At 69.6% G+C, this 55,517-nt stretch carries 51 protein-coding genes and 1 pseudogene (2 of these 52 only partly in view); 26 read left to right on the top strand and 26 right to left on the bottom strand.

Features of this window, described 5'->3' with window-relative positions; genetic code table 11:
• The 5 genes from JGR64_RS05385 to JGR64_RS05365 all read right to left on the bottom strand — a co-directional run.
• On the bottom strand, positions 1-2,208 hold the 5' portion of the coding sequence (locus JGR64_RS05385) for a thiamine pyrophosphate-dependent enzyme (RefSeq protein ID WP_199375600.1). It extends 75 nt beyond the left edge of the window; 2,208 of the gene's 2,283 nt are visible here — the first part of the coding sequence; its start codon is at positions 2,206-2,208; its stop codon lies off the left edge, out of view.
• A 19-nt stretch (positions 2,209-2,227) separates the two neighbouring features.
• On the bottom strand, positions 2,228-2,899 hold the full coding sequence (locus tag JGR64_RS05380; protein ID WP_199375598.1) for a glutathione S-transferase family protein: 672 nt from the start codon (positions 2,897-2,899) through the stop codon (positions 2,228-2,230).
• On the bottom strand, positions 2,866-3,420 hold the full coding sequence (locus JGR64_RS05375) for a GNAT family N-acetyltransferase (RefSeq protein ID WP_199375596.1): 555 nt from the start codon (positions 3,418-3,420) through the stop codon (positions 2,866-2,868). The genes JGR64_RS05380 and JGR64_RS05375 overlap by 34 nt, the downstream gene beginning before the upstream one ends.
• 60 nt (positions 3,421-3,480) lie before the next feature.
• A complete protein-coding gene (locus JGR64_RS05370; RefSeq protein ID WP_199375594.1) occupies positions 3,481-4,650 on the bottom strand; it encodes an acyl-CoA dehydrogenase family protein in 1,170 nt (389 codons plus the stop codon).
• A gap of 155 nt (positions 4,651-4,805) precedes the next feature.
• A complete protein-coding gene (locus tag JGR64_RS05365; protein WP_199375592.1) occupies positions 4,806-5,624 on the bottom strand; it encodes a glycine zipper 2TM domain-containing protein in 819 nt (272 codons plus the stop codon).
• A 181-nt stretch (positions 5,625-5,805) separates the two neighbouring features.
• Here JGR64_RS05365 and JGR64_RS05360 point away from each other — a divergent pair, with 181 nt between their 5' ends.
• Positions 5,806-6,036: a DUF6116 family protein gene (locus JGR64_RS05360; protein WP_199375591.1), complete on the top strand. Its 231-nt coding sequence runs from the start codon at positions 5,806-5,808 to the stop codon at positions 6,034-6,036.
• A gap of 3 nt (positions 6,037-6,039) precedes the next feature.
• Positions 6,040-6,801: a TatD family hydrolase gene (locus JGR64_RS05355; RefSeq protein WP_199375588.1), complete on the top strand. Its 762-nt coding sequence runs from the start codon at positions 6,040-6,042 to the stop codon at positions 6,799-6,801.
• Here the strand turns inward: JGR64_RS05355 and JGR64_RS05350 are convergent.
• Positions 6,798-7,601, bottom strand: a complete 804-nt coding sequence (locus tag JGR64_RS05350; protein WP_199375586.1) for a tRNA threonylcarbamoyladenosine dehydratase — start codon at positions 7,599-7,601, stop codon at positions 6,798-6,800. The two genes, JGR64_RS05355 and JGR64_RS05350, sit on opposite strands and share 4 nt — an antisense overlap.
• A gap of 65 nt (positions 7,602-7,666) precedes the next feature.
• On the opposite strand from JGR64_RS05350, the gene JGR64_RS05345 reads away from it, so the two are divergent.
• The 5 genes from JGR64_RS05345 (at position 7,667) to cls (ending at position 11,813) form a co-directional block, all read left to right on the top strand.
• Positions 7,667-8,149 (top strand): hypothetical protein, encoded by a 483-nt coding sequence (locus JGR64_RS05345; protein ID WP_199375585.1) that lies wholly within the window; start codon positions 7,667-7,669, stop codon positions 8,147-8,149.
• An 82-nt stretch (positions 8,150-8,231) separates the two neighbouring features.
• Complete coding sequence (locus tag JGR64_RS05340) at positions 8,232-8,708, top strand: glycine zipper 2TM domain-containing protein (RefSeq protein WP_199375583.1); 477 nt, start codon at positions 8,232-8,234, stop codon at positions 8,706-8,708.
• 72 nt (positions 8,709-8,780) lie between these two features.
• Positions 8,781-9,266, top strand: a complete 486-nt coding sequence (locus JGR64_RS05335; RefSeq protein WP_199375581.1) for a DUF456 domain-containing protein — start codon at positions 8,781-8,783, stop codon at positions 9,264-9,266.
• A 44-nt stretch (positions 9,267-9,310) separates the two neighbouring features.
• Positions 9,311-10,438 (top strand): phospholipase A, encoded by a 1,128-nt coding sequence (locus JGR64_RS05330; RefSeq protein ID WP_199375579.1) that lies wholly within the window; start codon positions 9,311-9,313, stop codon positions 10,436-10,438.
• Positions 10,439-10,547: 109 nt separating this feature from the next.
• Complete coding sequence (cls, locus tag JGR64_RS05325) at positions 10,548-11,813, top strand: cardiolipin synthase (RefSeq protein WP_199375751.1); 1,266 nt, start codon at positions 10,548-10,550, stop codon at positions 11,811-11,813.
• A 27-nt stretch (positions 11,814-11,840) separates the two neighbouring features.
• On the opposite strand, the gene JGR64_RS05320 is transcribed toward cls, so the two are convergent.
• On the bottom strand, positions 11,841-13,370 hold the full coding sequence (locus JGR64_RS05320; RefSeq protein ID WP_199375577.1) for a fumarate hydratase: 1,530 nt from the start codon (positions 13,368-13,370) through the stop codon (positions 11,841-11,843).
• A gap of 109 nt (positions 13,371-13,479) precedes the next feature.
• Here JGR64_RS05320 and JGR64_RS05315 point away from each other — a divergent pair, with 109 nt between their 5' ends.
• From JGR64_RS05315 to JGR64_RS05290, 6 genes are all read left to right on the top strand, one after another.
• On the top strand, positions 13,480-14,055 hold the full coding sequence (locus JGR64_RS05315) for a sigma-70 family RNA polymerase sigma factor (protein WP_233348391.1): 576 nt from the start codon (positions 13,480-13,482) through the stop codon (positions 14,053-14,055).
• Entirely contained in the window at positions 14,052-14,678 is a 627-nt protein-coding gene (locus JGR64_RS05310) for a hypothetical protein (protein WP_199375573.1), read from the top strand. The genes JGR64_RS05315 and JGR64_RS05310 overlap by 4 nt, the downstream gene beginning before the upstream one ends.
• 49 nt (positions 14,679-14,727) lie before the next feature.
• The gene (locus JGR64_RS05305) at positions 14,728-15,612 is read left to right on the top strand and encodes a DUF4097 family beta strand repeat-containing protein (protein WP_199375571.1); all 885 of its coding nucleotides are present in this window, start codon (positions 14,728-14,730) and stop codon (positions 15,610-15,612) included.
• A gap of 75 nt (positions 15,613-15,687) precedes the next feature.
• Positions 15,688-17,571: an ABC transporter ATP-binding protein gene (locus JGR64_RS05300; RefSeq protein WP_199375569.1), complete on the top strand. Its 1,884-nt coding sequence runs from the start codon at positions 15,688-15,690 to the stop codon at positions 17,569-17,571.
• Between the two features lie 47 nt (positions 17,572-17,618).
• Positions 17,619-18,428, top strand: a complete 810-nt coding sequence (locus tag JGR64_RS05295) for a ferredoxin--NADP reductase (RefSeq protein ID WP_199375567.1) — start codon at positions 17,619-17,621, stop codon at positions 18,426-18,428.
• Between the two features lie 71 nt (positions 18,429-18,499).
• Positions 18,500-18,922, top strand: coding sequence for a universal stress protein (locus JGR64_RS05290; protein WP_199375565.1), 423 nt, complete (start codon positions 18,500-18,502; stop codon positions 18,920-18,922).
• Between the two features lie 33 nt (positions 18,923-18,955).
• Here JGR64_RS05290 and JGR64_RS05285 read toward each other — a convergent pair whose 3' ends face one another.
• Positions 18,956-19,453 (bottom strand): glutathione peroxidase, encoded by a 498-nt coding sequence (locus JGR64_RS05285; protein WP_199375563.1) that lies wholly within the window; start codon positions 19,451-19,453, stop codon positions 18,956-18,958.
• A gap of 73 nt (positions 19,454-19,526) precedes the next feature.
• Between JGR64_RS05285 and JGR64_RS05280 the strand changes: the two genes are divergently transcribed.
• On the top strand, positions 19,527-21,749 hold the full coding sequence (locus tag JGR64_RS05280; protein WP_199375561.1) for a M3 family metallopeptidase: 2,223 nt from the start codon (positions 19,527-19,529) through the stop codon (positions 21,747-21,749).
• A 47-nt stretch (positions 21,750-21,796) separates the two neighbouring features.
• Here JGR64_RS05280 and cfa read toward each other — a convergent pair whose 3' ends face one another.
• The 6 genes from cfa to JGR64_RS05250 form a co-directional block, all read right to left on the bottom strand.
• Positions 21,797-22,927: a cyclopropane fatty acyl phospholipid synthase gene (gene cfa, locus JGR64_RS05275; RefSeq protein WP_199375554.1), complete on the bottom strand. Its 1,131-nt coding sequence runs from the start codon at positions 22,925-22,927 to the stop codon at positions 21,797-21,799.
• A gap of 87 nt (positions 22,928-23,014) precedes the next feature.
• On the bottom strand, positions 23,015-23,836 hold the full coding sequence (locus JGR64_RS05270) for a DUF3298 and DUF4163 domain-containing protein (protein ID WP_199375552.1): 822 nt from the start codon (positions 23,834-23,836) through the stop codon (positions 23,015-23,017).
• A gap of 174 nt (positions 23,837-24,010) precedes the next feature.
• Positions 24,011-24,220 carry a cold-shock protein gene (locus JGR64_RS05265; RefSeq protein WP_096297887.1) on the bottom strand — a complete coding sequence of 70 codons (210 nt, stop codon included), beginning with the start codon at positions 24,218-24,220 and terminating at the stop codon, positions 24,011-24,013.
• A gap of 254 nt (positions 24,221-24,474) precedes the next feature.
• A complete protein-coding gene (locus JGR64_RS05260) occupies positions 24,475-25,188 on the bottom strand; it encodes a pseudouridine synthase (RefSeq protein WP_199375549.1) in 714 nt (237 codons plus the stop codon).
• 162 nt (positions 25,189-25,350) lie between these two features.
• The gene (locus tag JGR64_RS05255; RefSeq protein WP_199375547.1) at positions 25,351-25,629 is read right to left on the bottom strand and encodes a GNAT family N-acetyltransferase; all 279 of its coding nucleotides are present in this window, start codon (positions 25,627-25,629) and stop codon (positions 25,351-25,353) included.
• A gap of 11 nt (positions 25,630-25,640) precedes the next feature.
• Positions 25,641-26,531 (bottom strand): hypothetical protein, encoded by an 891-nt coding sequence (locus tag JGR64_RS05250; RefSeq protein WP_199375545.1) that lies wholly within the window; start codon positions 26,529-26,531, stop codon positions 25,641-25,643.
• A gap of 198 nt (positions 26,532-26,729) precedes the next feature.
• On the opposite strand from JGR64_RS05250, the gene JGR64_RS05245 reads away from it, so the two are divergent.
• Positions 26,730-26,909 carry a hypothetical protein gene (locus JGR64_RS05245; RefSeq protein WP_199375543.1) on the top strand — a complete coding sequence of 60 codons (180 nt, stop codon included), beginning with the start codon at positions 26,730-26,732 and terminating at the stop codon, positions 26,907-26,909.
• A gap of 15 nt (positions 26,910-26,924) precedes the next feature.
• On the opposite strand, the gene JGR64_RS05240 is transcribed toward JGR64_RS05245, so the two are convergent.
• The gene (locus tag JGR64_RS05240) at positions 26,925-27,536 is read right to left on the bottom strand and encodes a rhomboid family intramembrane serine protease (RefSeq protein WP_199375541.1); all 612 of its coding nucleotides are present in this window, start codon (positions 27,534-27,536) and stop codon (positions 26,925-26,927) included.
• An 8-nt stretch (positions 27,537-27,544) separates the two neighbouring features.
• Positions 27,545-29,104 (bottom strand): oligopeptide:H+ symporter, encoded by a 1,560-nt coding sequence (locus JGR64_RS05235; RefSeq protein WP_199375539.1) that lies wholly within the window; start codon positions 29,102-29,104, stop codon positions 27,545-27,547.
• A gap of 120 nt (positions 29,105-29,224) precedes the next feature.
• Between JGR64_RS05235 and JGR64_RS05230 the strand changes: the two genes are divergently transcribed.
• Complete coding sequence (locus JGR64_RS05230; RefSeq protein ID WP_199375537.1) at positions 29,225-31,033, top strand: M14 family metallopeptidase; 1,809 nt, start codon at positions 29,225-29,227, stop codon at positions 31,031-31,033.
• Between the two features lie 50 nt (positions 31,034-31,083).
• Here the strand turns inward: JGR64_RS05230 and JGR64_RS05225 are convergent, their stop codons facing one another.
• Positions 31,084-32,130, bottom strand: a complete 1,047-nt coding sequence (locus tag JGR64_RS05225) for a diguanylate cyclase AdrA (RefSeq protein WP_199375536.1) — start codon at positions 32,128-32,130, stop codon at positions 31,084-31,086.
• Between the two features lie 97 nt (positions 32,131-32,227).
• On the opposite strand from JGR64_RS05225, the pseudogene JGR64_RS14000 reads away from it, so the two are divergent.
• Positions 32,228-33,511: pseudogene (locus JGR64_RS14000) on the top strand (tail fiber protein); the annotation flags it as partial.
• 121 nt (positions 33,512-33,632) lie between these two features.
• On the opposite strand, the gene JGR64_RS05215 reads toward JGR64_RS14000, so the two are convergent.
• From JGR64_RS05215 to JGR64_RS05205, 3 genes are read right to left on the bottom strand one after another with little or no spacing between them, the layout of a single operon-like run.
• Positions 33,633-35,543: an ATP-binding cassette domain-containing protein gene (locus JGR64_RS05215; protein WP_199375532.1), complete on the bottom strand. Its 1,911-nt coding sequence runs from the start codon at positions 35,541-35,543 to the stop codon at positions 33,633-33,635.
• 40 nt (positions 35,544-35,583) lie between these two features.
• Positions 35,584-37,185, bottom strand: a complete 1,602-nt coding sequence (locus JGR64_RS05210) for a YdiU family protein (protein ID WP_199375523.1) — start codon at positions 37,183-37,185, stop codon at positions 35,584-35,586.
• Between the two features lie 36 nt (positions 37,186-37,221).
• On the bottom strand, positions 37,222-38,772 hold the full coding sequence (locus JGR64_RS05205; RefSeq protein WP_199375520.1) for a transglycosylase SLT domain-containing protein: 1,551 nt from the start codon (positions 38,770-38,772) through the stop codon (positions 37,222-37,224).
• 129 nt (positions 38,773-38,901) lie between these two features.
• On the opposite strand from JGR64_RS05205, the gene JGR64_RS05200 reads away from it, so the two are divergent.
• The 3 genes from JGR64_RS05200 (at position 38,902) to greB (ending at position 41,528) form a co-directional block, all read left to right on the top strand.
• The gene (locus JGR64_RS05200; protein ID WP_199375514.1) at positions 38,902-40,425 is read left to right on the top strand and encodes a helicase HerA-like domain-containing protein; all 1,524 of its coding nucleotides are present in this window, start codon (positions 38,902-38,904) and stop codon (positions 40,423-40,425) included.
• 77 nt (positions 40,426-40,502) lie between these two features.
• Entirely contained in the window at positions 40,503-41,018 is a 516-nt protein-coding gene (locus tag JGR64_RS05195) for a hypothetical protein (protein WP_199375512.1), read from the top strand.
• A gap of 6 nt (positions 41,019-41,024) precedes the next feature.
• A complete protein-coding gene (gene greB, locus JGR64_RS05190; RefSeq protein ID WP_199375505.1) occupies positions 41,025-41,528 on the top strand; it encodes a transcription elongation factor GreB in 504 nt (167 codons plus the stop codon).
• Here greB and rimO read toward each other — a convergent pair.
• On the bottom strand, positions 41,516-42,922 hold the full coding sequence (gene rimO, locus JGR64_RS05185; protein ID WP_199375503.1) for a 30S ribosomal protein S12 methylthiotransferase RimO: 1,407 nt from the start codon (positions 42,920-42,922) through the stop codon (positions 41,516-41,518). The two genes, greB and rimO, sit on opposite strands and share 13 nt — an antisense overlap.
• Before the next feature lie 130 nt (positions 42,923-43,052).
• Between rimO and JGR64_RS05180 the strand changes: the two genes are divergently transcribed.
• Together JGR64_RS05180 and JGR64_RS05175 are read left to right on the top strand one after the other, a co-directional pair.
• Entirely contained in the window at positions 43,053-43,772 is a 720-nt protein-coding gene (locus tag JGR64_RS05180; protein ID WP_199375501.1) for a dienelactone hydrolase family protein, read from the top strand.
• 16 nt (positions 43,773-43,788) lie between these two features.
• A complete protein-coding gene (locus tag JGR64_RS05175) occupies positions 43,789-44,223 on the top strand; it encodes an HIT family protein (RefSeq protein WP_199375499.1) in 435 nt (144 codons plus the stop codon).
• Between the two features lie 6 nt (positions 44,224-44,229).
• Here JGR64_RS05175 and dcd read toward each other — a convergent pair whose 3' ends face one another.
• Together dcd and apbC are read right to left on the bottom strand one after the other, a co-directional pair.
• Positions 44,230-44,808, bottom strand: a complete 579-nt coding sequence (gene dcd, locus JGR64_RS05170) for a dCTP deaminase (RefSeq protein WP_199375497.1) — start codon at positions 44,806-44,808, stop codon at positions 44,230-44,232.
• Between the two features lie 110 nt (positions 44,809-44,918).
• On the bottom strand, positions 44,919-45,797 hold the full coding sequence (gene apbC / locus JGR64_RS05165) for an iron-sulfur cluster carrier protein ApbC (RefSeq protein ID WP_199375749.1): 879 nt from the start codon (positions 45,795-45,797) through the stop codon (positions 44,919-44,921).
• Positions 45,798-46,015: 218 nt separating this feature from the next.
• Between apbC and JGR64_RS05160 the strand changes: the two genes are divergently transcribed.
• The 4 genes from JGR64_RS05160 (at position 46,016) to rnfB (ending at position 52,446) form a co-directional block, all read left to right on the top strand.
• A complete protein-coding gene (locus JGR64_RS05160) occupies positions 46,016-46,441 on the top strand; it encodes a DUF2147 domain-containing protein (RefSeq protein ID WP_199375495.1) in 426 nt (141 codons plus the stop codon).
• Between the two features lie 280 nt (positions 46,442-46,721).
• Positions 46,722-49,748 (top strand): TonB-dependent receptor, encoded by a 3,027-nt coding sequence (locus tag JGR64_RS05155; RefSeq protein WP_199375493.1) that lies wholly within the window; start codon positions 46,722-46,724, stop codon positions 49,746-49,748.
• A gap of 162 nt (positions 49,749-49,910) precedes the next feature.
• A complete protein-coding gene (metG, locus tag JGR64_RS05150; protein ID WP_199375491.1) occupies positions 49,911-52,001 on the top strand; it encodes a methionine--tRNA ligase in 2,091 nt (696 codons plus the stop codon).
• A 13-nt stretch (positions 52,002-52,014) separates the two neighbouring features.
• On the top strand, positions 52,015-52,446 hold the full coding sequence (gene rnfB, locus JGR64_RS05145) for an Rnf electron transport complex subunit RnfB (RefSeq protein WP_199375484.1): 432 nt from the start codon (positions 52,015-52,017) through the stop codon (positions 52,444-52,446).
• Here rnfB and JGR64_RS05140 read toward each other — a convergent pair.
• The 3 genes in view from JGR64_RS05140 to mutL are tightly spaced (at most 22 nt apart) and all read right to left on the bottom strand, a layout consistent with a single transcriptional unit that may run on beyond the window.
• Positions 52,437-53,417 (bottom strand): TraB/GumN family protein, encoded by a 981-nt coding sequence (locus JGR64_RS05140; protein ID WP_199375482.1) that lies wholly within the window; start codon positions 53,415-53,417, stop codon positions 52,437-52,439. The genes rnfB and JGR64_RS05140 overlap by 10 nt on opposite strands.
• 22 nt (positions 53,418-53,439) lie before the next feature.
• Positions 53,440-54,393: a DUF1684 domain-containing protein gene (locus JGR64_RS05135; protein WP_233348390.1), complete on the bottom strand. Its 954-nt coding sequence runs from the start codon at positions 54,391-54,393 to the stop codon at positions 53,440-53,442.
• On the bottom strand, positions 54,393-55,517 hold the 3' portion of the coding sequence (gene mutL / locus JGR64_RS05130) for a DNA mismatch repair endonuclease MutL (RefSeq protein WP_199375480.1). The gene runs 741 nt beyond the window's last position; 1,125 of the gene's 1,866 nt are visible here — the last part of the coding sequence; its start codon lies off the right edge, out of view; the stop codon is at positions 54,393-54,395. The genes JGR64_RS05135 and mutL overlap by 1 nt, the downstream gene beginning before the upstream one ends.

Genomic DNA, 55,517 nt, shown 5'->3' with positions numbered 1-55,517 from the left:
ACCGGCGAGCGGCGTGAATGTGTCGGCACCGACCACGCGCTGCAGCGGCCGCGCGCCGAATCCGCCCTCGACCACGGCGGTGATGATGCCCTCGCCCACGCCGGCGCTGCGCCGGCCTTCGTCGACCACGAGGATGCGCTTCGCGCTTGCGGCCTGCTCGCGGATGAAGCCGTCGTTGAGCGGTACCAGCCAGCGCAGGTCGACCACGCGCACCTTCCAGCCGTGCGTTTCCTCGATCGTGCGCGCGGCGCGCAGGCTCATCGGCACGCCGTTGCCGAAGGTGAAGATCACCAGGTCATCGTGGCCTTCGCCGTACACCCGGCCTTCGCCGAGCGTCATCGCCTCGCCGGGTGGCGGGTAGCTGGTCAGCCAGCCGCCGTCGCCGGGCGCGTGCAGGTCCTTGGCCATGTACAGCGCGATCGGCTCGAGCAGCGCACACACGCGGCCGTCGACCTTGGCCAGCGCGGCCAGTGTGCGCAGCATGGTCGCGGCATCGTCGCCGCGGCTCGGGCAGCCGACCACCAGGCCGGGGATGTCGCGCAGCGCGGTGATCGAGTTGTCGTTGTGGAAGTGCCCGCCGAAGCCGCGCTGGTAGCCCAGCGATGCGATGCGCACCACCATCGGGTTGCGGTACTGGCCGTTGGAGAAGAACTGCAGGCTGGCCGCCTCGCCGCGGATCTGGTCGCAGGCGTTGTGGAAATACGCCAGGTACTGGATCTCGGGCAGCGGCAACAGCCCCATGTTGGCGTAGCCCTGCGCCAGGCCGAGGATCACCGTCTCGTCGAGCAGGGTGTTGAACACGCGTCGCGCGCCGAACGCCTTCTGCAGGCCCTTGGTGACGGTGTACACGCCGCCCTTCTGCGCCACGTCCTCGCCGAACAGCAGCGTCTCGGGATACTTGCAGAACAGGTCGTGCAGCGCCTGGTTGATCTGGATGGCGAGGTGCTTCGGCGGCTGGTTTTCCGGCAGCTTGGCCTCGCCGCCGAACACCTCCAGCCGGCGCGCGTCGAAGTCGGCGCGCGTGGCTTCGGCCTGCACCGCCGCCGGCGTGTACGGCGCGAGCGGCGCCATCACGTCTTCGAGCGAGTCGAGGCGCGGGCGACGGTCGGCATCCTCTGCGGCGGCGAAGCACCTGGCGCGCGTGGCCTCGTACAGCGCCAGCACCTCGTCCTTCGACATCAGCCCCGACTCGAGCGCGATCGCCGCAGAACGCAGCAGCGGATCGCTCGCTTCCACCGCGCACAGCTCCTCCAGCGGCCGCCATTCGATCTCGAAGTCGGTGCCGGCGTGGCCCATGATCCGGGTGGTGCGCAGGTGCAGGAAGGTCGGGCGGCGCGTGCGCCGGCAGTGTTCGACCGCGCGCTGCACGTCGCCATAGCCGGCGGCCAGGTCAAGGCCGTCGGCGGCGAAGTAATCCAGGTCCGGGCGCTGCGCGAAGTTGCGCGCCACCCAGCCGTCCGGCGTCTTCACCGAAATGCCGATGCCGTTGTCCTCGCACACGAACAGCACCGGCGCGGGCAGCTTCTGGTAGGCCGTCCACGCCGCGGCGTTGAACGCGGTCTGCGCGGTGGCGTGGTTGCTGGACGCATCGCCGAACGAGCAGATGGCGATGCTGTCGTCCGGGATCGGCAGCGCATGGCCGATGCGCCGGCCCTGCTCGATCGCGACCGCGGTGCCGAACGCCTTGGGCAGGTGCGAAGCAATCGTGGACGTCTGCGGCAGCACCCAGAGCGCCTTGCTGCCCCAGACCTTGTGCCGGCCGCCGCTCGCCGGGTCGTCCTTGCTGGCGGCGAACGACAGCGCCGAGTCCATCACCGGGTCCATGCCCGGCAGCTTGCGGAAGCGCTCGGCCATGAAGCCGCCGGAGCGGTAGTGCAGGAACGCGGGATCGGTGTGCCGCGTCAGCCGCGCGACCATCGCATTGCCCTCGTGGCCGCTGGAACCGATCGTGTAGAAGACCTTGTCTTGCACGCGCAGCACGCGCGCCATGAGATCCAGGTGGCGGCTGATCAGCTGCGACTCGAACAGCTCGCGGAAGCCGCGCGCATCCAGCGCGCTGCCGTCGAGGATCGCCTCGTCGGCGGCCGGGCGCGCGTCGACGTGGCCGTTCCAGCCGCGCACGAACTCGCTGAAGTTGACGTCGCAGATCTCGGCACGGTTGAGGCCGCGCATGCGCGCGGGGATGGGCTGGGGAACGACCTGCGACATGGCGTGGCGATTTCCGTGGTCAGTGCGTCGCCAGCAGGGCGGCGACGTCGGGCGTGGGAGGCGGGATCGGAAGGAAGCCCGGCGTTGCGCGCACGCGCGCCAGCCAGCCGCCGATCGCCGGATAGGGCGTCAGGTCGAAGCCGCCGTCGCCGGCAACGTCGGTGTAGGCGAAGAGCGCGATGTCGGCGATACCGTAGCCGTCACCGCTGAACCAGGGATGCGCGGCCAGGTGCTGCTCCATCACCGCCAGCGCCTGGTGGCCGCGCTCGAGGCAGCGCGGCAGTTCCGCGGCGCGGCGTGGGGAATCGGTCGGGGTCCAGCCGCGGATGAAGCGCGCGACGGCGATGTAGGGCTCATGGCTGTACTGCTCGAAGAACATCCATGACAGCGCCTGGGCGCGCTGCCAGGCATCGCCGGCGAAGTACGGCGTGCCTTCGGCCAGCCAGCACAGGATCGCATTCGACTCCGCCATGCGGCGGCCGTCGTCGAGCTCGATCACCGGCACCCGGCCGTTGGGGTTGATCGCGAGGAATCCCGGCGTGCGTGTCTCGCCGCGGCTGCTGTCGGTTTCGACCCAGCGATAGGGGCGACCGAGCTGCTCCAGCAGCAGCTTCACCTTGTGGCAATTGCCCGAGGGCGAAAAGCCGTGGACGGTGATCACGGCGCGCCGCCCGCGCCACGCGCGCGCCATTGCGCGCGGGTCTGCCCCCAGATGTCGACGGCTGCATCTTCGTAAGGCGCCGGCAATCGTCCCGGCCCGCGGAGCGTGGAACCCAGGCGCTTCGCGAGCTGTTGCGAAGCGACGTTCTCGGGCGCGATGCAGTGGATGAATTCGTCCCAGCCGAGATTCGCCAGCGCCCAGTCGATCGTGGCGATCGCTGCTTCAGTCGCATAGCCCCTGCCCCACGCATCGGGGTGGAACGAGTAGCCGATCTCGTTGCCCGGCCAGCCCTCGGGCTTCCACGGGCCGACCTGGCCAAGCCAGCTGCCGCTGGCCTTCTCGACGACTGAAAACATGCCGAAGCCCTGCACGGCCCAGGCACCGGGCATCTGCAGGAACTTGCGCCACGCCGGCGCACGCGGCTGGTGACCGCCGATGTGGCGCGCGGCCTGCTCGTCGCCAAGCAGTTCGGCATAGCGCTCGAAATCGCCCAGCTGCGGCGGGCGCAGGACCAGGCGTTCGGTTTCAAGGCGGAGCTCGGGCAAGGCCATGGTGGACGCACCTCTATCGCGTGGACCGGTGGGCGCCGCGGCGCGGCGCCCGGACAGGGCTCAGCCGGCGAAGGCGTTGATGCCGGTCAGTTCGCGGCCCACCACCAGCTGGTGCACGGTCTCGGTGCCCTCGTAGGTGATCACCGATTCCAGGTTCAGCGCGTGGCGGATCGGGCAGTGCTCGGTGGTGATGCCGGCGCCGCCGAGCAGGTCACGCGCTTCGCGCGCGATGTCGATGGCCATGCGGCAGTTGTTCCACTTCGCCACGCTCACCTGGGTGGGCTGCATCTTGCCGGCATCCTTCAGGCGACCGAGCTGCAGGCTCAGCAGCTGCGCGCCGGTGATGCGCCGCGACCAGTCGGCCATCTTCAGCTGCGCGCTCTGCGTGGCCGCGAGCGGGCGGTTGAACAGGATGCGCTCCTTGCTGTAGTTCAAGGCCTCGTCCAGGCAGGCGATCGCCGCGCCGATCGGACCCCAGGTGATGCCGTAGCGCGCCTGGGTCAGGCAGCCCAGCGGCCCCTTCAGGCCCTTCACGTTCGGCAGGCGGTTGGCCTCCGGCACGCGGACGTTGTCGAAGAACAGGCCGCTGGTCACCGACGCGCGCAGGCTCATCTTGTGCTTGATCTCCTGCGCACTGAAGCCGGCGAAATCCTTCTCGACGATGAAGCCCTGGATGCCGTCTTCGGTCTGCGCCCAGACGATCGCGATGTCGGCCATGTTGCCGTTCGTGATCCACATCTTGGCGCCGTTGATGATCCAGTCGCCGCCGTCCTTCTTGGCATGCGTCTTCATGTTGGCCGGGTCGGAGCCGCCGTGCGCCTCGGTCAGGCCGAAGCAGCCGATCACCTTGCCGGCGGCCATGTCGGGCAGCCAGCGCTTCTTCTGCTCCTCGGTGCCATACGCGAAGATCGGATGCATGCACAGCGACGACTGCACGCTGGCGAAGCTGCGGATGCCGCTGTCGCCGCGCTCCAGCTCCTGGCAGATCAGCCCGTAGCTGACGTAGTTGAGCTCCGAGCCGCCGTATTCGGCGGGCAGCGTCGCGCCCAGCAGGCCGAGCCCGGCGATCTCCGGGATGAGCTCCTTCGGAAAGCGGCCCTGGTCGAAGCACTCGCCGATGATCGGCAGCACGCGTTCGTCGGTGAACCGCGCCACCGTGTCCTGCACGGCGCGCTCCTCATCGCTGAGCAGGGAGCGGACGTCGTAGAGGTCGTAGGGATTCAGGGCCATGGAAGCGCAACCGGTCGGCGGAAACCCGGCATTGTAGCGATGGCCGGCGGCGCCGGGCAGGCCATGGCGCGGGGCGTTACCGGCCGGCAGTTCCCGGAAACGACGCGGGCCCGGAAATCCGGGCCCGCGTCAGCGTTCACCTGGCGGCGCTGCGATCAGCCGCGCTCGGTGTCGCCGTCGACGCTGGCGACCTGGGTGACCACCTGGCCGTCGATCACCGGCAGGCGGTCACCGGGGCGCTCGTCCATGCGGATGCTGCGCTCGTCACCGTCGTAGCGGTAGGTGACGTCGTAGCCGACGGTCACGTCCTGGTTGCCCAGCGGGATGCGGTTGCCGGGCTTGCTGTCGGTGCGCATGGTGCCGGTGGTGCCATCCGGGTTGCGGTAGGTCACGTTGTAGGCGACCACGCGCGACGACTGCGCGCTGTCCTGCACGGTGCGGCACTGGCGGTCGACGCGCTCGACGACCTGGCCACCGACGTGGCGACGGTCCACAGCGCGGCCGGCATAGCCGCCGCCGACGGCACCGGCCACGGTGGCCAGCTTGCGGCCGTTGCCGCTGCCGACCTGGTTGCCCACCAGGCCACCGATGACCGCACCTGCGACAGTGCCGCCGATGTTGCCGTCGCGCTCGGGGAGGCGCTCCTGCACGACCACGTCTTCGCAGACCTGGCGCGGGCTGGAACTCGTGGTGGTTTCGCGGATCGCCTCGGAGCCGATCACGGTCGCATACAGCGCCTCGCGCTCGGTGATCGGCTTGACGGCGACGACGTCGGCATATTCAAGGCGGCCCGCGCTCGGGATCGCGCCATCGTCGAGGCGTCCTTCCGATGCGTCGGCGGCGACGTCCAGCGAGGTGCCGGCGGCGGCGATGTCGGCGCGCGGCTGGTCGGTGCGACCACCCTGGAAGGCGGCGACGGCAACGCCACCGACAAGCAGCGAAGCGAGGGCAATGGCTAGCGTGTTGTTCTTCATGGAGCGCCTCCTCGTGGGCGGTACCGGTGGACCGTGCGGCGGTGCCGCGGATAACGGGATTCGAACACTTCACGCCTGAACGGGTGCCGGCCACCCGGCCTGCAAACTGACGGATCCGTGAACCAGGCCACACCCTGCCGCGTGCTAGCGTGCCTGCATCGCACGCCCGTGGAGTGTCGCCATGCCCAATCCCCTGCTGATCCCGCTGATGCGATGGCTGGGCCGCCTGAGCTTTCCGAAGCTGTTCATGGCCGCGGCGGGCCTGTTCCTGGTCACCCTCGTGGTCCCGGATCCGCTGCCGTTCGTCGACGAGATCCTGTTCGGCCTCGGTGCCCTGCTGCTCGCGCGCCGCAAGCGGCCCGCAGGCGGGACAGCGAAGGACACCATCGACGGTGAAGCCCGGCGCGGTTGAACCATGCTGGTCGACAGCCATTGCCATCTCGACGCAATCGAGTTCGACGCCGATCGTGCAGCAGTAATTGCCCGGGCGCGTGCGGCGGGTGTGCGCATGCAGGTCCTGCCCGCGACGCACGCTGGCGCCTGGCCGGGTCTCCGCGAAGCGGCCGCTCTCGACGATGGCCTGTACCCGGCCTACGGCCTGCATCCAACCTTCCTCGCCCACCACCGCCCGGGACACCTCGAGCAGCTGCGCACCTGGCTGGCGCGCGAGCGCCCGGTGGCGGTCGGCGAATGCGGGCTCGATTACTTCGTGGAAGGCCTGGACCCGGCGCAACAGGCGCACTGGTTCGACGGCCAGCTGCAACTTGCGCGCGAGTTCGACTTGCCGGTGATCGTGCACGCGCGGCGCGCGGTGGACGCGGTGATCGCCGCCATCCGCCGCATTGGCGGCCTGCGCGGCGTGGTGCACAGTTTTTCCGGCAGCCGCCAGCAGGCGGAAGTGCTGTGGCGCGAGGGCTTCCTGCTCGGCCTCGGTGGTCCGGTCACCTACGAACGCGCGCAGCGGCTACGCCGGCTGGCCGCCGACATGCCGATAGAACACCTGCTGCTGGAAACCGACGCGCCCGACCAGCCGGATGCCGGCCTCCGCGGCCAACGCAACGAACCGGCGCGCCTTGCCGTGGTGTGCGCGACGATCGCCGCGCTGCGCGGCGTGGATGACCATGTGGTGGCCGAAGCCACCAGCGCCAACGCGCGGCGGCTGTTCGCGCTGGACTAGGCGTCGCGCGCCTGGCCGCGTGCAAGCAGCATCTCCAGCGCCTTGCCCGCCGCGGCGAACGCGAATGCGCCGGTGATATGCGTGGCCGCGCCGAGGCCGCCACCGCAGTCGAGGTTGAGCGCGTCGGCACCGCCGACCTGCGGGCGCAGGCCGCAGACGCTGCCATCGGGCTGCGGGTAACGCACGTTTTCCAGCGAGTACACCGCAGGCACGCTGAAATAGCGCCGCGGCCCCTTGGGGAAATTGAACTCGCCGCGGAGCTTGCGCCGCACCAGCGCCAGCATCGCGTCGTGCTCGGTCTTGGACAGGTCGCGCACGCGCACCAGGGTCGGGTCCACGCGCCCGCCCGCCGAGCCCACGGTGATCAGCGGCAGCTTGCGGCGCCGGCACCATGCGATCGCCTCGACCTTGCTGCGGAAGCTGTCGCAGGCATCGATGACCAGGTCATAGCCGCGATCGAGCAGCTCGTCGAGGTTGGCCGGCGTGAGGAAACTCGGCAAGGCGTCGACCGTCATCGCCGGGTTGATCGCACGGCAACGTTCCGCCATGGCCTCGACCTTGGCGCGCCCGTAGTGGCCTTCGAGCGCCGGAAGCTGGCGGTTGGTGTTGGACACGCACAGGTCATCGGCATCGATCAGCGTCAGCCGACCGACGGCGCTGCGCGCGAGCGCCTCGGCCACCCACGAGCCCACGCCACCCAGGCCCACCACCGCGACATGGCAGTCGGCAAAACGCGCCACCGCGCCACGCCCGTAAAGGCGGTCGATACCCGCGAACCTGTCCTGCCAGTGCTTGTCCATGCGCGCATTTTAGCGGGTGCGCCGCATACAATCGCCGCTGTCCAACCGCCAGCCGGAGTGCACGCATGTCGACGCCGCCCGATACCACGCCCCACGCAGGTCCCGCGAGCCACGCGGGCAAGCCGCACTCGGCTGCGGTCCGCTACCTGTTCGTCTTCGTCCTGGGCCTGGTGCTTGGCGTGGTGGCGGTGGTGATGCTGTTGCGCGCGCTGGAGGCCCGCAAGACCTGGCAGGACCACTACCCCAAGGCCACCATGCACCTGCTGTCCGCGCACAGCGCACAGCTGCGCGACGCGCTGCAGGCCAACCGTTGCGCGGCGACGGACGTGCTGCCGCACCTGCAGGCGCTGCGCGTGCTGGGCAACGATCTCGAGCCCGCATTCGCCGACCTGCGCGATGACACCCGCTTTGCCACCCACGCCGGCAAGTTCCGCGGCGCCATCGACAGCGCCCTGGCATCGCCGCCGCTGAACTGCGCGGGACTCAAGACCACCACCGAGGCCATCGGCGCGGACTGCAAGGCCTGCCACCGCGACTTCCGCGGTTGATCGGCTGTTCACGACCCTGCTCCTAAGGTCGCGGGGTGGAAGGTCCACCTTCCCATCCCCCCGCGATCTCAGGAGCAACGCAATGAAGATCCGCCTGATCGGTGCCACCGCCGCGCTTGCCGCGCTCACCATGGTCGGCTGTGCGAGCACATCGCCCGGCTATTCCAGCGGCAGCGGCTACGGCAATACCGGTTCGTCCGCCTACGCCTGCCAGGACTGCGGCGTGGTCACCCGCATCGACCATCGCGCGCGCGGTGGCAATACGCCCAATGCCACCGGTGCCGTGCTGGGTGGCGTAGTGGGCGCCGTGGCTGCGCGTGAAATTGCCGGCCGCAACACGGACAGCGAGGGCCGCCGCAACACCGCGACGGTCGCCGGCGCGGTCGGCGGCGCGGTGGCGGGCAACGCCATCCAGAACCGCGTCCAGGGGGACTCGGTCTACGACGTCCACGTGCGCCTCGACAACGGCCGCATGACCGTGGTCACCCAGACTGACCTGGGCGGGATCCGCGAAGGCTCATATGTGCGCGTTGCGGGTGGCCGCGCCTCGCTGCGCTGATCCATCCTCCTCGTTTCGTGTTCTCCTGACGGCCCGCCATGCGGGCCGTCATTACATGGGCAGGCTGCCAAGATGGATGCACAGGTTCTCTATTACGTCCTCGCCGCGATCCTGGTGGTCGCCGGCGTCATCGGCACGATCCTCCCCGCGCTTCCGGGCCTGCCGCTGGTGTTCGCCGGCATGCTGCTGGCGGCATGGGCCGGCGGATTCGAGCAGATCGGCGTGGTCACGCTCGCGGTACTGGGGGTGCTGACCCTGCTGTCGCTCCTGATCGACTTCTGGGCCACCGCGCTCGGCGCGAAACGCGTGGGTGCGAGCGGCAAGGCGATCGTTGGCGCGATCATCGGCACCTTCGTCGGTGTGTTCTTCGGCCCGGTGGGGCTGTTCGCCGGTCCCTTCCTGGGCGCGCTGGCGGGTGAGCTGCTGCACGGACGCGACGTCGGGCAAGCGGCGCGGGTCGGCTTCGGCACCTGGCTGGGCATCGTGTTCGCGATCGTGCTGAAGCTGGCGCTGGCTTTCGCGATGCTGGGCCTGTTCGCGTTCGCATGGTTCCTGTGACACCACGCTAGACTCGCGCCTCGCCTCGCCAACACAGCCATCCCATGCCACCACGCCTGTCGGCCATCCTGTCCCTGTTGTGCGCCTTGCCGTTCACCGCAGCCGCCCAGTCGCCACCGGCCGGCAGCCCGACCGCCTGTGTCGCGGTCGAGAGCGACGCCGAGCGCCTTGCCTGCTACGACCTGGCCGCCGGCCGCCAGGCGCGTTCGCCGCAGGCCGCCGATGAAGCCGCCGCCCGCGCCCGCGCGGAGGCCGCGGCGCTCGAAGCCGCAGCCGCGCAGGCACGACCCGCCGACACCAGCAGCGACTTCTACCCGCACGACGACGATCCGCGCCGCGAGGCGCTCGCCAATGCCGGCCGCGGCTCGCTGCTCGACAGCCGCTGGGAGCTGGCGCGCGACTCGAAGCTCGGCACCTTCAACATGCGTGCGTACAAGCCGGTGTACCTGCTGCCGGTGTTCTGGAGCAGCAACCAGAACCCGTCGCCGGCCAGCTCTTCGCCCGGCGTCGAGGCGCAGGCGATGGACACCGACGAGTTCGAGACGAAGTTCCAGATCAGCTTCAAGACCAAGGCGCTGGAGAGCATCTTCGGCGACAACGGCGACCTGTGGATGGGCTACACGCAGAGCTCGCGCTGGCAGGTGCTCAACAGCGACGCCTCGCGCCCGTTCCGCGAGACCAACTACGAGCCCGAAGTCCTCATGGTGTTCCGCAACAGCTACAGCCTGTTCGGCTGGAAGGGGCGGATGGCGGCGATCGGCATCAACCACCAGTCCAACGGCCGCGCCGACCCGCTCTCGCGCAGCTGGAACCGGGTGATGTTCAACGTCGGCCTGGACCGCAAGGACTGGGCGGTGACGTTCCGCCCCTGGATCCGGCTGTCCGACGGCAGCGATGACGACAACCCGGGCATCGAGGACTACCTTGGCCGCGGCGACGCCACCCTCGTGCACACCCGCGACGATGGCCAGGTGTACTCGCTGATGGCGCGCCACTCCCTGCGCAGCGGCGACCGTTCGCACGGCGCACTGCAGTTCGACTGGGGGTTCCCGATCAGCAACCAGCTGCGCGGACACCTGCAGGTGTTCGACGGCTACGGCGAGAGCATGCTCGACTACGACCACCGCGCGACCTACGTGGGCCTCGGCATTTCGGTGATCGACTGGTTCTGACCCGGCCCGGCTTCACGCGCCGGTGAATGCGCGCGCCCCAGAGTAGGCGGACCCGGCCCGACCCTGCCGAGGGGAATGCATGAGCCGCCGAACCTGGAGCCGCAAAAAAATGGCCTGGACCATCGTCCTGACCGTCATCGCCACGGTGCTGGTCGTGGTGGTGGCGATGAACTTCGCCACTCCCGAAAAGAAAATCGAACGCAAGGTCGAGCACACGCACGCCGTGGCCGACCCGCAGTTCCGCCGCGAGATGTCGGTGTTGCTGGGCCCGGCGATCATGCCGGGCAACCACGTGGTCGACTACCAGAACGGCGACGAGATCTTCCCGGCGATGCTCGCGGCCATCGCCTCGGCGCAGAAGACCATCACCTTCGAGACCTACATCTACTGGTCCGGCGACATCGGCCGCAAGTTTGCCGATGCACTGGCCGCGCGCGCCCGCGACGGGGTGCGCGTGCACCTGGTGGTCGACTGGGTGGGCAGCATCAAGATGGACGAGGAGCTGCTGCAGCGCATGCAGGACGCGGGCGTGCGGGTCGAGCGCTACCGGCCGCTGCACTGGTACAACCTCGGCCGCATGAACAACCGCACCCACCGCAAGCTGCTGGTGATCGACGGAAAGGTCGGCTTCACCGGCGGCGTAGGCATCGCCGACCAGTGGACCGGCCACGCGCAGGATCCCGACCACTGGCGCGAAGCCCATTTCCGCATCGAGGGGCCTGCAGTCGCGCAGATGCAGGCCGCGTTCAACGACAACTGGATCAAGACCACGGGCGAGCTTCTCAACGGTCCGGACTACTTCCCCGAGCTCGAGCACGCCGGCGACATGGCCGCGCACCTGTTCATCGCGTCGCCCGCGGGCGGCAGCGAGAGCATGCACCTGATGTACCTGTCAGCGGTCGCCGCGGCGGAGCACACGATCGACCTGACCGCGTCGTACTTCGTGCCGGACGAGCTGATCACCAAGGCGCTGATCGCGGCCCGCAAGCGCGGGGTGAAGGTGCGAGTGATGCTGCCCGGCAAGCACATCGATTCGGAAACCGTGCGCCTGTCATCCAAGGCCAGCTGGGGCGAACTGCTGCAGGCCGGCATCGAGATGCACGAGTACCAGCCGACCATGATCCACGTGAAGCTGCTGGTCGTGGACCGGGAGCTGGTCTCGGTCGGCTCGACCAACTTCGACATCCGCTCGTTCCGCCTCAACGACGAGGCCAGCCTCAACATCTACAACCACGCGTTTGCCGAACGCATGACCCAGGTCTTCGAGGACGACCTGAAGCACGCCAAGCAGTACTCGTACGAAATGTGGGAACGACGCCCGCTTCGCGAGAAGCTCGCCGAACGGATCGTGCGCCCGATCCGTTCGCAGCTGTAGGGCGTCGCTCGCCTACCCGCAGAGGGCTCAGGCCGGCTCGACCACCACCGGAATCCTGCCGATCCGCGACTGCCACTCGCGCGGGCCCGTTTCGTGCACCGACTCGCCGGTGGAATCGACCGCCACCGTCACCGGCATGTCCTGCACCGTGAACTCGTAGATCGCCTCCATGCCCAGGTCCTCGAAGCCGACCACGCGCGCCGCCTTGATCGCCTTCGACACCAGGTAGGCCGATCCGCCGACCGCCATCAGGTACGCCGACTTGTACCTGCGGATCGCGTCGATGGCGACCGGCCCCCGCTCCGCCTTGCCGATCATGCCCAGCAGGCCGGTCTGGCTCAGCACCTGCTCGGTGAACTTGTCCATGCGCGTCGCCGTGGTCGGACCGGCCGGGCCGACGACCTCGTCGCGCACCGGATCCACCGGCCCCACGTAGTAGATGAAGCGGCCGCGGAAATCGACCGGCAGCGGCTCGCCGCGGTCGAGCATCCCCACCATGCGCTTGTGCGCCGCATCGCGGCCGGTCAGCAGCTTGCCGTTGAGCAGCAGGGTCTCGCCCGGCTTCCAGCTCGCGACCTCCTCCGGCGTGACCGTGTCCAGGTCCACGCGGCGCCCCTTGGACGTATCGAGCACCAGCTTCGGCCAGTCCTCCAGCGACGGCGGATCCAGCATCACCGGACCGCTGCCGTCGAGCGTGAAGTGCGCATGGCGCGTGGCCGCGCAGTTGGGGATCAGCGCCACCGGGAGGTTGGCCGCGTGGGTCGGGTAATCCTTGACCTTGATGTCGAGCACCGTGGTCAGCCCGCCCAGCCCCTGCGCGCCGATGCCGAGCGCATTGACCTTGTCGTACAGCTCCAGGCGCAGTTCCTCGGCACGATTCGACGCGCCACGCGCCTGCAGGTCGACGATGTCGATCGGCTCCATCAGCGCCTCCTTGGCCAGCAGCATGGCCTTCTCCGCGGTGCCGCCGATCCCGATGCCGAGCATGCCCGGCGGGCACCAGCCGGCGCCCATGGTCGGCACCGTCTTCAGCACCCAGTCGACGACCGAATCCGACGGATTGAGCATCGCGAACTTGCTCTTGGCTTCCGATCCACCGCCCTTGGCGGCCACGATCACGTCGACCTTGTTGCCGGGAACCACCTTGAAGTTCACCACGCCCGGCGTGTTGTCGCGGGTGTTGATGCGCTTGCCGGCGGGGTCGGCGAGCACCGACGCGCGCAGCTTGTTGTCGGGGTGCGCGTAGGCGCGGCGCACGCCCTCGTGGACCATGTCCTCGACGCCCATGGTGGCGTCGTCCCAGCGCACGTCCATGCCGATCTCGAGGAACACGGTGACGATGCCGGTGTCCTGGCAGATCGGCCGGTGGCCCTCCGCGCACATGCGCGAATTGATCAGGATCTGCGCCATCGCGTCCTTGGCGGCCGGCGACTCCTCGCGCTCATAGGCGGCGGCGAGGTTCCGGATGTAGTCCACCGGGTGGTAGTAGCTGATGTACTGCAGGGCATCGGCGATGCTCTGGATCAGGTCGTCCTGGCGGATCGTGGTCGGGGTCACGGCTGGCTCGGCTGCTGGCGGGTCAATCGTGCATTTTACGCCGCTGTGCAGGGGCGGCTTAAACCTCCGGGCGTGACGGTGCATCCGACTGGGTATGCTCGACGCCGCGATGACCGCCCCCTGCCACGACCCGGCCCCCGACACCGGCGACTGCGACCTGCCGCTGGCCCGCGCCGCGGCGGCCGGCGATGCCGCGGCATTCGAAGCCCTGTACCGGCGCCACGCGGCGCGCGTCCACGGCGTGGTGCTGCGCCTGGCGGGCTGGCAGCACGCGCGCGCCGAGGACCTGGTGCAGGAAGCCTTCCTGCGCGCCTGGCGGGCTTTGCCGCAGTGGCGCGGGGACAGCGCGTTTGGCACCTGGCTGCACCGGCTGGCGGTGAACACCGCACTGATGGACCTGCGCGCACGCAAGGCGCGCCCGGGCCTGGATGGCGACGACGGCGACGTGATCGACGCGCTGGCCGGCGCCGATTCGGCCGGCCACGGCACCGCGCTGGCGCTTGACCTGGACCGCGCCGTGGCGTCGCTGCCGCCGCGCGCCCGCGCTGTGCTGGTGCTGTTCGACATCGAGGGCTGGAGCCACGACGAGATCGCCTCGACCCTCGACATGGCGGTGGGCAGTTCGAAGGCGCAGCTGCACCGCGCGCGCCGGCTGCTCCGCACGCGACTTGGAGACTTCGCATGAACCGTGACAACCACGACGATATCGACCGGGCCGGTCACGACGACGTGCTTCCGGCTGTCCTGCAGGCGCGGCTTGCCGCCCTGCGCCAGGACGTGGCGCCACAGCGCGACCTCTGGCCTGCGATCTCCGCGCAGCTGGCGCGGGCACCCGCGCGCGACCCGACAGCTGCCCCGCGAGCGGTTGGCATGGGCGCAACCACCGCTGCGTCTCGCATCAGCGCTCACCCAGGTGCCAGCCGGGGCCGGCGCGGCACAGCCAGGCTGGCGCCCTACGCCATCGCCGCGTCCGTGCTGGTCGCAGTGGCCGTGGGCTGGCAACTGGCGCCGCGCCTCTCCACGGGCGCCGCCGCGCCGACCATCGCGGCCGACGCCGCGCAGGACGCACCGCTGCTGCGCGTGGCCGACGCCATGACCCGCGAATACCTCGGCGCGCTGCGCGAGCTGGATGCCGCCCGCGCTGTCGACATGGCGCCGGACGCCTCCGGCGGCGTGCTGGCCGAACTCGACCGCAGCGCGGTCGAAGTGCGCGCCGCGCTGCGGCACGACCCCGACGCCGTGTTCCTCGTCCAGCGCCTGCAGCGCATCTATGCCCAGCGACTGTCGCTGGCACGCCGGCTTGCCTGATGCCTTGTCCCTGTCCCTTCACGCCCCGCCTTAGCCCCTGGAGCCAGTCATGATCCGTTCCCTCCTGCTCACCGGCCTCGCCGCCGCCTTCGCCGCGCCGGCGTTCGCCGCCACGCCGATCAACGAAACCCGCCCGCTCGACGCTCGCGGCAGCGTCGATGTCTCCAACCTCAAGGGCAGCATCGAGGTGCGCACCTGGGACCGCGCCGAAGTCCGCATCACCGGCAGCCTCGGCGACGGCGTGGAGCGCCTCGCCATCGAGGGCGGCGAGCGCAGCCTCTCGGTGGAGGTGCGCTACCCGCGCAACAGCCGCAATTCCGAACCGACCACGCTGGTCATCGACATCCCGCGCCAGGCCAGCCTGGAGGTCGACTCGGTCGCCGCCAGCGTCAACGTCACAGGGGTCGGCGGCGCGAAGCTCGACATCGAGAGCGTCAGCGGCGCGGTGGTTGCGGTGGGCGCGCCGGGCGAAGCGAGCATCGAAAGCGTGAGCGGCAACCTGCGGCTGAACCTCAACAGCCGCGAGGTCGCTGTCGACAGCGTCAGCGGCAACATCGCGCTGCGCGGGCGCATCGGCAGCAGCGTCGAGGCCGAGTCGGTGTCCGGCAACATCGACATCGACACCCGCGGCGAACGCCTGCGCCGGCTGGACGCAAGCTCGGTATCGGGCGACACCAGCATCCGCACCGGCCTGGCCAGCGGCGGCAGCATCACGCTGGAGTCGGTGAGCGGCGACATCCGCCTCACGCTGCCCCGCGATCTGTCCGCGCGCGCCAGCGGCGCCAGCTTCAGCGGCTCGCTCGACGCGGCCGGTGCCGACGTCAAGCGCAAGAAGTACGGCCCGGGCGCGAGTTTCGAGCATCGCTACGGCGGCGGCGACGGCGAGGTCAAGCTGGAGACATTCTCCGGCAACGCGCGCCTGTCGCTCGACTGACCACCGCGGCCGGCGGCGCATGTCCGCCGGCCGTGATTTCACCCGTGCCTCCAGGGGGCCCGGCATGATGGCGCCATGAGCCCCGCCAGCACCGCAGCCGACAGCGCCCCGCCCCGGCCATCCTCCAGCCCCTCGTTCCGCGAACGCGTCAATGCGCTGCGCAACCTGCCGCCGTTCCTGCGCGAGATCTGGCGCACAAGCCGGCCGCTGACCATTGCCAGCCTCGGCCTGCGGGTGATCCGCGCGCTGTTGCCGGTCGCCATGCTCTACATCGGCAAGCTGATCATCGACGAGGCGATCCGGCTGGTCGGCAGTGGCGCGATCGACGGCGGTTTCGGCGACGCCTGGGCCGCCGGGCTCCTGCATCCGCTGGCGCTGCTGATCGCGCTCGAGTTCGCGCTGGCGATCGTCTCCGACCTGCTCGGGCGGCTGGTGTCGTACTGCGATTCGGTCCTGTCGGAGATGTTCACCAACGCCGCCAGCGTGCGGCTGATGGAGCACGCGGCGACCCTCGACCTCGAGGACTTCGAGGACCCGGAGCTGCAGGACAAGCTCGACCGCGCGCGCCGCCAGACCATGGGGCGCATGAACCTCATGGGCCAGCTGTTCGGCCAGGCCCAGGACATGATCACCGTGGTCAGCTTTGCCGCGGGGCTGCTGGTGTACGCGCCCTGGTTGATCGTGCTGCTGGCGGTGGCGCTGATCCCGGCCTTCGTGGGTGAGGCACATTTCAACGCGCTCAACTATTCGCTCAACTTCCAGTGGACGCCGGAGCGGCGGCAGCTCGAATACCTGCGCCAGACCGGCGCCAGCGTGGAAAGCGCCAAGGAGGTCAAGATCTTCGGCCTCCACCGTTTCCTGGTGGAGCGCTTCCGCGTGCTGTCGCAGGCCTTCCTGCTCGCCAACCGAAGGCTTGCCCGGCGCCGCGCGTTCTGGGGTGCGCTGCTGGCGGCGTTCGGCACGCTCGGCTACTACGTGGCCTACGGCTATATCGCGTGGCGCACGGTGCAGGGCGACTTCACCATCGGCGACCTCACGTTCCTGGCCGGCAGCTTCCGCCGCCTGCGCCAGCTGCTGGAAAGCCTGCTGATCGGGTTTTCGCAGGTCGCCGGCCAGGCGATGTTCCTCGACGACCTGTACTCGTTCTTCGAGATCCAGCCGGAGATCGTCTCGCGCCCGGACGCCTCGCCCATCCCGCGCCCGATCGCCACCGGCTTCGTGTTCGACAACGTCGGCTTCCGCTATCCGGACGCCGCGCGCTGGGCGCTGCGAGGCGTCGATTTCCAGCTGCATGCCGGCGAAGTGCTGGCACTGGTGGGCGAGAACGGCGCCGGCAAGACCACCCTGGTGAAGCTTCTGGCGCGGCTGTACGACCCGGTCGAAGGCCGCATCCTGCTCGACGGCCGCGACCTGCGCGACTACGACCTCGACGACCTGCGCGCCAACATCGGCGTGATCTTCCAGGACTTCGTGCGCTTCCACATGACCGCGGCCGAGAACATCGGCGTCGGCCAGGTCGACGCGATGGACGACCGCCCGCGCATCGAGGCCGCCGCGCGCCGCGCGCTGGCCGACGAGGTCATCGCCGGCCTGCCCGGCGGCTACGACCAGGTCATCGGCCGCCGCTTCAAGACCGGCGTGGACCTGTCCGGCGGCCAGTGGCAGAAGGTCGCCATCGCCCGCGCCTACATGCGCGACGCCCAGGTGATGATCCTCGACGAACCCACCGCGGCCCTCGACGCGCGCAGCGAATACGAAGTCTTCCAGCGCTTCCGCGAACTCTCCGACAACCGCTCCGCCGTGCTGATCTCGCACCGTTTCTCCAGCGTGCGCATGGCCGACCGCATCCTGGTGATGGCCGATGGCCGGATCGAGGCCAGCGGCACCCACGCCGAGCTCATGGCCGCCGGCGGCCGCTATGCCGAGCTGTTCGAACTGCAGGCCGCGGGCTACCGCTAGCGGCGGCGGTACAATGGCCGGGTTTCCTCCCCAGCCAAGAACCCCGCATGTCATCCGCGTTTGGCACCGAAACGGTGCTGGACGTCCGTCACTGGACGGACGACTACTTCAGCTTCACCACCACCCGCGACGACGGCTTCCGCTTCGAGAACGGCCAGTTCGTGATGATCGGCCTGCCGGTCGCGCAGGCCGACGGCTCCAGCAAGCCGCTGCTGCGCGCGTACTCGATCGCCAGCGCCAACTGGGAAGAGCAGCTCGAGTTCTTCAGCATCAAGGTGGCCGACGGTGCCCTGACGTCCCGCCTGCAGCACGTCAAGCCAGGCGACCATGTGCTGATCGGGCGCAAGCCCACCGGCACCCTGCTGATCAGCGACCTGCACCCCGGCCGCAACCTGTATCTGCTGGGCACCGGCACCGGCCTCGCACCGTGGCTGTCGATCATCAAGGACCCCGAAACCTACGAGCGCTTCGAGCGCGTGGTGCTCTGCCACGGCGTGCGCCGCCAGGCGGATCTCGCCTACCGCGACTACTTCAGCAACGAACTGCCGCGGCATGAGCTGCTCGGCGACATCCTGCGCGACCGCCTGCTGTACTACCCGGCCGTCACCCGCGAGGACTTCGTGGTTGACGGCCGCCCGCAGCGCGGGCGCCTGACCGACATGATGGCCAGCGGGCAGATGATGGCCGACCTCGGCCTGGACCCGCTCGATGTCGCACACGACCGCGCCATGCTGTGCGGCAGCCCGCAGATGCTGGCCGACTTCCGCAGCCTGCTCGACGGACGCGGCTTCACCGCATCGAAGCGCATCGGCGTGTCCGGCGACTACGTGTTCGAGCGCGCTTTCGTCGAGAAGTGACGCCGCCGCGCTGTCCGGCCACCGCGCCCAGCGCGTAGAATCGCGCCATTCGATCCGCCGAGGAACATCCGATGAAGATCCTGGTCGCCGTGGACGGCAGCGATATCAGCCTGCGCGCCGTGAAGTACGCCGTGCGCCTGGCGGGCAAGCTTGCCAAGCCAGCGAAGCTGTTCCTGGTGGCGGTCGACGCCGAACCGTTCCCGGGCGTGGAAAGCCGCATCGGCAAGGCGGCCATGGCGCAGATCCATGCCGAAAGCCACGAACGCATGCTGGCGCCGGCGCGCAAGGCGCTCGCCCGCGGCAAGGTCGACGTGCGCGAGATGGCGGTGATCGGCGAGCCGGCGGACGCCATTCTTGCGGCCGCCAGGACCGCAAAGGCCGACCTGCTGGTGATGGGCTCGCACGGACGCGGTTCGGTGAAGGGCATCCTGCTCGGCTCGGTGTCGAGCAAGGTCATCGCCCAGACCGAGCTGCCGGTCACCATCGTCCGCTGATCGCCGCGCCCCGGGCGCAGGCCCGGGCACGCTTCAGCGGAGCGCGGCCTCGATATCGGCACGCATGGCGTCGGGCGTGGTGGTGGGCGCATAGCGCGCCAGCACGCGGCCATCGCGTCCCACGAGGAACTTCGTGAAGTTCCACTTGATGGCGTCGATGCCGAGCACGCCGCCCTTCTCCGACTTCAGCCAAGCCCACAGCGGGTGCGCATCGCGGCCGTTGACTTCGACCTTGGCGAACATCGGGAAATCGACGCCCTGGTCGATGGAACAGAACCGCGCGATCTCCTCGTCGCTGCCAGGCTCCTGGTGGCCGAACTGGTCGCAGGGAAACCCCAGCACGACCAGGCCGCGCTCGCGGTAGTCGTTCCACAGCTGCTGCAGGCCCGCGTACTGCGGCGTGAACCCGCACTGCGACGCCACGTTGACCACCAGCAGCACCTGCCCGGCGTAGTCGGCCAGCGGTTGCTGCCGTCCATCGATGCGCGTGGCGCTGAAATCCGACGCGGTGCTGGCTGGGGGCGTGACCATGTCTTTCGTCATGTCCTGCATGGGCCCGGGCACGGTACCCTTCGGGGGTTGAGTCTACCTCCGGAGTACCTGAATGAAGCATCCGCTGTCCCTGGCCCTCGCGGCCGTGCTCGCCGGCGCCGCGCTGTCGCCCGCGCTCGCCCAGTCCACCGCCACCGCCGCGGAGTCCGCCATGTCCGCCAGCGCAGATGCCCTGAAGGGCAATCCCTTCGCGGTCGAGAGCACCCTCCCGCTGCAGTACCCGCATTTCGACCGGATCCGTGACGAGCACTTCGCCCCGGCCTTCGATGCCGGCATGGCCGAGCAGCTCGCCGAAGTGCGCGCGATCGCCGACAACCCTGACGCGCCGACCTTCGAGAACACCATCCTGCCGCTCGAAACCAACGGCCAGACGCTGGGCCGCGCAATGCGCGTGTTCTTCAACCTCGTCGGCACCGACACCAACGACGCGCGCAAGAAGCTGCAGGCCGACTATGCCGGCAAGTTCGCCGCGCACCGCGATGCCATCTCGCTGGACCCCAAGCTGTTCGCGCGCATCAAGACGCTGCATGACGCCCGCGCCACGCTGGGCCTGGACGCCGAGGGCGTGCGCCTGGTCGAGGAGTACTACAAGGACCTGGTGCGCTCCGGCGCGGCCCTGGACGAAACCCAGAAGGCGCGCCTGAAGGAGATCAACGGCGAGCTGGCCAAGCTGGGCACCACCTTCAGCCAGAACGTGCTGGCCGAGGTCAACGATTCCGCCGTTGTCGTCGACACCGCCGCCGAGCTCGACGGCCTCACCCCCGAGCAGATCGAAGTGGCGGCCACCGCCGCCAAGGCCCGTGGCCATGAGGGCAAGTACGTCATCACCCTGCTCAACACCACCGGCCAGCCGCCGCTGCCGCAGCTCAACAACCGCGCCCTGCGCCAGCGCGTGCATGAAGCCTCGGTCGTGCGCGGCGCGCGTGGCAACCAGTGGGACAACCGCGAGATCGTGGCCACCGTGCTGAAGCTGCGCGCCGAGCGCGCCAAGCTGCTGGGCTTCGACACCTATGCCGATTACGTGCTCGACGGCGAAACCGCCAAGACGACGGACGCGGTGAACGCCATGCTCGGCCAGCTGGCCCCGGCCGCGGTGGCCAATGCCCGCAGCGAGGCCGCCAAGCTGCAGGCGATGATCGACACCGAGCAGGCCGCCAAGGGCGAGCCGACCTTCCAGCTCGAGGCCTGGGACTGGGCGTACTACACCGAAAAGGTGCGCAAGGCCGAGTACGACTTCGACGAATCCCAGCTCAAGCCCTACCTGGAAATGAAGAACGTGCTGGAGAACGGCGTGTTCTTCGGCGCCACCCAGCTCTACGGCATCACCTTCAAGGAACGCACCGACCTGCCGAAGTACCACCCCGACACCTGGGTGTACGACGTGCACAACGCCGACGGCAGCCAGCTCGCGATCTTCATCTTCGACCCCTACGCGCGCGACTCCAAGCGCGGCGGCGCCTGGATGAACTCGTACGTGTCGCAGTCCGGGCTCGAGAAGACCCTGCCGGTGGTGGCCAACCACCAGAACATCCCGAAGCCGCAGGCCGGCCCGACGCTGCTGACCTGGGACGAGGTCACCACGATGTTCCACGAGTTCGGCCATGGGCTGCACGGCATGTTCTCGGACGTGAAGTACCCGTACTTCAGCGGCACCAGCGTGCCGCGCGACTTCGTCGAGTTCCCGTCGCAGGTCAACGAGATGTGGGCCGACTGGCCGTCGGTGCTCGCCAACTACGCCAAGCATCACCAGACCGGCGAAGCCATGCCGCAGGCGCTGCTGGAAAAGGTGGTCGCGACCGCCAAGTTCAACCAGGGCTTCGCGACCACCGAATACCTCGGCGCGGCGATGCTCGACCAGTACCTGCACCAGCTGCCGGCCGACAAGCTGCCCGCCGCCAAGGACGTGCTCGCCACCGAAGCAGCGGCGCTCAAGGCCGCCGGCCTCGATTTCGCCGCAGTGCCGCCGCGCTACCGCACCACCTACTTCAGCCACATCATGGGCGGCTACGCGGCGGGCTACTACGCCTACATCTGGTCCGAAGTTCTGGACGCCAACACCGTGGCGTGGATCGAGGAGAACGGCGGCCTGACGCGCGCCAACGGTGACCGCTTCCGCGCCACGCTGCTGTCGCAGGGCGGCAGCAAGGATGCGCTGCAGCTGTTCACGGACTTCTCGGGCAAGGCTCCGGACATCCAGCCGCTGCTGGTCAAGCGTGGCCTGGACGGCAGCGTCAGCGACGGCGCCGCGCCGGGCGGCGCCGCTCCCGCCAGGTAAGACTCGCGACACCCTTCCTCCGCTCCGGCGGAGGAAGGGTCGCCGCTTCATCGCGGCACCACGATCCCTCCAGGCACTCCGTCGGGCGACAACAGCACCTGCCACAGCTGGATCCGGCGCGTCCTGAAACTCGCCATCGCCGCCGCCAGGTAATACCGCCACATGCGCCGGAACCGCTCGTCGTAACGCGGCGGGAGACGGTCCCACGCGGCCTCGATGTTGGCGCGCCATGCCTGCAGCGTGCGGTCGTAGTCGGCGCCGAAGCCGTGCCAGTCCTCGATCACCATCAGCCCTTCGCAAGCCTGGGAGATCTGCCGTGCCGACGGCAGCATCGAGTTCGGGAAGATGTGCCGCGCGATCCACGGATCGGTGCGCCGTTGCGACACGTTGGCGCCAATGCTGTGCAGCAGGAACAGCCCGTCGCGCGGCAGCAGCCCGCGTACCAGCTCGAAGTACCCCCGATAGTTGCGCAGGCCCACGTGCTCGAACATGCCGATCGAGAACACGCGGTCGAAGCGTTCGCCGCGCAGGTCGCGGTAATCCTGCAGGCGGATGTCCACCGGCAGCCCCGCGCACAGCGCGCGCGCGAAGTCCGCCTGCTCCGCCGAGATCGTCACGCCCACCCCGCTGACGCCATGACGCTCGGCCGCGTACTTCAGCGCCTCGCCCCAGCCGCAGCCGATGTCGAGCACGCGCATGCCGGGCTGCAGCCCGAGCTTCCTGCACACCAGGTCGAGCTTGGCTTCCTGCGCGGCATCGAGGTCGTCGAGCGGCGCACCGCAGCGACCACGCCAGTAGCCGCAGCTGTACACCATCCAGCGCCCGAGCATTTCGCGGTAGAACGCGTTGCCCAGGTCGTAATGGCGTTCGCCGACCGCGCGGCTGCGACGCCGGGACTGCAGGTTGACCATCCGCGCGAGGATCGCATCGCGGGCATCGGCGAGCCCCCGCGCGCGCCGGTCGATGCCGCAAGCCAGGAGCCTGGCGAGCAACCCGTCCAGCGACTGCGAGTCCCACCAGCCATCCATGTACGCATCGCCCAGCGCAAGCGAGCCTCCCGCCAGGAGCCTCGCCGCTAGCCTGCGCTCGTGGACCTGCATGTCCCACGGTCGATCGCCGCCAACGCGCACGTCGGCCGAGGCGAGCAGGCCCTCGATGCGTTCACTGACCGGATGCATGGCGCCTGCTCCCGCTCTTGCTCCGGCCAAAGATAGCGCGGGGCGGCGGCTCGGGCCACGGCGCGACCGCCCGGCCGGAAAGCTCCCTCAGCCGACGGCGAACAGCTCGCGGTAGGCCGGCGCGACGTGCGGCAGCAGCACGGACGCCGGCACTTCCACCGTCTGCACCCCATCGGAGTACGGCCCCACCTGGTAGGGCGGGAACACGAAGCGCAGCGCGCGAAGGCGGCCGCCGGGACCGGGCACGGGTTCGAACGCGTTGAAATTGCCGGCCTCCGGACCGGTGCCGTCGTCGATCATCCGGCCGATCGAACGCAGCAGGCGCGCGCGCTCTTCGGGCTGGAGCTCTTCGGCGTCGATGCGCTGCGACAGCGCCGCGTGCAGCGATTCGCGCACGAAGGCGGAGACGTCGCGCCAGCCGGCCGGGTCCGGGATCAGCGCCTCCGGGCGCAGCAGTTCCTGGCGCTCGGGCAGCCACACGAAACGCGCCACCAGCGGGGTGCCATGGGCGCCGCCGGTGTAGCTGGTCCCTTCCGCCTTGACCGCCACCATCTGCGGCGTTTCCAGCACCACATCGAACGGCAGCGACAGGTCGTACGGCATGCCCTCCCCACCCTCGCCGGCCGCGGTCACCGCGTCCATCAGGTCGTCGCGCGCCGTGTCGGCATATGCCTTGAGCGCTACGGCAAGGCCCGGGTAACGCGCCATGCCGGGCGGATAGCTGATGCCGATGATGTAGCCGCTGGTGCTTTCCATCACGTCCACGAGTGCCACTTCGGCGGGCGCCGCGGGCTGGGTGGCTGCATCCCCGGGAGCGGGAGCCGTGGCGCCGGAACCGCCAGGCACGTCAGCCTCGCGGCGACATCCGGCCAACACAAGCAGCAGCACGCAGAACAGCAGGCGTTTCATCGGGATCCCCCTCAAGTCCGTGATGGTGGAAAGGCTAAGCGCTCGCACGTGATGTCGGCGATCACGCCATCGCTTGCTCGCACGTGATGTGGGCGATCACCCCATCGCGCACATACGGAAAACCCCGGGCGTTTCCGCCCGGGGTTTCCGGCAAAGCGTTACGAAATGCGGGCCTTAGACGGCCTGCACCTCATCAGCCTGCAGACCCTTCTGGCCCTGCACGACCTTGAACGAAACCTTCTGGCCTTCCTGCAGCGACTTGAAGCCGGTGCCCTGGATCGAACGGAAGTGGACGAAGAGGTCCTGGCCGCTCTCGGGCGTGATGAAACCAAAGCCCTTGGCGTCGTTGAACCACTTGACGGTGCCGGTCTGACGATCGGACATGGTGTTACTCCTTGAACATTTTTAGAGGATGCACGGTCCGCGAACGGATCCGAGACTGTGTCGAGCAAGGGGTAACACAGGAACGATGGAGCGGATCTTCCGGACCCGGCCGTACGACCGGCCTTGAAACCTTTGGATCTACCGCACCGGAGCCACGATGTACCGTGATCCCGCCTTGAACAGTGGGCGCACCATACCGCACTTTCGATTGGAAGTGTGAATAGCCCGTGGCTGGAATCGGCCGGCTGGCGCGGTTACAGCCCCTCCTGCCCGGGCAGCAGCGTTGCCAGTTCCGCATCAGTCAGGTTGCGCCAGCGACCGGGCTTCATGTGAGCCAGCTTGACCGGCCCGATCCGCACCCTGACCAGCTGCTTCACCCGGTAGCCGAAGTGGGCCGCCATCAGCCGGATCTGGCGGTTCAGGCCCTGGACCAGGGTGACCCGGAAGCCGTAGCGGCCGAGCTTGCCCGTCCGGCACGGCAGGGTCACCTGGCCGTGGACCGGCACCCCCCGCGCCATCCCGCGCAGGAACTCGTCGGTGACCGGGTTGTTGACCGCCACCAGGTACTCCTTCTCCAGCCTGGTTTCGGCACGGAGGATGGTGTTGACGATGTCGCCGTTGCTGGTCAGCAGGATCAGCCCTTCCGAATCCTTGTCCAGCCGCCCGATCGGGAAGATCCGCTGCTCGTGGCCGACGAAGTCGACGATGTTGCCCACCACCGTGCTTTCCGTGGTGCAGGTGATGCCGACCGGCTTGTAGAGCGCGATATACACGTGCCGGCGGCGCCCCGGTGCAGCGCTGCGGGCGCTCAGCGGCTGGCCGTCGAGGCGCACCTGGTCGCCCTCGCCGACCTCGGCGCCGACCCGGGCACGCTGGCCGTTCACGGTGACCCGGCCTTCGCCGATCAGGCGGTCCGCCTCGCGGCGCGAGCAGGTGCCGGTGTCGCTGATGTGCTTGTTGAGACGCATGGACGCGCGTATCCGCGGCTGGGAAAACGGGGCGCAAGTCTGGCAGACACCGGCGGTTCCCGCTTGCCGGCGCCGTGACAGGCCCTTGGAAGCCTCGATTTGCGCACACCCGCGGGCAACCACGGGCCGCCCAAGGCGACACCGTGGCGCGCCGCGCAGCCTTCAGACCGCCAGGTCGGCGTACTCGGGGTGCTTGCGCAGCCAGGCGCTGGCGTAGGCGCACAGCGTGCGCACCTTCCAGCCTTCCTCGCGGGCATGGTGGAACGCCGCCGCCACCAGGCGTGCGCCGATACCGCGCCCACCTACCTGCTCCGGCACCACGGTGTGGGTGATATGCATGACCCCGTCGCCCATCTCGTAGTCGAGATAGGCCACATGACCATCCACGTCGGCAACGAAGCGCCCCGGAATGGCGTGATGGATGATGTCGAGTTGCTCCATCGCGCGTCTCCTCAGTCCGTGTCGCCGCGATGGTCGCGACGCCCCTGCGCGTGCCGGTCGCGCGCCCCCATGCTGCCATGGTTCGACGCCATGCGGCTCTCGGCGGCATGCAGCTCCACGGCCTTCGCCTTCGCCTCGGGCGACTGGTAGCCGGCATCGGGGACGTGGCTCGTGGTGGGATCGAGCGACTGCCACGGCTGCGCCTCGCGATCACGCCGCTGCTTGGCGGCCAGGAGCTTGCGGGTATTGGCCAGCGCCTTGCGAGGCGTGACGCCCGTGGCGGCCTTGCTGGCCGTGGGATTGGCCATCCTGGCAGCCGCGCCGTTCGCCCCGGCACGCTTGTCGGCGGTGGCCACGGCGTTGCCGGTTCCGCGGGCGTCCGCCTTGCCGCCGGTAGTCTTCTTGACCGCCGGCTTGGCTACAGCCGGCTTCACCGTCACAGCCTTCTTCGCGGTCGCGGATTTCTTGACCGTGATGGCCTTCTTGACCGTCGTGGCCTTCTTGGCGGTCGTGGCCTTCCTGGCGGTCGTGGTCCCTGGAGCCTTCGCCACCGCAGGCTTGGCCGCCTTGCTGGCGGCGGTCTTTTTCGTCGCAGTGACGGTCGGCGCTTCGCGTCTTGCCTCGACGAAACGCTGCAGGATATCGACCAGCAGCGCCTCCTTGCGCGCGGTGCGGATGGCGGTCTCGGTGCGTCCGCCGGCCACGTCGCCGCGCGCCCGTGCGGCCAGCTTCTGCCGCTTCAGCAGGTCACGCGCGCGGTCACGCGCAGCACGCGCCCTGGCGACGCGAGCCGCCAGCGCTGCGCGGGTCATCGCGCGCAGCGCACCGGGGCGGCTGTCGTCGAAAAGGCGCATCTCGGACAGGTTGAGCAGTTCGCTGGCTTGCGGGCGGTTGACGGCCATTCGCAGTCTCCTGGCGGGTGTGCGGCAAGCAATAGCATCACAGCCATGCACGCCCGGTGAGCGCAGCACGGCGCGTCAGTGGCGGCCCGCGCGCGCCCGGGCCTGACGCGGAGCGTCACACGGCGGCTCGTGCGGCCGACGCCAGTGCGACTGGCACGCTTGATGCGTACTACTCCCCATCTTCAGGGGAGCCTCGCCATGTACGCCGATATCGACGCCAGCACCGAGCACCAGGCCGTCACCCGGCTGTTCGACCTTGTCCGCGCCGGAGACGTCGACAACCTCGAATTCAGCCAGCTCGACTCGCTGGTCTACGCGCGCCTGCTGCGCACGTATGAAGTGGACACCGCCGCCACCGCGGAAGAGTCGATTTCCTGATCGCGGGACCCGCCGTCAGAACGACGGCGACATCAGCCGCGCGAGGAACACCTCGACCACCCGCGGTTCCATCATCACCGTGAACAGCACGCCATAGCCCGCACCCCACAGGTGCGCGCTGTGGTTGACGTTGTCACCGCCCTGGCGGTCCATCCAGATCGAATAGCCGACGTACAGCACGGCGTACACGATCGCCGGCACCGGCAGGAAGAAAACGAAGATCAGCGACCACGGCTGCACCAGGATGAAGGCGAACAGCACCGCCGAGACCGCACCCGACGCACCCAGGCTGCGATAGGCCGGGTCGTGGCGATGGCGCAGGTAGGTCGGCAGGATCGCCACCAGGATCGCCGACAGGTAGAACAGCGCGAAGCCGAACGCGCCCAGGTACGGCGCGAACATGCGCTCCACGTGCCGGCCGAAGAAATACAGCGTGATCATGTTGAACAGCAGGTGCTGCCAGTCGGCATGCACGAATCCGTGCGTGACCAGGCGGTCGAACTGCTTGTGGCGTTCGATTGCCGGTGGCCACAGCAGCAGGCGCTCCAGCAGCTTGCGGTTGCCGAACGCCTGCCAGGACACCAGCACGGTGACGGCGAGGATGACGAGGGTGACGGGGGCGTCCATGTGCTGCCTCAGACCGCCGCGCGGTAGTTGTCGACCATCCGGTAGCGCCGCGCGTAGAGGCCGAACGCCAGCGCCGCCAGGAACGCGAAGCCGGCGAAGAAGAACATCAGGAACGCCGCTTCGCTCAGCCCGGTACTGGCTATGCGTTCGGTGACGGCGCCGTTGCGCACCGCCGCGTTGGACAGCAGCACCCACAGGTTGCCGATGGTGGTGGTCAGGTTCCAGAAGCTCATCACCACGCCCTTCATGGCCTGCGGTGCCTGGCTGTAGGCGAACTCCAGCCCGGTCGCCGACACCAGCACTTCGCCGAAGGTCAGCAACGCGTACGGCAGGATCTGCCAGGCGATCGACATCGGATCACCGCCGTCCATGCTCACCTGGATGCCGCCTACCACCACCCACGCCAGGCCGCTGAACGCGATGCCCGCGGTCATCCGCCGCAGCGCGGTCGGCTCCCAGCCCATCCTGCGCAGCAGCGGATACAGCACGAGGTTGTTGAACGGGATCAGGATCATCACCATCGCCGGGTTCAGCGCCTGCATCTGCGAGGCGGTGAACCAGTCGGGCATGGTCATCTGCTGGCCCTGCAGCACCCAGGTCGACGCCTTCTGGTCGAACAGGGAATAGAACGGCGTGGTGAGCGCGAAGATCACCAGCACGCGCAGCACCGAGCGCACGCCATCCACCGCGGCCTCGGGATGCACGGCGCGGGCACGGTCGAGGTGCATCCACGCACCACCGCCCACCCCCACCAGCACCAGCACCAGCACGATGCACAGGCAGATCACGATGCCGAGGGTGTCGACCAGGGTCAGCGACCCCAGTGCCAGCAGCAGGCAGGCCGCCGCCAGCACCAGACCCGGCCGCCCCTGCCCGGGCGCGTGCGAGAACAGTGCGGTGCGCACCACGTTGGCGAACGAATGCGGGTCCTTGGGCGGCCGCGGCACCATGACGTAGCGGTGCCGGCCCAGCCAGAACACCAGCGTGGCGATGAACATCAGGATGCCGGGAATACCGAACGCCCAGGCAGGCCCCAGGTTCTTCAGCGCGATCGGGATCAGCAGCGACGCGAACAGCGAGCCGAAGTTGATGATCCAGTAGAACGCGTCGAACACCAGCCGCGCGAGGCGCTTGTTGGACTGGTCGAACTGGTCACCCATGAACGACGCGACCAGCGGCTTGATGCCGCCGGCGCCCAGCGCGATCAGGCCGAGCCCGGTGAAGAAGCCCGCGCGGCTGTCCTCGAACATGGCGAGGCAGGCATGCCCCGCGCAGTACACCAGGCTGAACCAGAGGATCGTGTGGTACTTGCCGAACCAGCGGTCGGCCAGCCAGCCACCCAGGAGCGGGAAGAAATACACCCCGATCATGAAGCTGTGCATGATGTCCTTGGCCTCGCCCGCGCGCGCGGAATCGGTCAATTCCTGCAGCAGCATCGAGGTGATCAGGAACTGCACCAGGATGTTGCGCATCCCGTAGAAGCTGAAACGCTCGCAGGCTTCGTTGCCGATGATGAAAGGAATCTGGCGCGGCATCCTGCCCGCGTCTGCGGCAACGGTGGCTGTCATCGTCCGGGGCGGCCCGTGTGCGGAAAGATGCGAAGGCTAGCGTATCCATGGGCGCCGCGCGCGCCGTGCGGTACGGGATGCGGCATGATGCGCGGCCACTGCCCCGCACCGGATCCGCGCATGCCCAGCCCCGCCCGCCGCGTGCAGATGCTGTTGCCACTGCTCCTGCTGCCGTGCACCCTTCCCGCCTTCGCCGCGGGCGTGGGCGTGGGCGCGGGCAGCGAGGTGCCCGCGGCGCTGGTGACCGAATCGGAGCGCTCAGGGTTCATCCGTACCGGACGCTACGACGAGGTGCCCGCGCTCTGCGAAGCGTTCGCGGCGCGCTGGCCGGATGCCGTGCGCTGCAGCGACTTCGGCACCACGCCCGAGGGTCGGCCGATGAAGGTGCTGGTGGCCTCGCGCAGTGGTGCGCTGACGCCCGCGGCGGCCCGCGCCGCCAACCTGCCGGTGCTGCTGGTGCAGGGAGGCATCCACGCCGGCGAGATCGACGGCAAGGACGCCGGCTTCCTCGCGCTGCGCCAGGTGCTGGACGGCGAAGCCGCGCCAGGCGCGCTCGAGCGGCAGGTGCTGGTGTTCGTGCCGGTGTTCAACGTCGACGGCCACGAGCGCTTCGGCGCCTGGAACCGTCCCAACCAGCGCGGCCCGGAGGAAATGGGCTGGCGCACCACGGCGCAGAACTTCAACCTCAACCGCGACTACCTGAAGGCCGATTCGGCCGAGATGCAGGCGATGCTGCGGCTGGTGGCCGAGTGGGACCCGATCGCCACCGTCGACCTGCACGCCACCAACGGCGCGCAGTTCGAACACGACATCTCGGTGCAGATCGAACCGCTGCACTCGGGCGACCAGGGCTTGCGCGCGGCGGGTCTGGACCTGCGCACCGGGCTGCTCGCCGCGCTCACCGCGTCCGGCTCGCTGCCGCTGCCGTTCTATCCCTCGTTCATCGAGGACGACAACCCGGACTCGGGCATCGCCGATGGCGTCCCGCCGCCGCGCTTCTCGCACGGCTATTTCCCGCTGCGCAACCGTTTCGGGATCCTGGTCGAGACGCACTCGTGGAAGTCGTATCCGGTGCGCGTGCGGACCACCCGCAACCTGGTGGTGGCGATGCTGGAGCAAACCGCCCGCCACGGTACGCAGTGGTTGCATCTGGCCAGCGCCGCCGATGCCGCCGCCGCCCGCCTGGGCGGCACCCGGATGGCGCTCGACTACCGCGCCAGCGACCATGTCCGGCAGGTGGATTTCCGCGGCTATGCCTGGACGCGCACGCCTTCCGATATCTCCGGTGCATTGATGACCCGCTACGACGAGTCCGTCCCGCAGGTCTGGTCGATGCCGCTGCGTGACGAGGTACTGCCGGGCCACACCGTCGTGGCGCCGCGCGGCGGCTATGTGGTGCCGTCCCGCCACGCCGCGCGCGTAGCCGAGGCGCTGCGCCTGCACGGCGTCGAGTTCCGCACCCTCGACGGCGCGCGCCCGGCGACGGCCGTGCAGGTGTTCCGCGCTGACACCGCGACCTTCGCCAAGTCGTCGAGCGAGGGGCACCAGCGCCTGGAGCTCGCCGGCGACTGGCAACCCGAAACGCACGACCTGGCCGCCGGCGCGCTGTTCGTGCCGATCGCGCAGCCGCGCTCGCGCGTGGCAGTGGCGCTGCTGGAGCCGCAGGCCCCGGATTCTCTGGCCGCGTGGGGTGCGTTCAACAACGCTTTCGAGCGCAAGGAATACATGGAGGCCTACGTCGCCGAAGACGTGGCCCGCGACATGCTGCGCGACCCCACGGTGAAAGCGGCGTTCGAGGACCGCCTGCGCAACGACGCGGCGTTTGCCGCAAGCCCGCAGGCGCGGCTGGAGTTCTTCTACCGCCTGCACGCGAGCTGGGACGAACGCTTCGGCCTGTACCCGGTATTCCGCATGGACAGCGCCCCGTAGCAAACCGTGCATGTCGTCGCCGTCCTTGGTCGGCGACGGCCAGGCGGCGCTCAGTCGAGGCGCACGACGTCCGGGGAATGCGCTTCGATCCGGTTGCGTCCGGCATCCTTGGCGCGATACATCGCGGCATCCGCGCGCCGCATCCATTCGTCGGCGGTCAGCACCAGCCAGTCGGCTTCGGCCATGCCAATGCTCAGCGTGCAGTCCTGCTGCGCCGCCACCGGCGGCCGCGCCGTCAGGAACCCGGTACGGATGCGCTCGGCCACCATGGCGGCGCCGCGCAGGTCGGTTTCGGCCAGCAGGACGCCGAATTCGTCGCCACCATGGCGCGCAGCGGTATCGATGTCGCGCACGCACGCGCGCAGCACGCCGGCGATGCAGCGCAGGACCTCGTCGCCGGCGGCATGGCCATGGACGTCGTTGACCTCCTTGAAGTTGTCGACGTCGATCAACAACAGCACCGCCGGCCTGCGGGTGCGCGTGTGCCGCGCCAGTTCAGTGGTGAGCGCCTGGTTCCAGTGCCGGCGGTTGGGCAGCGTCGTCAACACGTCCATGCGGTTGAGTCGCTCCAGTTGGCGGTTCTGGCGCGCCACGCGATGGCCCATGGCGTGCATGAGCAGGGCGAGCGCGATCGAATAGCCGAACAGGAACGGCAGCGCCCCCACCGCGTCGGCAAGGCTGCCGTCGATCCGTACCGGGAACCCCAGCATTGCCGACACCAGCAGGCACGCCAGTACCAGCGCCGGCGTGGTGCGGGCAGCGAACCGCCAGCCGGCCACCCCGATCTTGTCCACCGTCAGCAGCGTCAGCAGCACCGCGCTGGGCACCAGGTTGAACTGCATGACCGCGATCCAGGCGCCGCCGTTGATCGCGTCCACCACCAGGTTCGCGAGTTCGGTCGCGCGCGGATCGCCGCTGCGGCGCGCCCGCCACCAGGCGTAGTGCGGCCACAGGAACACATTGGCCGCCAGCAGTGCCCACGCCCACGCAGGCGCGTCCAGCCCGTGGAGCACGGTGCCCACGGCGATCCCCGACAAGGCCGCACCCAGCGTGCGCATCCAGTGGATGCGGTCTACGAAACGCAGGTCACGCGACACGGAGGCATCTGGTGCCTGCAGATCCATCGCCTGGTTGCCGCCCCCTGTCCCAATCCGGCACGCAGTTTAGCCGGTCCGGGGTGATCCCCATGCGGGCATGCGTCACGCCAGAACCGGAGCACGCGCTACTATTTCCACAGCCGGTCCGGACGGACAGGCCTTCCAGGGGGAAACATCCATGTTCCAGACCGACCGCGGGCGCCTGCGCGCCATCGCACTGCTGTGTGCCGCATCCGTCATTCCCGCAGCGTCCGCCTATGACGCACCGCGCATCGAATCCGTCGTGGTCATGCACGACCTCGACGCCATCGCCATCATCGGACGCAACCTGCCCACGCTGCGCTCCCGGATGGCGATCCATCTCGGGCCGGATGGCGAGCCCGGCGACATCACTGCGCAATGCCAGGCCGCAACCCCGTTGTCGACGGCGATCACCTGCCGCTTCCCCGGCGGCCTGCCGCCCGCGGGCGACTACCTCCTGCGCGTTGCAGATACGCGGGCCAACACGGAAACCGGGTTCGCACTCACGCTGGGCGCCGTTGGCCCGCAGGGGCCCGAAGGCGTGCGTGGACCCGCTGGTCCCGCCGGTGCAACGGGCGCAATGGGCGCTACGGGTGCAACCGGTCCGGCCGGTGCGATCGGACCTGCGGGCCCGACCGGCCTGCCTGGCGAAGCCGGTCCGACCGGTCCGGCTGGAGCGACCGGTGCGACGGGCGCCGCCGGCCCCCAGGGCCTGGCGGGGGAAGCCGGTCCGCAAGGTGGCATCGGCCCCGCCGGCGCGCAGGGCGAGCCCGGCCCGCAAGGTGCCCAGGGCGAGCCGGGCGCCAGCGGCCCGCAGGGTCCGCAAGGCCAGATCGGAGACATCGGCCCGCAAGGACCGCAGGGCCAGACCGGTGCCATCGGCCCGCAGGGCCCGGTTGGCCTCGCCGGAAGCGAAGGTCCCGTTGGCCCCGCGGGACCTGTCGGCGCCGCGGGTGCAACCGGCGCGACCGGCCCTGCCGGTCCGACCGGCGCCATTGGTCCGGCAGGTCCGGCGGGCAGCGCGGGAACGCCCGGCGCCGCAGGTGCGGACGGCGCGTCAGGGCCACAGGGACCGGCCGGAGCGAGTGGACCTGCAGGGCCGATGGGCCCGCAGGGGCCCGCGGGACCCGTCACGCCCGATGCGCGTTTCGGCAACGGGACACAGTGGGCGCACGCCGGACGCGGCGCGGACTGCACGCTGGGTGAGGTCATCCTCACGGCCGGCCAGAGGGCCTCCGGACAGATGGTGGCGAACGGCCAGCTGCTGTCGATCGCACAGAACACCGCGCTGTTCGCGCTGCTGGGCACCATGTACGGCGGCAATGGTCAGACCACGTTCGCGCTTCCCAATCTGACAGGCGCGGCGCCCAACGGCTTGACCTACTCGATCTGCACCGAGGGTTATTTCCCCTCCAGCATGTGAGTGGCCAGACCCGGTGCGGCACCGTCGCAACCGCGACGGTGCCGCCACTGCCCCACCGCTACGCCAGACTGTTTTCCAGCTCCGTCCAGCGCGCGTACGCCGCATCGAGTTCCGCCTGTGCGAGCGCGACCGCGTGGTTGTGCGCGTCGATGGCGGCGCGCTCCTGCTGGTAGAACGCGGGGTCGTTCATCGCCGCGATGTGCCGGGCGATGTCCGCTTCGAGTTTTTCGATGCGCAACGGCAGCTGTTCCAGCTCGCGCTCCAGCTTGAAGCTGAGCTTGCGCCGGGGGGCAGGTGCGGCCGCGGGTTGCGTCTCCGGCTGAGGCGCCCCGGCGGCCGACTGGGCCGGCGCGGAGACGGGGCGGCCCGGGACATCGCCGGTGCGCGCGACGGCGCGCTGCCGCAGCCAGTCGCTGTAACCGCCGACGTAGTCGCCAACGCGACCGTCGCCCTCCATCACCAGGGTGGAGGTCACGACGTTGTCGAGGAAGTCTCGATCGTGGCTGACCAGCAGCAGCGTGCCCGCGTAGTCGCCCAGCAGTTCTTCCAGCAGCTCGAGCGTCTCGACATCCAGGTCGTTGGTCGGTTCGTCCATCACCAGCAGGTTGGACGGCTGCGCGAACAGCTTGGCCAGCAGCAGGCGGTTGCGCTCGCCGCCGGACAGGCGCGTGATCGGCGCGCGCGCGCGTTCGGGCGTGAACAGGAAGTCCTGCAGGTAGCCGATGACGTGCTTGCGCTTGCCACCGATCTCGACGAAGTCCTGGCCTTCGGCGACGTTCTCCAGCGCGTTCCAGTCCTCGCGCAGGGTGGCGCGGTACTGGTCGAAGTACGCGACCTGCAGCTGGGTGCCGATGCGGATCTCGCCCTGCTGCGGCTCGAGGTCGCCAAGCAGCATCTTCAGCAGCGTGGTCTTGCCGGTGCCGTTGGCGCCGATCAGGCCGATGCGGTCGCCGCGCAGGATGGTGCCGGAGAAGTCGCGGATCAGCGTCCTGCCCGGATAGCTGAAGGACACGTGCTTGGCCTCGATGACCTTCTTGCCCGAGTTGCCGGCGGCCGCGGTCTCCATGCGCACGTTGCCGGTGAGGTCGCGCCGCTGCGCGCGCTCGTTGCGCATCGCTTCCAGGCGGCGCACGCGGCCTTCGTCGCGGGTGCGACGTGCCTTGATGCCCTGCCGGATCCAGACCTCCTCCTGCGCGAGCATCTTGTCGAAGCGCGCGTTCTCCTGCGCTTCGGCGTTCAGCCGCTCCTCGCGGCGGCGCTGGTAATTGGCCCAGTCGCCGGGCCAGTCGGTGACCTGGCCGCGATCGATCTCGACGATGCGGGTGGCCAGTGCGCGCAGGAAGCGCCGGTCATGGGTGACGAACACCAGCGCGCCCGTCCAGCTCTTGAGGAATCCCTCGAGCCAGTCGATGGCGGCGATGTCGAGGTGGTTGGTGGGCTCGTCCAGCAGCAGCACGTCGGGCGCCGAGACCAGCGCGCGCGCCAGCAGCACGCGGCGCTTCATGCCGCCGGAGAGCTCGCCGAAGACCAGGTCGCCGTTGAGGTCGAGCTTCTGCAGCGTCTCCTCCACGCGCTGGTCGGCGGCCCAGCCATCCGCGGCGTCGATCTTGGCCTGCACGGCCGACATCGCATCGCCGTCGAACACCTCGGCATGGCTCAGGTGGTGGAACTCCGCGAGCCACGCGCCCAGTTCGCCCATGCCCTCGGCGACCACGTCGAACACGGTGCCGGCGGCGCCCGCGGGCACCTCCTGCTCGAGGCGTGACACGCGCACGGAGCCCTCGCGACGGATATCGCCGTCATCGGGCTTGAGTTCGCCCGAAAGCAGGCGCATGAGGGTGGACTTTCCGGCACCGTTGCGGCCGATCAGCGCGATGCGCTCTCCGGCTTCAATGGCGAGGTCGACGTGCTGGAGCAGCAGCGGGCCGCCGACGCTGTAGTCGACGGCATTCAGGGTAATCAGAGGCATCCCGCCATTCTACCGGTCGCGGGCGCCGCGACCGGCATATTCAGGAACTGCAGGACAACATCGAGCAGCCGGCACGGTCGCGGGCCCAGTCAGGACGCCGCCCGGCGAAGGCTTCGCGCCCCGGCTGCTCGCCATAGGGGTCGCGCATGACCTCGAGGAGCTCCAGGACGCCGCTGTCGTCGCCCTGCGTGGCACGATCGATCGCCTGCTGCGCCAGGTAGTTGCGCAGCACGAACTTCGGATTGCTGGCGTGCATGTGCGCCACGCGCGCTTCCGGCGGGAGCTCGTCGGCCCGGCAGCGGGCGGCATAGCGTGCCAGCCAGTCGATCAACGCGGGTTCGGCCGCCGCACGCCTTGCGTCGTCATAGAAGGCTTCGCGCAGCGGCGCGGGCGTGGGACTGTCCAGATCGATGTCGGCGAGCGCGCGGAACAAGATCGTCATGTCGGCGCCGGCGGTGTGCAGCAGCGCCTGGAGCTCGCGCATCAGCGCCAGGTCCGCGTCGTCGCAGGAAGACAAGCCGAGCTTGCCCGAGGCGTTGTCGCGCTCCGCCTCGGCCCAGGTGGCGGCGTAGGCATCCAGGCCCGCCTGCAGCGGTGCGGCCGAAGCGAACAGCGGCGACAGCGCCTGCGCCAGCCGCGCCAGGTTCCAGTGCGCCACCCGCGGCTGCCAGCCGAAGCGGTAGCGGCGGCCCTGGGCGTCGGTGGTGTTGGGCGTCCAGTCCGGGTCGTAGTCGTCGATCCAGCCGTAGGGGCCGTAATCGATGGTCAGGCCGAGGATCGACATGTTGTCGGTGTTGAGCACGCCATGGACAAAGCCCACACGCATCCAGTGCCCCACCACCACCGCGGTGCGCACGCAGATCTCGTGGAACCAGGCCGCCAGCACCGGCTCGGCGAAGGCGTCCTCCGTGCGCAGCTGCGCCAGCGATGCGCCGGCGCGGCCGCCGAGCAGCTCCGGAAAGTCGCGCCAGATGCAGAACTCCGCGAGCTGCCGCAGCAGCGCGACGTCACCGCGCGAGGCCGGCAGCTCGAAGCTGCCGAAGCGCAGGAACGACGGCGCCACGCGGCACACGATCGCGCCCGGCTCCGGCGCGGCGTGGCCGTCGTAGAACATGTCGCGCAGCACGCTGTCGCCGGTGACGACCAGCGACAGCGCGCGCGTGGTCGGCACGCCGAGATGGTGCATGGCCTCGCTGCACAGGAACTCGCGGATCGACGAGCGCAACACCGCGCGGCCATCGGCGCGGCGCGAATACGGCGTGGGTCCGGCGCCCTTGAGCTGCAGTTCGTGGCGGCGCCCGTCGGCCGCCACCACCTCGCCCAGGCTGATCGCGCGGCCGTCGCCGAGCTGCCCGGCCCAGTGCCCGAACTGGTGGCCGCCGTAGTTGGCGGCCCAGGGATCCATGCCGGGACTCAGGCGGTTGCCGGCGAAGGTGGCGGCGAATTCCGGCGAGGCGACGTAATCCGGATCCAGCCCGAGCGCCGCGATCATGTCGGCGGAGGCAGCGACCAGCCGCGGCGCCGCGACCGGCGTCGGCAACACCCGCGACCAGGCCGCGCCCGCCACCTCGCGCGTGCCGGGCCCCTGGTCGGGATCGCCGGGAAGTTCGCGGAGGAAGGCGTTGTCGAAGCGCAGCGGCATGACGGCAGTCTCGCAGGGCACGCGTGAGCGCCGGCGTCAGCCCTTGCAGCCTTCCAGCTTCAGCTGCTGGCCGACGCGGATCGCATACGCCGGCGCCTTCACGCCGTTGGCGCGCGCCAGGCCCCTGACGTCGCAGCCATAGCGGCGCGACACCGCAGCCAGCGTCTCGCCACGGGCGACGCGGTGCTCACGCGCGCGACGCTGCGGCGCCGCCACGGGGGTGGTGGCAGGCAGGACGCTGCCGGCAGCCTCGCTGCCCGTGTCACCCGGGCGCACCACTTCGATCGGACCGGTACGCACGATGGCGGCATCCACGCTGCTGCCCATCAGCTGCCGGGCGAGGTCGGCGCGCTTGCCCTGCGCGCACCAGCGCTTGTACAGGCCGGCCATGCGCACCGTGCCGTTGAGCAGCGTGCCGCCGGCGATCACCGTGTCCGCCTCGTAGCGCGGATTGAGGTTGCGCAGGCTGCGCAGGTAGCCGTGGCGGCTGCCGCTGTCGCCCATGCAGATCGTGAGCTCGTAGATCGACGCGGGGCTCGCCAGGGCGAAGGTGGCCGGACGCGCATCGACCTTGGGGAACGACAGGCCGTATTCGCGCGGATGCAGGTACAGCCACGCCGCCGCGATCACCATCGGCACGTAGTCGCGGGTCTCGGCGGGGAACTGGTTGTAGACATCGGCGTCCCAGAACTTGCGCCCGCCACTGCCGCGATGCACGCGCGACGCGCGCCCTTCGCCACCGTTGTAGGCGGCCAGCCACATTTCAACGTCGTTGCCGAACTCGGCGAAGCGTTCGCTCAGGTAGCTGGCGGCGGCGTCCGACGACATGCGCGGGTCGTAGCGGGTGTCGAAGCCGGTGCCGTCCGGGCCCAGGCCGAAGCGCTGGCCGGTGGCCGGCATGAACTGCAGCGGGCCGACCGCGCCGGCACGCGAGCCGGCGTGCACGCGGCCGTTGGACTCCTTGGCCATGATTCCGAAGAGCAGCGCTTCGGGCAGCCCGCGACGCTCGAACGCCGGGGACATCATGTGGCGCATGTACTGGTAGTTCTCGTGGCTGGTGACCAGCGCCACGCGCATGTCGGTCAGCCAGCGGCGGATGCCGGCCTGCACCGCCGGGTTGAACTGCACCATGCGCACGAAGCGCTGGCCGTCCTCGCTGAGCAGCGCGGCGGCGCTGGCGGCATCCGGCACATCGCCGGTGGGCAGCTCGCCCTCGCCTTCCGCCCAGGCTTCGGGCTCCTCGCCCTCGACACCGGCAACGTCATCGGCCTGCGCCTTCAGCAACCGCTTCCAGCCCGGCAGCAGCCGGCTGACGTTGCAACCGCGCTGCTTCTCGCAGGCGATCATCACGTCTTCCATGTCCTCCAGCGCGGCGTTGCCTTCGCTGATCGCCTCGGGATCGTTGTTGGCGGCCCTGACCAGCGACTCTCGGTAGCGGACCTCGGCCGCGGCCATGCGTTCCACCAGGCCCTCTGCAGCCGCGCGGTCGCGCTTGGACTGCGCCAGCGCCGCCGGGGCGTGGAGCGTGAACGTCAAGGCGATGGCGGCAAGCGCCAGGCGGCGGAACAGCACTGCGGAATCGGGCATGGGGTTCGGCTGGGGTGGACTGCGGGGGCTGGCAGGGTAGCCGCCGGCGTCGAGCAGCAGCAAGGACATCGGCCCTGCCGGCAGGACGCGTCCAGCCGCTAGACTCCCGCTACACGCACAGGAGCGCCCATGGACCCCATCCTCGTTGGCAAGGCCGTCACGACGCCCGATGCACTGCCGGAAACCGGCGGCCGCGTCCACCTGCAGCCGCGTTACGGCAATCGCCACGGCCTGGTGGCCGGCGCCACCGGCACCGGCAAGACGGTCACGCTGATGACGCTGGCGGAGGGGTTCTCGCGGATCGGCGTGCCGGTATTCCTGGCGGACGTGAAGGGCGACGTGGCCGGGCTTGCCGTCGCGGGCGACGGCGGCGAAAAGCTGCTGCAGCGCGCGGCGATGATCGGTGCCGACGGCTACACGCCGGAAGCCAGCCCGGTGCTGTTCTGGGACATCTACGGCAAGTCCGGGCACCCGGTGCGCACCACGGTCAGCGAGATCGGGCCGACATTGCTCGGGCGCATGCTCGAGCTCAACGACACCCAGTCCGGCGTGCTGGACATCACCTTCAAGCTGGCCGATGACCGCGGGCTGCTGCTGCTCGACCTGGCCGACCTGCGCGCCCTGCTGGCGCTGGTGGCCGAGGAACGCAAGGCCATCTCCACGTCCTACGGACTGGTCAGTGCGCCGTCGATCGGCGCCATCCAGCGCGCCCTGCTGCGCCTGGAGCAGGAAGGCGGCAACCAGTTCTTCGGCGAGCCGGCGCTGGAGCTGGCCGACCTGATGCGCACCACGCCCGAGGGCCGCGGCGTGATCGGCATCCTCGCCGCCGACCAGCTGGTGCTGAAGCCGCGCCTGTACTCCACGTTCCTGCTGTGGCTGCTGTCGGAGCTGTTCGAGAACCTGCCCGAGGTCGGCGACCTGGACAAGCCGAAGCTGGTGTTCGTGTTCGACGAAGCGCACCTGCTGTTCAAGGACGCGCCGCCGGCGCTGCGCCAGCGCGTCGAGCAGGTGGTGCGGATCATCCGCTCCAAGGGCGTGGGCATCTACTTCTGCTCGCAGTTCCCGGACGACGTGCCCGACGAGATCCTCGGCCAGCTGGGCAACCGGGTGCAGCACGCGCTGCGCGCGTTCACGCCGCGCGACCAGAAGGCGGTGCGCACCGCGGCCGAGACCTTCGTCGCCAATCCGGCGCTCGACGTGGCCAAGGTCATCGGCCAGCTCGGCACTGGCGAAGCGCTGGTCTCGACCCTGCAGGGCAAGGGCGCGCCCATGCCGGTCGAACAGACGCTCATCGCGCCGCCGCGCTGCCGCATGGGCGCCATCACCGACACCGAGCGCGCCCGCGTGCGCGCCACCAGCGCGGTCGGCGCCAAGTACGACACCACGGTCGACCGGGAATCCGCGTTCGAGATGCTGGCCGCCAAGGCGGCGACGGTGCTGGAAAGCGCGCAGGCGCCCAAGGCACGCACCGCGGCCGAGGACGACGCCGGGGGTGGCGGCTTCGGCCAGTCGGTGAAGGACGCGCTGTTCGGCACCAAGCGGCGCCAGGGCATGGTGGAAACCATGGCCAAGCAGACCGCGCGCACGGTGGGCAACCAGATCGGGCGGCAGATCCTGCGCGGCATCTTCGGAGGCATCACCGGCAAGAGGTGAATGCACGGCGCGGGCACCACGCCGCGACCACGACCGGCGCGCGACACTTCGCGCCAGCCCCCAGCCGGATGCACGCCATGCGCCATACCCTCCCAGCGGTCCTGATGCTCGCCGCCCTGCTTGCCGCCGTCGGCTGCCAGCCGACCCCGGACCCGGACACCGTTCCGGCGCCACAGGCGCCGCTTGGTACGGGTCACGCAAGCGCCGGAACCGCGTCCCTGTCGTCAGCCCCGACAGCGCGCCTGCCCGCGGCAGCGCCGGCGAACGCGCCCGGCACGGACGCCGTGGTGGTGGCCGACCGCACCTCGCCGGGCGACTCGGAACCGCGCTTCGATGCGCGCGCCTTCGCCGGCACGTTCATCGCGCCGGGCACGCGCCTGGTGATCGAGCCCGACGGGCGCTACGCGATCAGCACCGACACCGGAAGCAGCGCCGGCAGCTGGTCGCTCGAGTCGGGAAGCGGCCTGCTGCTGCTCGATCCCGACGCCAAGGATGCATCCGACCGCCGCTTCGCCCTGCCCTCGCCCGACGAGCTCGCGCCGCAGGACGGCGGCGTGGCCCTGCGCCGCGACGGCGCGACCGGCAAGCACTGAGCGCGCATGGGCCGCTGGCGACCGCCGCAGGAGGCAAGCACCGCCCTCGTCACGCCCGCCGGCCACGCGCGCCTGAAGGCGGAGCTTGACGATCTCTGGCGCGTGCGCCGCCCCGAAGTGGTGCGCGCGCTGAGCGCCGCGGCTGCCGAAGGCGACCGCTCGGAAAACGCCGAGTACCACTACCGCAAGAAGCAACTCGGCGAGATCGACCGCCGCGTGCGCTACCTGTCGAAGCGCCTGGAAACCCTGCGCGTGATCGACACCGTCCCGTCCGACGCGGGCGCGGTGTTCTTCGGCGCCAGCGTCGAGATCGAGGACATCGATTCCGGCGAGGTCCACCGCTACCGCATTGTCGGCCCCGACGAAATCGACGCCACACTGGGCTGGATCAGCATCGACGCGCCGCTGGCGCGGGCGCTGTTGCGCAAGCGTGTCGACGACGAACTCGAGGCGCAGCTTCCGACCGGCGCGCGCCGCTTCGTCGTGCTCGCGGTCGGCTACCCGACGTAGAGCGTGGAGCCGTAGTCGACCTCGCCGTAGAGGTCGTGCTCGTCGCTGCCCATGATGCGCACGTCGACGAACTCGCCGGGGCGCAGGCCCGCCTCGCGGCCATCCTGCACCTGCACCAGGCCGTCGATTTCCGGCGCGTCGGCCATCGAGCGCGCGATCGCGAGATCACCGTCGATCGCATCGACGATGCAGCGCTGCACGCTGCCGACCTTGGCCTCCAGGCGCGCGGCCGAGATCTCCGCCTGCCGCGCCATGAAGCGCGCCAGGCGCTCTTCCTTCACCTCGGCGGGCACCGGGTCCGGCAGCGCGTTCGCCGCCGCGCCATCCACCGGCGAATAGGCGAAGGCGCCGACGCGGTCGAGCTGCGCCTCGTCGAGGAAGTCGAGCAGCGCGTCGAACTCCGCGTCGGTCTCGCCCGGGAAGCCGACGATGAACGTCGAGCGCACGGTGAGCTCCGGGCAGGCCGCGCGCCACGCCTGCACGCGCTCGAGCGTGCGCTCGACCGCGCCGGGCCGCTTCATCAGCTTCAGGATGCGCGGGCTGGCGTGCTGGAACGGGATGTCGAGATACGGCAGCAGGCGCGGCTGGCCGTCGGCGCGGGTCTGCACCATCAGCTCGATGATGTCGTCGACATGCGGGTACGGGTACACGTAGTGCAGGCGCACCCAGGCGTCGAGTTCGGACAGGCCTTCGCACAGCGCCTTCATGCGTGTCTGGTACGCCTTGCCGCGCCACGCGCGCTCCGCATAGCGCAGGTCGACGCCGTAGGCCGAGGTGTCCTGCGACACCACCAGCAGCTCGCGCACGCCGCCGGCGACCAGGCGCTCGGCCTCGCGCAACACGTCGTCGACCGGGCGCGACACCAGGTCACCGCGCATCGACGGGATGATGCAGAAGCTGCAGCGGTGGTTGCAGCCCTCGGAAATCTTCAGGTAGGCGTAGTGCCGCGGCGTGAGCTTCACGCCGGATGCGTAGTCCTCCGCGCCGAGCCGCTGGCGCGGCACGAGGTCGAGGAACGGGTCGCGGCGCGGCGGCAAAGCCGCATACACCGCGGACATCACGCTGGCGTAGTCCTGCGGGCCGCTGATCGACAGCACGCCCGGGTGCGCCTCGCGGATCAGCTCGGCGCGCTTGCCCAGGCAGCCGGTCACGATGACCTTGCCGTTCTCGGCCATCGCTTCGCCGATCGCGTCCAGCGACTCGGCCACCGCGGAATCGATGAAGCCGCAGGTGTTGACCACCACCACGTCGGCGTCGTCGTAGGTGGGCACGAGCTCGTAGCCCTCCACCCGCAGCTGGGTGAGGATGCGTTCGGAATCGACAAGGGCCTTGGGACAGCCGAGGCTGACGAACCCGACGCGCGGGCTGGCTGGTGCGGGGGACGACTGGGACATGCGCTGGGGGTGGCTCGCTGGAGGGGCCGCGCGATGGCAGGCCGGGGGATGGATTTCGCGCCGCGAGTATACCGGGGGGCTAGACTCGACCCGAGGACCGGAGCGCCCGGCCCGACCAGGAGACCCGCCAATGGGCACGCGCGGCACGCTTGAGGTTCCGGGGATCGGCGAGGTGGGCACGTGGCTGGCCCGGCCCGATGCGACCCCGCGCTGCGGCTTGGTGGTGGTGCAGGAGATCTTCGGGGTCAACGCCCATATGCGCGCGGTCACCGACCGCTATGCCCGCGACGGCCTGCTGGCACTGGCGCCGGCGCTGTTCGACCCGGTGGAACGTGACGCCCAGCTCGCCTACGACGAGGCGGGCTTCGAGGGCGGTCGCGCGCTGGCGACGGCCCTGGGCTTCGAACGCGCGGTGGCGATCGTGGCCGCTGCGGCCGCACGGCTGCGCGCGCTGCTGGCCGAAGCGTCGCCGGACTCGCCCGGCAGCGTTGCGGTGGTCGGATTCTGCTGGGGCGGCAGCGTCGCCTGGCTCGCCAACACCCGCCTCGGCCTGCCCGCGGTGAGCTATTACGGAGCGCGGACCGTGCCATTCCTCGACGAGCCGATGCGCGCGCCGATGCTGTTCCACTTCGGCAGCCGCGACCACAGCATCCCGCCCGCCGACGTCGAAGCGCATCGCCGCGCGCAGCCCGCCGCGGAGCTGCACGTCTACGACGCCGGGCACGGCTTCAACCGCGATGTCGACCCGCTGCACCACGACCCGGCGAGCGCCCGCCTCGCCCACGCGCGCACGCTGGACTTCCTGCAGCGCGCCTGCGGCGCGATGGCAGGCACCGCGGCGTCACCCTGAATCGGAGGACTCCCCCATGTCCAAGCGAAAACAGCACCAGCCCGAACCCTACGCCCTGCATCCGCAACTGGCCGCAGACAGCCACCCGCTGGCCACGCTTGCGCTGTGCGACCTGCGGCTGATGGATGACAGCAACTACCCGTGGCTGGTGCTGGTGCCGCGGGTGCCGGAAGCCCGCGAACTGGTCGACCTGTCGCCGGAGCAGCGCGCGCAGCTTGGCGAGGAGGTCGCGCGCTGCGAGCGGCTGCTGCTCGCCGAATACCGTCCGCACAAGCTCAACGTCGCCGCGCTCGGCAACCTGGTGCCGCAGCTGCACGTGCACGTCATCGCGCGCTTCGAACACGATCCGGCCTGGCCGGCGCCGGTGTGGGGGCGCGTGGCCGCCCGCCCCTATGCACCGGAAGCACTGGTGGATTGCATCTCGGTGCTGCGCCACTCGCTGCTCGACTGAGCGCGCTCAGGTGCGCGGCAGGGTCACCCCGGTCTGCCCCTGGTACTTGCCGCCGCGGTCCTTGTACGAGGTCTCGCAGACGTCGTCGGCCGCGGACTGGAAGAACAGCATCTGCGCCACGCCTTCATTGGCGTAGATGCGCGCCGGCAGCGGCGTGGTGTTGCTGAACTCCAGCGTCACGTGGCCTTCCCACTCGGGCTCCAGCGGCGTGACGTTGACGATGATCCCGCAGCGCGCGTAGGTGCTCTTGCCCAGGCACACCACCAGCGTGTCGCGCGGGATGCGGAAGTACTCCACGGTGCGCGCCAGCGCGAACGAGTTCGGCGGGATGATGCATTCGTCGGCCTCGATATCCACGAAGCTCTTCGGGTCGAAGTGCTTGGGATCGACGATGGTGGAATTGATGTTGGTGAACACCTTGAACTCGCGCGAGCAGCGCACGTCGTAGCCGTAGCTCGAGGTGCCGTAGCTGACGATGCGCTCGCCGTTGCCGGCGTGCTTGACCTGGCCGGGCTCGAAGGGCTCGATCATGCCTCCCGGCATTTCGGACATGCGGCGGATCCAGCGGTCGGACTTGATGCTCATTCGGTTCCCGGATTGGCGTGGCCACGGCGGCACGGCGGCCGCGCGGCAGGACCGGCGATTGTAGGGAATGCGCGCGGCCGCGGCATCCGGCCGGCGCGGGCCGCTCCCGGTCAGACCAGCGAGGCGGAAATCCCGCTCGGCGCGCGCGGGCGCTTCTCGAGCTCGGCAACCAGGTTGCGGGCCAGCGCACGATAGGCCTCGGCCGCAGTCGACGCGGGGGCCGATACGACCACCGGCACGCCGGCGTCGCCCTGCTCGCGGATCGCAAGCTCCAGCGGCAGCGAGCCAAGCAGCGGCACGCCGTACTGCTCCGCCATGCGGCCGCCGCCGCCCTGGCCGAACAGGTGTTCCGCGTGGCCGCAGTTGCTGCATACGTGGACCGCCATGTTCTCGACCAGGCCCAGTACCGCGACCTCGACCTTCTCGAACATCTTCAGCGCCTTGCGCGCATCGAGCGTGGCCATGTCCTGCGGCGTGGTGACGATGACCGCGCCCGCCACCGGGATCTTCTGCGCCAGGGTGAGCTGGATGTCGCCGGTGCCCGGCGGCAGGTCCACCACCAGGTAATCCAGGCCGTCCTCGCCACCCCACAGCGTGTCGCCGAGCAGCTGGGTGAGCGCCGAGGTCGCCATCGGCCCGCGCCAGATCATCGGCGTGTCCTGGTCGACCAGCAGGCCGATCGACATGGCCTCGACGCCGTGCGCGCGCATCGGCGTGATCGACTTGCCGTCCGGGCTGTCCGGGCGGCCGGACAGGCCCAGCATGGCCGGGACGCTGGGGCCGTAGACGTCGGCATCGAGGATGCCAACCCGGGCGCCGTCGGCAGCCAGCGCGAGGGCAAGATTGACGGCGGTCGTGGACTTGCCCACGCCGCCCTTGCCCGAACCCACTGCGATGATGTTGCGGATCCTGGGCAGGGGCTTGAGGGTGCCCTGGACTGCATGCGCCGGCACCCGGGTGCCCGGTGTGGCGCGATTCTTCGAGAACAGCACGTCCTGATCTTCCGTTCGATGCGACTGGAGGCACTAGCTTGCGCCATGCAACGCCGCAAACGCGAATCCACCGCCCAACCCGACCCACAGGATGCCGGACGACCCGTCCATCAACTACGCGGGCGCGAGCTCGACGCCGCCGCAAGCCAGGGCCATTCTTGTGTATAACTCTGCCTGCCGGCGCGTTGCGCGCCCCCCACACACGAGGAAGTTCCATGCGTGCCTTCCAGACGTTGACCCTGATGGCCGCGCTCCTGCCGCTGGTCGCCTTCGCCCAGGCCTCCCCGGTGGGGCGCTGGAAGACCATCGACGACGAAACCGGCAAGGTGAAATCGATCGTCGAGATCACCGAATCCGGCGGCAAGCTGCGCGGCCAGGTGGTCGAGGTCCTCCATTCCACCCGCGGCCCCAATCCGACCTGCGACAAGTGCAAGGGAGCCAACAAGGACAAGCCGGTGAAAGGCATGACCATCCTCTGGAACCTTGTACCCGGCGGCGACGGCTGGGAAGGCGGCACCATCCTCGATCCCGCCAAGGGCAAGACCTACAAGTCCAAGCTCAAGCTCATCGACGACGGCAAGCTCGGCGTGTCCGGCTGCGTCGCCTTCATCTGCCGCGAGCAGGTGTGGATCCGCGAGTAAGCGCATCCACCGGAATTCGCGTCACGCCCACTGGCACTGCCGGCACTCGCCGGGATGCCTGCCGTGCCCCTGTGCAATGCAGGGGCTACAGAGTCGGGGAATGACCGGCCTGCCGCGCGTCGCCGCAAAATGCGACTGCAGTCGTAACAAAAACTTCAAGCGACTTTAACGAAACCTTTCTCAATGGTAGTGTCGGGCCTTCACGGCAGCGTCACGGCACAACCTGCAGCGGCGCTCCCCCGTGAAACCAAGAGTCGTTATCTTTTCAGGGGAGTCATCCATGTCATTTCGCAACACCACGACGTTCAGGCGGAGCCGCCTGAGCGCAGCCCTTCTTGCTGCAATCGTCCTGCCGGCCGCTGGCCCGATCTTCGCGCAGGATGCAGCGCCGAACGAATCCAGCAGCAGCCAGGCCACCACCGACCTGGACCGCGTCACGGTCACCGGCTCCCGCATTGCGCGCGCCGGCTTCGTCACGCCGTCGCCGGTCACGGCCATCACCGCGGAAGAAATCCGCGCAACCGGCGCCGTGAACATCGGCGACCTGATGACCAAGCTTCCGGCCCTCTCGCCCAACTACACCCTGGGCAACTCCACCCGCTTCATCGGTACCGCAGGCCTGGGTCTGCTCGACCTGCGTGGCATGGGCACCTCGCGCACGCTGGTGCTGGTCAACGGCCGCCGCCACGTGGGCGCCAGCCCCGGCTCGACCGCGGTCGACGTGAACACCATCCCGACCGAGTGGATCGAGCGCGTGGAAGTGATCACCGGCGGCGCCTCGGCTGTCTACGGCGCTGACGCCGTTGCCGGCGTGGTCAACTTCATCATGAAGAAGTCGTTCGAAGGCTTCGAGCTGCGCGGCCAGACCGGCCAGGCCAGCGAAGGTGGCTTCGACCGCTCGTTCGTCAGCTTCTCCGGCGGCAGCGACTTCGCCGAAGGTCGCGGCTCGGCCGCGATCTCGCTCGAGTACAGCAAGCAGGACCGCTTCGGCCGTGGCGATCGCCGCATCGGCCGCGAGTTCCTCGTGTCGATCCCGAACCCGAACTTCGACGCCAGCAAGCCGCCGAGCGAAAGCAACCCGCAGACCATCATGTCGGGCCCGGGTGGCAACCACGCCATCTCCTTTGGTGGCACGTTCACCATCGGCACGTTCAACCCGGCCAACCCGGCCACCTGGGGCAACCGCTACGTCTTCGATCAGGACGGCAGCTTCCGCCCCAACCGCTACGACGGCACCGTCGTCAGCGCGTCGTCCTGCGTGGATTGCGACTTCGCCGACCTGAACTCGGTGGCGGACCTGCAGCCTGCGTTCGACCGCTTCAGCTTCAACAGCGTGGTCAACTTCGACCTTGACGAGAACCATCGCCTGTTCTTCGAAGGCAAGTACAGCAAGACCGAGTCGCAGTTCTTCGGTCAGCCCGCCTTCGACCAGCCGATCCGCATCCGTCGCGACAACGCGTTCATCTCGTCCGAGCTGGGTGCACTGATGGACGCCTCGGCCCTTCCCGTCCTCGACGGCCAGAAGATCCTGCAGGTTTCCCGCTTCAACGTCGACGCCGGCCGCCGTGGCGAGAACGTCGAGCGCCAGACCGCACGCGCGGTCTTGGGCATCGAGGGTTACTTCGGCGACGACTGGAGCTACGAGGCCTCGGCCAACTACGGCCAGACGACGATCTCGCGCCTCAACCTCAACAACCGCATCAACGAGCGCTGGCACGCCGGCATGGACTCGGTCATCGATCCGGCCACCGGCAACATCGTCTGCCGCACCACGCTCAATCCGACCGCGCTCAATCCGCACACCGGCGTCGCGTACTCGACCTTCGCCCGCACGGGCTGCGTGCCGTTCAGCACGTTCGGCAACGGCGCCGTCAGCTCCGAGGCCGCCGCATGGTTCAACACCAACTCGCTGAACACCTCGAAGCTCGAGCAGCAGGTGGTCTCGGCGACGGTGTCCAACAGCCGCCTGTTCTCGCTGCCGGCGGGTGACGTCGGCTTCGCGGGCGGCGTTGAATACCGCAAGGAACAGAGCCGGGAAAACACCGATCCGCTGGCAGCCCTGGGCCTGACGTTCCTGAACGCCATCCCGAGCCGCGGCGGCGAGTACGACGTGACCGAAGTGTTCGCCGAGACCACCATCCCGGTGCTGGGCGACCTCCCGGGCATCGAGCGCCTCGCGATCGACCTGGCCGGCCGCTATTCGGACTACAGCACGATCGGTTCGGCCGTGACCTGGAACATCGGACTCGACTGGACGATCATCCCGTCGCTGCGCTTCCGCGGCACGCACGCCCAGGCCGTCCGCGCGCCGAGCATCGGTGAGCTGTTCAACCCGCAGTCGCAGAACTTCGCCACCATCAACGATCCCTGCAACTACCAGGTCACCAACCCCAACCGTCCGTCCACCGCCCCGGACGTTGCACTCCGCCAGGCCAACTGCACGGCGCTGGGCGTACCGGTGGGCTGGGTCGACACCTACTCGGCGAACCGCCCCGGCGTGAGCGGTGGCAACCCGAACCTGTCGCAGGAAGAGGCGGAGTCGGTGTCGTTCGGCTTCGTCTGGCAGCCCGAGTTCGTCGAAGGCCTCGGCGTTTCGCTGGACTACTGGCGCGTCACCCTGCACGACGCGATCGGCGCCGTCACGGCGCAGACCAACGCGTCGCGTTGCGTGGATTCGCCCGGCGGCATCAACAACAAGTTCTGCAGCTTCATCACCCGCGCTCCGGCTGGCGGCTACACCGATCCGCAGGGTCGCGACTTCCCGGCCTACAGCATCACGAACTGGCTGGCGCTGAACGAAAACCTCGCCAAGTCGCGTCGCGTCGGCGTCGACCTCGAGGTGGACTATCGCTTCGAGATGTTCGGGGGCAACAGCACCCTGCGCTTCGTCGGCACGCGCATGATCCAGTCGCGCGAGTGGGCGTTCCAGGATTTCCCGGATGAGTTCATCGAGTACGTCACGTACTTCACCGACCCCCGCTGGCGCGCGCAGCTCAACGGCACGTACCGCAAGGGGAACTGGCGTGGTTCGTGGGACCTGAACTACGTGGACGGCAACCTCCGCGTGACGCCGGCGAGCTTCAGCTCCAACCCGGGTTCGCAGAGCCCGATCCGCAACGGTTCGTGGGTCTACCACAACCTGCAGGCCGGCTATAAGTTCGGCGACAGCGGACTCGACCTGTACGTCGGCGTCGACAACGTGTTCGACAAGGATCCGCCGGTGAACTACTTCGGTGCAGACCTCGGCACCGCGCTGTACGACAACATCGGTCGCTTCATCTACGTGGGCGCGACCTACAAGTTCTAAGCGTTTTCGCATCACTGTTCCGCAGGGGCCCGGCGCAAGCCGGGCCCTTTTTGTTTGCAGGGCGGCTGCAGCGGCCAACCACCCGCGGATGCAGCGGACGCGCCTTCGGCCGCCCGGCGGCCGCGTGCGATAATCCGCGATCGTCCGCCACCAGTTGCCCTCATGCCCCGCCCCGCGCTCGTCACCAACGCCCTGCCCTACGCCAACGGCCCGCTGCACATCGGCCACCTGGTGGGCTACGTCCAGGCCGACATCTGGGTACGCGCGCGGCGCATGGCCGGCGGCACGGTGCATTACGTCTGCGCCGACGACACCCACGGCACGCCGATCATGCTCGCCGCGGAAAAGGCCGGCACGACGCCTGAAGCCTTCGTCGCCGGCATCCAGGCCGGGCACGAGCGCGACTTCGCCGCGTTCGGCGTCGATTTCGACCACTACGACTCGACCCACTCGCCGCGCAACCGCGCGCTCACCGAAGCGATCTACAGCCGCCTTGATGCCGCCGGCCACGTCACCCGGCGTTCCGTGGCGCAGCTGTACGACCCTGTGAAGGGCATGTTCCTGCCCGACCGCTACGTGAAGGGCACCTGCCCGCGCTGCGGCACCGCCGACCAGTACGGCGACAACTGCGAACACTGCGGCGCCACCTATTCCCCCACCGAACTGGTGGACCCGGTGTCGGTGGTCAGCGGTAGCGCACCCGAACTGCGCGAGAGCGAGCATTTCTTCTTCGAACTCGGACAGTTCGAAGCATTCCTGCGCGAGTGGCTGGCCGGCGACATGGCCGTGCCCGGCGTCAAGGCCAAGCTGATGGAATGGGTCGACGGCGAGGGTGGCCTGCGCGCCTGGGACATCTCGCGCGACGCACCCTACTTCGGCTTCGAGATTCCAGGGCATCCGGGCAAGTACCTGTATGTCTGGATCGATGCGCCGATCGGATACCTGGCCAGCTTCCAGGCGCTGTGCGAACGCGACGGCCTGGACTTCGACGCGTTCACCGCGGCCGACAGCCAGGCCGAGATGCACCACTTCATCGGCAAGGACATCGTCAATTTCCACGGCCTGTTCTGGCCGGCGGTGCTGCACGGTGCCGGCCTGCGCGCGCCCACGCGCCTGCACGTCAACGGCTACCTGACCGTCGACGGCGCCAAGATGTCGAAGTCGCGCGGCACCTTCGTCATGGCGCGCACCTGGCTCGATGCCGGCCTGCCGGCGGAGGCGCTGCGCTATTACTACGCGGCCAAGTCGTCGGGCGGCGTCGACGACCTCGACCTGAACCTCGCCGACTTCGTGGCGCGGGTGAACGCCGACATCGTCGGCAAGTTTGTGAACCTCGCCAGCCGCTGCGCCGGCTTCATCGACAAGCGCTTCGACGGCATGCTCGCCGGCGCGCTGCCGGACCCGGACATGCATGCGCGCTTCGTGGCCGCGCTGGAGGGCGTGCGCACGGCCTACGCCAACAACGAGCCGGCCAGCGTGCTGCGCCAGGTGATGGCGCTGGCCGACGAGGCCAACCGCTACATCGACGAGAAGAAGCCGTGGGTGCTGGCCAAGCAGGATGGCGCCGACGCGGAACTGCATGCGGTCTGCACCCAGGGCCTGAACCTGTTCCGCGTGCTGGCCGGCGCGCTGCGCCCGGTGCTGCCGGCGATGGCCGGCCAGGTGGAATCGTTCCTTGCCGCCCCGCTCGACAGCTGGGACGCGTTCGCGCAGCCGCTGCTGGCGCATCGCATCCAGGCCTACCAACCCCTCTTCACCCGCATCGACCCGAAGCACCTCGCCGCCATGACCGAAGCCAGCAAGGAAGACCTCAAGCCCACCCAGGCCGTGCCGCAGGCCTCGAGCCTCAAGCTGGCCGGCGATCCGCTGGACAAGGCCGCGGCCAAGGCCGGGGCTGCTTCGACGTCCGCAGATGCGCCCGCCACCATCGGCATCGACGACTTCGCCAAGCTCGACCTGCGCATCGGCAAGGTGCTGGCTTGCGACTTCGTCGAAGGCTCCGACAAGCTGCTGCGCTTCGAGCTCGATGCCGGCGAACTCGGCCGCCGCCAGATCTTCTCCGGCATCCGCGCAAGCTATGGCGAACCGGACACCCTGGTGGGCCGCAACGTGGTGTTCATCGCCAACCTGGCGCCGCGCAAGATGCGCTTCGGCGTGAGCGAAGGCATGATCCTGTCCGCCGGCTTCGACGGTGGCGCGCTGGCGCTGCTGTGCGCCGATGCCGGCGCCGAGCCGGGCATGCCGGTGCGCTGACAGCCCCGGGGCGATGGACCTCAGCGCACGCCTCGATCGCATCCTGCCGCAGACCCAGTGCGGCCAGTGCGGCTACGCGGGCTGCCGGCCCTACGCCGAAGCCATGGCCGCCGGCCAGGCCGGCACCGACCGCTGCCCGCCGGGCGGTGATGCCGGGGCGCGGGCGCTGGCCCGCGTGCTCGGCACGGAGGCCATTCCCTACGATCGCGCGCTTGGCCTGCAGGCTGCGCCCGAGGTGGCACTGGTCATCGAAGCCGACTGCATCGGCTGCACGAAATGCATCCAGGCCTGCCCGGTGGACGCCATCGTCGGCGCCGGCAAGCACATGCACGTGGTCATCGAGCCGCTGTGCACCGGCTGCCGGCTGTGCGTGCCGGCCTGCCCGGTGGACTGCATCGTGATGCTGGCCGCGCGGCCAGCACCTGCCCTACCGCATCAGGGCTGAGTGCAGGCCGAGCAGATGCGCTCCACCTGGTAGCCCCTGGCGCGCAGCTTCTCGACCACGCCGTCCTCGCCCAGCAGGTGCATCGCGCCGACCACCACCAGGGTGTCGTCGCTGCCGTCCTCGCGCAGCCGCTGCTCCAGCTTCGGGAGCCAGGCGTCGTTGCGCTCCACGTTGATGACGCGGTAGAGCTCGGGATATTCCCGGCGCATCTCCGCCACCATCTCGCGCAGGATCAGGTCGACATCGCCCGCGCGCCAGGCGGCGTGCAGCGCCATCATTTCCTCGCGCCCGGCCGCGCCCTGGTCGATCGCATCGGACAGCATCTGCAGCTGCTCGTCGGCGCCCATGCCGTCGAGGAAGGCAATCTGCTGTGCGCCGCTCTCAAGTCCGGCGGTCGGCTTCTGCGCGGTCCCGGCGAGCGCCGCGATGTGCGCATCGAGGCCCAATGCGGGGTCGAGGCCATAGCCGGTCAGCTGCGAGATGGTGATCATCAGGCCGGCGAACCACGGCTCGAACATCTGCAGCATGGCCGGCGCCATGCCCAGCTTGGCCAACTGTCCGGCATTGGTTTCCGACCACGACGCGAGCTTCCTGGCCAGGTCGGCAGGCAACTGGCTGTCCAGCGTGGTGCCGTCGGTGCGCATCGCGGCTTGCGCCATCTGCAGCCCGAGCTGCGGTGAGGCCATCTCCTCCGGCGAGAGCTCGAACAGCACCTTCTCGGCATCGGCGAATGCAAGGTCGACGTCCGACGACAGCGGGTAGTCGTCGGGCATCAGCAGGTGGAACGAGCCGAGCAGGTACAGCGCGTTGTCGTCGTCGGAGACCTTCCACAGCAGCGGCACCGGCGCGGTGTGCGCCGCGGCGGGCCTGGTGGCCTGTGTCGCGTCGCGCGCCGCGGCGCCCGGCAGCAGGAACATGGCGAGGGTGGCGGCAAGCAGCGGCGTGGCGAGGCGGCGTCCGATGAGGGGCATGGCGTTCCTGATGTTCGTGGGTTCAGTTGGCGGGTGCGGCGTAGGCCATTTCGCCCGCGGTCACCGCCAGGTCCAGGCGGTTCTCCGGCGGCGGCAGGGGGCAGGTGGCGAACGGCGTGAACGCACAGGGTGGATTGTAGGCGCGGTTGAAGTTGAGGCTCACCCTGCCCGTCGCATCCGGCGCTGCGACGTCGAGGTAGCGGCCGGCGCCATAGCTGCCGTGGCCGCTGGTGCGGTCGGCCAGGATCAGGAAGAGGCCGCCTTCGCCGCCGTCGAGCGCCTCCAGGCGGTACGCGGTGCCGTCGCGTTCGAACTCCACGACGCCCGGGTTGGCCATCGGCTCCACGCCGCCGGTGATGCTGGCGATCTCGATGGTGCGGCCAGCCGGATGGGCGATGAAGCGTGCGTCGACCAGCCAGCCGGGATCCACCGGCCAGTACTCGATGCTTCCGAAGCCGGCGCGCGTGGCAGCGTCGGCATGGCGCACGCGCAGCGCCTTGCGCTGACCGCGACGGAGGACCGTCAACACGCCCTTGCCGTCGTCGAAGCCGAGCACGCCGGGCGCTTCCGCGTGGTCGTCGTGCAGCTCGGCCCGCCCCTTGAGCGGTGCGCCGTCCAGCGTCACCGCCACGTCGCGCTCGGGCGTGAAATACACGCGGTCGCCGTCGCGCTGCACGAGCCCGAGCTTGGGCGGGCCGTTGGCGAGACGGATCCCGCTGGTGGCGTCGCTGCCGACGTAGTGCGCGCGCAGCTCCAGCCAGTGCAGGCCGATGAGGCTGGTCCAGCCGTCCTCCGCCACCAGGCGCGCGCGGCGCTCGGCGCGCCACTCCGCTTCGGTGGAGATCATCGCCTGGCTGGTCGGCGGACGCTGGGCATCGGCTTCCGCCGCGGGTGGCGTGCGGTCACACGCGGAGAGCGCGAGTGCCGCGGCAAGCGTTGCCGCGGCCGTTCCGGCGCGTGTCATGTGTCGGGTCATCAACGTCCCCTCAGGAACCAGCGGTCGATATCGGCGAGCGAGAAACGCGTCCACGTGGGACGCCCGTGATTGCATTGCCCGGAGCGCTCGGTAGCCTCCATGTCGCGCAGCAGGCCGTTCATTTCGGCGATCGTCAGCCGGCGATTGGCGCGCACTGCACCGTGGCAGGCCATGGTGGAGAGCAGTTCGTCGCGCGCCGCGCGCACGCGGCGGCTGGCGCCATGCTCGCGCAGGTCGGCCAGCACGTCGCGCAGCAGCGCTTCGCTGTCGCCCTGCGCGAGCAGCGCCGGCACCCCGCGCAGCAGCAGCGACTGCGGCCCGGTGCGAGACACCTCGAAGCCGAGCTCGCCGAGCGTGGCCGCCTCGCGCTCGGCGATGTCGGCCTCGCGTTCGCTCACCGCCACCGGCTGCGGCACCAGCAGCGGCTGCACGCGCACGCCGGCGCCGTCGTGGGCGTTCTTGAGCTTTTCGTAGCCGATGCGCTCGTGCGCGGCGTGCATGTCCACCACCACCAGCCCGTCGGCGGCTTCGCTGAGGATGAAGATGCCGTGCAGCTGGGCAAGCGCGAACCCCAGCGGTGGAATGCCGTCCTCGCCGGTCGCGGGCAACGGCTGCGCCGTCGCCGGGAATGCAGGCCACGCCGCCGTGCCGCCTTCGGACACGGCCGACACGGCGCCGGCGTGGAGCGCGGCGCCGTACAGCGCGGCGTACGCATCGCGCGCCTGCTCAAGGCCCAGTGACAGGTGCGATTGCGAGGAGACCTGCGCGGCCAGTTCGCGCGATACCTCGGCCTGCACGCCCACCGCGGCAACCAGCGGCGCGTTGCCGGCGCGCGTCTCCGCCAGCGCCGCGTGCAGCGCGCGATAAACGAAATCGTGCACCAGCCGCGCGTCGCGGAAGCGCACCTCGTGCTTGGCCGGATGCACGTTGACATCCACGCGCGCCGGGTCGATCTCGAGGAACAGCACGTACGCCGGCTGGCGGCCGTGGAACAGCACGTCGGCATACGCTTGCTTCACCGCGTGCGCGACGCTGCGATCACGCACTGCGCGGCCGTTGACGTAGAGGTACTGCTGGTCGGCACTGGCGCGCGAGTAGGTGGGCTGCGCGATCCAGCCGTGCAC

It is taken from the genome of Luteimonas sp. MC1572, assembly GCF_016615815.1.
Lineage (GTDB): Bacteria > Pseudomonadota > Gammaproteobacteria > Xanthomonadales > Xanthomonadaceae > Luteimonas.
Note: the sequence above shows the minus strand (reverse complement) of the source record. Positions and strands in the feature narration are given on the sequence as shown.

What these genes read in the sequence shown, in the direction of transcription:
- JGR64_RS05175 (WP_199375499.1), top strand. Translation starts at nt 43,789, where the DNA reads ATGTCCAAGCGAAAACAGCACCAGCCCGAACCCTACGCCCTGCATCCG.
- JGR64_RS05310 (WP_199375573.1), top strand. Translation starts at nt 14,052, where the DNA reads ATGAACCGTGACAACCACGACGATATCGACCGGGCCGGTCACGACGAC.
- JGR64_RS05305 (WP_199375571.1), top strand. Translation starts at nt 14,728, where the DNA reads ATGATCCGTTCCCTCCTGCTCACCGGCCTCGCCGCCGCCTTCGCCGCG.
- JGR64_RS05300 (WP_199375569.1), top strand. Translation starts at nt 15,688, where the DNA reads ATGAGCCCCGCCAGCACCGCAGCCGACAGCGCCCCGCCCCGGCCATCC.
- JGR64_RS05360 (WP_199375591.1), top strand. Translation starts at nt 5,806, where the DNA reads ATGCCCAATCCCCTGCTGATCCCGCTGATGCGATGGCTGGGCCGCCTG.
- JGR64_RS05180 (WP_199375501.1), top strand. Translation starts at nt 43,053, where the DNA reads ATGGGCACGCGCGGCACGCTTGAGGTTCCGGGGATCGGCGAGGTGGGC.
- JGR64_RS05235 (WP_199375539.1), bottom strand. Translation starts at nt 29,104, where the DNA reads ATGACAGCCACCGTTGCCGCAGACGCGGGCAGGATGCCGCGCCAGATT.
- JGR64_RS05295 (WP_199375567.1), top strand. Translation starts at nt 17,619, where the DNA reads ATGTCATCCGCGTTTGGCACCGAAACGGTGCTGGACGTCCGTCACTGG.
- JGR64_RS05155 (WP_199375493.1), top strand. Translation starts at nt 46,722, where the DNA reads ATGTCATTTCGCAACACCACGACGTTCAGGCGGAGCCGCCTGAGCGCA.
- JGR64_RS05355 (WP_199375588.1), top strand. Translation starts at nt 6,040, where the DNA reads ATGCTGGTCGACAGCCATTGCCATCTCGACGCAATCGAGTTCGACGCC.
- JGR64_RS05245 (WP_199375543.1), top strand. Translation starts at nt 26,730, where the DNA reads ATGTACGCCGATATCGACGCCAGCACCGAGCACCAGGCCGTCACCCGG.
- JGR64_RS05265 (WP_096297887.1), bottom strand. Translation starts at nt 24,220, where the DNA reads ATGTCCGATCGTCAGACCGGCACCGTCAAGTGGTTCAACGACGCCAAG.
- JGR64_RS05345 (WP_199375585.1), top strand. Translation starts at nt 7,667, where the DNA reads ATGTCGACGCCGCCCGATACCACGCCCCACGCAGGTCCCGCGAGCCAC.
- greB (WP_199375505.1), top strand. Translation starts at nt 41,025, where the DNA reads ATGGGCCGCTGGCGACCGCCGCAGGAGGCAAGCACCGCCCTCGTCACG.
- JGR64_RS05200 (WP_199375514.1), top strand. Translation starts at nt 38,902, where the DNA reads ATGGACCCCATCCTCGTTGGCAAGGCCGTCACGACGCCCGATGCACTG.
- JGR64_RS05340 (WP_199375583.1), top strand. Translation starts at nt 8,232, where the DNA reads ATGAAGATCCGCCTGATCGGTGCCACCGCCGCGCTTGCCGCGCTCACC.
- metG (WP_199375491.1), top strand. Translation starts at nt 49,911, where the DNA reads ATGCCCCGCCCCGCGCTCGTCACCAACGCCCTGCCCTACGCCAACGGC.
- JGR64_RS05330 (WP_199375579.1), top strand. Translation starts at nt 9,311, where the DNA reads ATGCCACCACGCCTGTCGGCCATCCTGTCCCTGTTGTGCGCCTTGCCG.
- JGR64_RS05240 (WP_199375541.1), bottom strand. Translation starts at nt 27,536, where the DNA reads ATGGACGCCCCCGTCACCCTCGTCATCCTCGCCGTCACCGTGCTGGTG.
- JGR64_RS05335 (WP_199375581.1), top strand. Translation starts at nt 8,781, where the DNA reads ATGGATGCACAGGTTCTCTATTACGTCCTCGCCGCGATCCTGGTGGTC.
- JGR64_RS05230 (WP_199375537.1), top strand. Translation starts at nt 29,225, where the DNA reads ATGCCCAGCCCCGCCCGCCGCGTGCAGATGCTGTTGCCACTGCTCCTG.
- JGR64_RS05315 (WP_233348391.1), top strand. Translation starts at nt 13,480, where the DNA reads ATGACCGCCCCCTGCCACGACCCGGCCCCCGACACCGGCGACTGCGAC.
- JGR64_RS05160 (WP_199375495.1), top strand. Translation starts at nt 46,016, where the DNA reads ATGCGTGCCTTCCAGACGTTGACCCTGATGGCCGCGCTCCTGCCGCTG.
- cfa (WP_199375554.1), bottom strand. Translation starts at nt 22,927, where the DNA reads ATGCATCCGGTCAGTGAACGCATCGAGGGCCTGCTCGCCTCGGCCGAC.
- JGR64_RS05290 (WP_199375565.1), top strand. Translation starts at nt 18,500, where the DNA reads ATGAAGATCCTGGTCGCCGTGGACGGCAGCGATATCAGCCTGCGCGCC.
- JGR64_RS05280 (WP_199375561.1), top strand. Translation starts at nt 19,527, where the DNA reads ATGAAGCATCCGCTGTCCCTGGCCCTCGCGGCCGTGCTCGCCGGCGCC.
- JGR64_RS05135 (WP_233348390.1), bottom strand. Translation starts at nt 54,393, where the DNA reads ATGACCCGACACATGACACGCGCCGGAACGGCCGCGGCAACGCTTGCC.
- JGR64_RS05250 (WP_199375545.1), bottom strand. Translation starts at nt 26,531, where the DNA reads ATGGCCGTCAACCGCCCGCAAGCCAGCGAACTGCTCAACCTGTCCGAG.
- JGR64_RS05140 (WP_199375482.1), bottom strand. Translation starts at nt 53,417, where the DNA reads ATGCCCCTCATCGGACGCCGCCTCGCCACGCCGCTGCTTGCCGCCACC.
- JGR64_RS05380 (WP_199375598.1), bottom strand. Translation starts at nt 2,899, where the DNA reads ATGGCGCGCGCGTGGCGCGGGCGGCGCGCCGTGATCACCGTCCACGGC.
- JGR64_RS05375 (WP_199375596.1), bottom strand. Translation starts at nt 3,420, where the DNA reads ATGGCCTTGCCCGAGCTCCGCCTTGAAACCGAACGCCTGGTCCTGCGC.
- JGR64_RS05195 (WP_199375512.1), top strand. Translation starts at nt 40,503, where the DNA reads ATGCGCCATACCCTCCCAGCGGTCCTGATGCTCGCCGCCCTGCTTGCC.
- JGR64_RS05350 (WP_199375586.1), bottom strand. Translation starts at nt 7,601, where the DNA reads ATGGACAAGCACTGGCAGGACAGGTTCGCGGGTATCGACCGCCTTTAC.
- rimO (WP_199375503.1), bottom strand. Translation starts at nt 42,922, where the DNA reads ATGTCCCAGTCGTCCCCCGCACCAGCCAGCCCGCGCGTCGGGTTCGTC.
- cls (WP_199375751.1), top strand. Translation starts at nt 10,548, where the DNA reads ATGGCCTGGACCATCGTCCTGACCGTCATCGCCACGGTGCTGGTCGTG.
- JGR64_RS05205 (WP_199375520.1), bottom strand. Translation starts at nt 38,772, where the DNA reads ATGCCCGATTCCGCAGTGCTGTTCCGCCGCCTGGCGCTTGCCGCCATC.
- JGR64_RS05365 (WP_199375592.1), bottom strand. Translation starts at nt 5,624, where the DNA reads ATGAAGAACAACACGCTAGCCATTGCCCTCGCTTCGCTGCTTGTCGGT.
- rnfB (WP_199375484.1), top strand. Translation starts at nt 52,015, where the DNA reads ATGGACCTCAGCGCACGCCTCGATCGCATCCTGCCGCAGACCCAGTGC.
- JGR64_RS05285 (WP_199375563.1), bottom strand. Translation starts at nt 19,453, where the DNA reads ATGGTCACGCCCCCAGCCAGCACCGCGTCGGATTTCAGCGCCACGCGC.
- dcd (WP_199375497.1), bottom strand. Translation starts at nt 44,808, where the DNA reads ATGAGCATCAAGTCCGACCGCTGGATCCGCCGCATGTCCGAAATGCCG.
- JGR64_RS05260 (WP_199375549.1), bottom strand. Translation starts at nt 25,188, where the DNA reads ATGCGTCTCAACAAGCACATCAGCGACACCGGCACCTGCTCGCGCCGC.
- JGR64_RS05215 (WP_199375532.1), bottom strand. Translation starts at nt 35,543, where the DNA reads ATGCCTCTGATTACCCTGAATGCCGTCGACTACAGCGTCGGCGGCCCG.
- JGR64_RS05270 (WP_199375552.1), bottom strand. Translation starts at nt 23,836, where the DNA reads ATGAAACGCCTGCTGTTCTGCGTGCTGCTGCTTGTGTTGGCCGGATGT.
- JGR64_RS05370 (WP_199375594.1), bottom strand. Translation starts at nt 4,650, where the DNA reads ATGGCCCTGAATCCCTACGACCTCTACGACGTCCGCTCCCTGCTCAGC.
- JGR64_RS05255 (WP_199375547.1), bottom strand. Translation starts at nt 25,629, where the DNA reads ATGGAGCAACTCGACATCATCCATCACGCCATTCCGGGGCGCTTCGTT.
- JGR64_RS05210 (WP_199375523.1), bottom strand. Translation starts at nt 37,185, where the DNA reads ATGCCGCTGCGCTTCGACAACGCCTTCCTCCGCGAACTTCCCGGCGAT.